This is a genomic window from Shewanella sp. c952 (genome assembly GCF_019654975.1).
Lineage (GTDB): Bacteria > Pseudomonadota > Gammaproteobacteria > Enterobacterales > Shewanellaceae > Shewanella.
On record NZ_BPEW01000001.1, the window covers coordinates 1 to 57,671 of the forward strand.

40 protein-coding genes and 1 rRNA gene (1 of these 41 running past the window's edge) are annotated in these 57,671 nt (G+C 44.1%); 22 read left to right on the forward strand and 19 right to left on the reverse strand.

Annotation, left to right across the window (positions count from 1 at the left end; translation table 11 throughout):
- Positions 1–159: 159 nt before the first annotated feature.
- Positions 160–275 (forward strand): 5S ribosomal RNA (gene rrf, locus K5R16_RS00005).
- A gap of 609 nt (positions 276–884) precedes the next feature.
- Here rrf and mutT read toward each other — a convergent pair.
- From mutT to nadC, 9 genes are all read right to left on the reverse strand, one after another.
- Positions 885–1,280, reverse strand: coding sequence for an 8-oxo-dGTP diphosphatase MutT (gene mutT / locus K5R16_RS00010; RefSeq protein WP_220735502.1), 396 nt, complete (start codon positions 1,278–1,280; stop codon positions 885–887).
- Positions 1,277–1,513, reverse strand: coding sequence for a DNA gyrase inhibitor YacG (gene yacG, locus K5R16_RS00015; protein ID WP_220735503.1), 237 nt, complete (start codon positions 1,511–1,513; stop codon positions 1,277–1,279). Before yacG ends, mutT begins: the two co-directional genes overlap by 4 nt.
- Positions 1,514–1,561: 48 nt before the next feature.
- Positions 1,562–2,296, reverse strand: a complete 735-nt coding sequence (gene zapD, locus K5R16_RS00020; protein ID WP_220735504.1) for a cell division protein ZapD — start codon at positions 2,294–2,296, stop codon at positions 1,562–1,564.
- Between the two features lie 8 nt (positions 2,297–2,304).
- On the reverse strand, positions 2,305–2,910 hold the full coding sequence (gene coaE, locus K5R16_RS00025) for a dephospho-CoA kinase (RefSeq protein WP_220735505.1): 606 nt from the start codon (positions 2,908–2,910) through the stop codon (positions 2,305–2,307).
- A gap of 323 nt (positions 2,911–3,233) precedes the next feature.
- Positions 3,234–4,145, reverse strand: coding sequence for an A24 family peptidase (locus K5R16_RS00030; RefSeq protein ID WP_220735506.1), 912 nt, complete (start codon positions 4,143–4,145; stop codon positions 3,234–3,236).
- 55 nt (positions 4,146–4,200) lie between these two features.
- Positions 4,201–5,472 carry a type II secretion system F family protein gene (locus K5R16_RS00035; protein WP_220735507.1) on the reverse strand — a complete coding sequence of 424 codons (1,272 nt, stop codon included), beginning with the start codon at positions 5,470–5,472 and terminating at the stop codon, positions 4,201–4,203.
- Between the two features lie 39 nt (positions 5,473–5,511).
- Entirely contained in the window at positions 5,512–7,218 is a 1,707-nt protein-coding gene (gene pilB, locus K5R16_RS00040; RefSeq protein WP_220735508.1) for a type IV-A pilus assembly ATPase PilB, read from the reverse strand.
- A gap of 115 nt (positions 7,219–7,333) precedes the next feature.
- A complete protein-coding gene (locus tag K5R16_RS22600) occupies positions 7,334–7,759 on the reverse strand; it encodes a prepilin-type N-terminal cleavage/methylation domain-containing protein (protein ID WP_308440773.1) in 426 nt (141 codons plus the stop codon).
- A gap of 1,460 nt (positions 7,760–9,219) precedes the next feature.
- The gene (nadC, locus tag K5R16_RS00050) at positions 9,220–10,104 is read right to left on the reverse strand and encodes a carboxylating nicotinate-nucleotide diphosphorylase (protein ID WP_220735509.1); all 885 of its coding nucleotides are present in this window, start codon (positions 10,102–10,104) and stop codon (positions 9,220–9,222) included.
- A 198-nt stretch (positions 10,105–10,302) separates the two neighbouring features.
- On the opposite strand from nadC, the gene ampD reads away from it, so the two are divergent.
- The 9 genes from ampD (at position 10,303) to K5R16_RS00095 (ending at position 28,210) form a co-directional block, all read left to right on the forward strand.
- A complete protein-coding gene (gene ampD, locus K5R16_RS00055) occupies positions 10,303–10,845 on the forward strand; it encodes a 1,6-anhydro-N-acetylmuramyl-L-alanine amidase AmpD (protein WP_220735510.1) in 543 nt (180 codons plus the stop codon).
- Positions 10,846–10,891: 46 nt separating this feature from the next.
- Positions 10,892–11,743, forward strand: coding sequence for a beta-lactamase regulator AmpE (gene ampE / locus K5R16_RS00060; protein ID WP_220735511.1), 852 nt, complete (start codon positions 10,892–10,894; stop codon positions 11,741–11,743).
- A gap of 295 nt (positions 11,744–12,038) precedes the next feature.
- Positions 12,039–12,791, forward strand: a complete 753-nt coding sequence (gene pdhR, locus K5R16_RS00065; protein WP_020914714.1) for a pyruvate dehydrogenase complex transcriptional repressor PdhR — start codon at positions 12,039–12,041, stop codon at positions 12,789–12,791.
- 68 nt (positions 12,792–12,859) lie between these two features.
- On the forward strand, positions 12,860–15,523 hold the full coding sequence (aceE, locus tag K5R16_RS00070) for a pyruvate dehydrogenase (acetyl-transferring), homodimeric type (protein WP_220735512.1): 2,664 nt from the start codon (positions 12,860–12,862) through the stop codon (positions 15,521–15,523).
- A 12-nt stretch (positions 15,524–15,535) separates the two neighbouring features.
- On the forward strand, positions 15,536–17,479 hold the full coding sequence (gene aceF / locus K5R16_RS00075; protein ID WP_220735513.1) for a dihydrolipoyllysine-residue acetyltransferase: 1,944 nt from the start codon (positions 15,536–15,538) through the stop codon (positions 17,477–17,479).
- A 160-nt stretch (positions 17,480–17,639) separates the two neighbouring features.
- The gene (gene lpdA, locus K5R16_RS00080; protein ID WP_220735514.1) at positions 17,640–19,070 is read left to right on the forward strand and encodes a dihydrolipoyl dehydrogenase; all 1,431 of its coding nucleotides are present in this window, start codon (positions 17,640–17,642) and stop codon (positions 19,068–19,070) included.
- Between the two features lie 164 nt (positions 19,071–19,234).
- Positions 19,235–23,728 carry an EAL domain-containing protein gene (locus tag K5R16_RS00085; RefSeq protein ID WP_220735515.1) on the forward strand — a complete coding sequence of 1,498 codons (4,494 nt, stop codon included), beginning with the start codon at positions 19,235–19,237 and terminating at the stop codon, positions 23,726–23,728.
- A gap of 63 nt (positions 23,729–23,791) precedes the next feature.
- Entirely contained in the window at positions 23,792–26,008 is a 2,217-nt protein-coding gene (locus tag K5R16_RS00090) for a patatin-like phospholipase family protein (protein WP_220735516.1), read from the forward strand.
- Between the two features lie 144 nt (positions 26,009–26,152).
- A complete protein-coding gene (locus K5R16_RS00095; protein WP_220735517.1) occupies positions 26,153–28,210 on the forward strand; it encodes a M13 family metallopeptidase in 2,058 nt (685 codons plus the stop codon).
- A 492-nt stretch (positions 28,211–28,702) separates the two neighbouring features.
- Here K5R16_RS00095 and hxpB read toward each other — a convergent pair whose 3' ends face one another.
- Positions 28,703–29,368, reverse strand: a complete 666-nt coding sequence (hxpB, locus tag K5R16_RS00100; protein WP_220735518.1) for a hexitol phosphatase HxpB — start codon at positions 29,366–29,368, stop codon at positions 28,703–28,705.
- 400 nt (positions 29,369–29,768) lie between these two features.
- On the opposite strand from hxpB, the gene acnB reads away from it, so the two are divergent.
- Positions 29,769–32,366, forward strand: coding sequence for a bifunctional aconitate hydratase 2/2-methylisocitrate dehydratase (gene acnB, locus K5R16_RS00105; protein ID WP_220735519.1), 2,598 nt, complete (start codon positions 29,769–29,771; stop codon positions 32,364–32,366).
- Between the two features lie 161 nt (positions 32,367–32,527).
- Here acnB and rsd read toward each other — a convergent pair whose 3' ends face one another.
- Positions 32,528–32,995, reverse strand: coding sequence for a sigma D regulator (gene rsd / locus K5R16_RS00110; RefSeq protein WP_220735520.1), 468 nt, complete (start codon positions 32,993–32,995; stop codon positions 32,528–32,530).
- Between the two features lie 525 nt (positions 32,996–33,520).
- Here rsd and hemE point away from each other — a divergent pair.
- Entirely contained in the window at positions 33,521–34,585 is a 1,065-nt protein-coding gene (gene hemE / locus K5R16_RS00115; RefSeq protein WP_220735521.1) for a uroporphyrinogen decarboxylase, read from the forward strand.
- 485 nt (positions 34,586–35,070) lie between these two features.
- Complete coding sequence (locus tag K5R16_RS00120; RefSeq protein ID WP_220735522.1) at positions 35,071–35,283, forward strand: hypothetical protein; 213 nt, start codon at positions 35,071–35,073, stop codon at positions 35,281–35,283.
- A gap of 100 nt (positions 35,284–35,383) precedes the next feature.
- Here the strand turns inward: K5R16_RS00120 and K5R16_RS00125 are convergent, their stop codons facing one another.
- The 4 genes from K5R16_RS00125 to K5R16_RS00140 all read right to left on the reverse strand — a co-directional run bounded on the left by K5R16_RS00125 (position 35,384) and on the right by K5R16_RS00140 (position 39,247).
- A complete protein-coding gene (locus K5R16_RS00125; RefSeq protein ID WP_220735523.1) occupies positions 35,384–36,928 on the reverse strand; it encodes a HAMP domain-containing sensor histidine kinase in 1,545 nt (514 codons plus the stop codon).
- Positions 36,929–36,976: 48 nt separating this feature from the next.
- The gene (locus tag K5R16_RS00130) at positions 36,977–37,714 is read right to left on the reverse strand and encodes a response regulator transcription factor (protein WP_220735524.1); all 738 of its coding nucleotides are present in this window, start codon (positions 37,712–37,714) and stop codon (positions 36,977–36,979) included.
- An 89-nt stretch (positions 37,715–37,803) separates the two neighbouring features.
- Positions 37,804–38,535 carry a spondin domain-containing protein gene (locus tag K5R16_RS00135; RefSeq protein WP_220735525.1) on the reverse strand — a complete coding sequence of 244 codons (732 nt, stop codon included), beginning with the start codon at positions 38,533–38,535 and terminating at the stop codon, positions 37,804–37,806.
- Positions 38,536–38,545: 10 nt separating this feature from the next.
- Positions 38,546–39,247 carry a spondin domain-containing protein gene (locus K5R16_RS00140; RefSeq protein WP_220735526.1) on the reverse strand — a complete coding sequence of 234 codons (702 nt, stop codon included), beginning with the start codon at positions 39,245–39,247 and terminating at the stop codon, positions 38,546–38,548.
- A 199-nt stretch (positions 39,248–39,446) separates the two neighbouring features.
- Between K5R16_RS00140 and K5R16_RS00145 the strand changes: the two genes are divergently transcribed.
- Positions 39,447–40,250, forward strand: coding sequence for an SDR family oxidoreductase (locus tag K5R16_RS00145; protein ID WP_220735527.1), 804 nt, complete (start codon positions 39,447–39,449; stop codon positions 40,248–40,250).
- 11 nt (positions 40,251–40,261) lie between these two features.
- Here the strand turns inward: K5R16_RS00145 and K5R16_RS00150 are convergent, their stop codons facing one another.
- From K5R16_RS00150 to purH, 4 genes are all read right to left on the reverse strand, one after another.
- Positions 40,262–40,480 carry a hypothetical protein gene (locus K5R16_RS00150; protein ID WP_220735528.1) on the reverse strand — a complete coding sequence of 73 codons (219 nt, stop codon included), beginning with the start codon at positions 40,478–40,480 and terminating at the stop codon, positions 40,262–40,264.
- A 289-nt stretch (positions 40,481–40,769) separates the two neighbouring features.
- Positions 40,770–43,760 (reverse strand): hypothetical protein, encoded by a 2,991-nt coding sequence (locus K5R16_RS00155; RefSeq protein WP_220735529.1) that lies wholly within the window; start codon positions 43,758–43,760, stop codon positions 40,770–40,772.
- A gap of 465 nt (positions 43,761–44,225) precedes the next feature.
- Positions 44,226–45,527: a phosphoribosylamine--glycine ligase gene (gene purD / locus K5R16_RS00160; RefSeq protein ID WP_220735530.1), complete on the reverse strand. Its 1,302-nt coding sequence runs from the start codon at positions 45,525–45,527 to the stop codon at positions 44,226–44,228.
- A 203-nt stretch (positions 45,528–45,730) separates the two neighbouring features.
- Positions 45,731–47,320 carry a bifunctional phosphoribosylaminoimidazolecarboxamide formyltransferase/IMP cyclohydrolase gene (gene purH / locus K5R16_RS00165; protein ID WP_220735531.1) on the reverse strand — a complete coding sequence of 530 codons (1,590 nt, stop codon included), beginning with the start codon at positions 47,318–47,320 and terminating at the stop codon, positions 45,731–45,733.
- A 327-nt stretch (positions 47,321–47,647) separates the two neighbouring features.
- On the opposite strand from purH, the gene zntR reads away from it, so the two are divergent.
- From zntR to selB, 8 genes are all read left to right on the forward strand, one after another.
- A complete protein-coding gene (gene zntR / locus K5R16_RS00170; RefSeq protein ID WP_220735532.1) occupies positions 47,648–48,163 on the forward strand; it encodes a Zn(2+)-responsive transcriptional regulator in 516 nt (171 codons plus the stop codon).
- Between the two features lie 2 nt (positions 48,164–48,165).
- Positions 48,166–49,482 (forward strand): SO_0444 family Cu/Zn efflux transporter, encoded by a 1,317-nt coding sequence (locus K5R16_RS00175; protein WP_220735533.1) that lies wholly within the window; start codon positions 48,166–48,168, stop codon positions 49,480–49,482.
- Positions 49,483–50,367: 885 nt separating this feature from the next.
- Complete coding sequence (gene fdnG / locus K5R16_RS00180) at positions 50,368–53,385, forward strand: formate dehydrogenase-N subunit alpha (RefSeq protein WP_220735534.1); 3,018 nt, start codon at positions 50,368–50,370, stop codon at positions 53,383–53,385.
- Positions 53,386–53,387: 2 nt separating this feature from the next.
- Positions 53,388–54,293, forward strand: coding sequence for a formate dehydrogenase subunit beta (gene fdxH / locus K5R16_RS00185; protein WP_220735535.1), 906 nt, complete (start codon positions 53,388–53,390; stop codon positions 54,291–54,293).
- A 5-nt stretch (positions 54,294–54,298) separates the two neighbouring features.
- A complete protein-coding gene (locus K5R16_RS00190; protein ID WP_220735536.1) occupies positions 54,299–54,943 on the forward strand; it encodes a formate dehydrogenase subunit gamma in 645 nt (214 codons plus the stop codon).
- Between the two features lie 2 nt (positions 54,944–54,945).
- Positions 54,946–55,890, forward strand: coding sequence for a formate dehydrogenase accessory protein FdhE (gene fdhE, locus K5R16_RS00195; RefSeq protein WP_220735537.1), 945 nt, complete (start codon positions 54,946–54,948; stop codon positions 55,888–55,890).
- Positions 55,891–55,987: 97 nt separating this feature from the next.
- On the forward strand, positions 55,988–57,415 hold the full coding sequence (gene selA, locus K5R16_RS00200) for an L-seryl-tRNA(Sec) selenium transferase (RefSeq protein WP_220735538.1): 1,428 nt from the start codon (positions 55,988–55,990) through the stop codon (positions 57,413–57,415).
- On the forward strand, positions 57,412–57,671 hold the 5' portion of the coding sequence (gene selB, locus K5R16_RS00205; protein ID WP_220735539.1) for a selenocysteine-specific translation elongation factor. 1,648 nt of this gene lie beyond the right edge of the window; only the first 260 of its 1,908 coding nucleotides appear in the window; it begins with the start codon at positions 57,412–57,414; its stop codon lies off the right edge, out of view. The genes selA and selB overlap by 4 nt, the downstream gene beginning before the upstream one ends.

Sequence of the window (57,671 nt, forward strand, 5' to 3'; positions counted from 1 at the left end):
CTAATGACTCGTGAGGCTTAACCATACAACCCTGATGGGTTTTATGAGTAGACTAATAGGTTCTACGACTAAGATTAGAAGCACTTAATGTGTGTTTAACTCAATAATTTATATTTACTTGCGATAGCGAGTAACAGCTTTCTAAATTTACCAAATTTGTCTGGAAACCATAGAGCTGTGGTCCCACCTGATCCCATTCCGAACTCAGAAGTGAAACACAGTATCGCCGATGGTAGTGTGGGGTTTCCCCATGTGAGAGTAGGTCATTTCCAGGCGCCTAATACGAGAAAGCCCGTTGCTAACGCAACGGGCTTTTTTACGTCTTGAGCTCGTTAATCATTTGACGATAGCGCTTAGCGTAATACTGATAGTTGTGCGGCCGATATGCTCATTAATGTACAGCATGCAAAGCATGGCTTCTTCATCCCAAGTGTTCGCTTTGCAAACTGCGAGGGGTCGATTGTACGCTCCTGTATAGTCGACACTTCTCACATCCGTGTGAGTCGTATTTCATTTCTAGGTGCCCAATACTAAAAAGCCAGTTGCTAACGCAACGAGTTTTTTTACGTCTGTAATTTGAGCGGGTTAATCATATAACGATAGTGTTTCGGATGACACTGATAGCTGGGCGGCCGATATGCCCATGTATCCGCTTCGAGGATAATAAAGAGTAGGTTATTTTCTGGCGCTTAATTAGTATCTAAGCCCATTTTTTGGTAGATATTTCAAAGCTCTAATTTAAGTGAAAGATTTGGCTTGTTAAGGTGCTTTTGGAACCGGCGGCACTCATCCTTAAATGCCTTTGCTGGCATTCAAGGGGTATTTTGGGGAGATATAAATTCTAAGTGTATGTCTAAGTCAAACATCGCTATCCGTAAGTTAGCTTATACTGTTGCCAATATCTTATCGACGATTGTTTTATTAGCATCTGGAAACTCAAAGTTAACCAAATCTTGTTTAGCGACCCACTTAATAGCTTGGCCCTCTAGTCCTCTGGCTGTGCCTGAGAAATCTTTAACCCAGTGAATATCAAGCATCACCTTTTTGTCACCATAGTCATGGTGGATCTCCATCATGGGCGTCGTCATTACAACGTTAAGATCAACCTCTTCTTTAAGCTCTCTGATTAGCGCTTGTGAGGTACTTTCTCCGCTTTCCACCTTGCCACCAGGAAACTCCCACTTATCGCCTTGATGCAGGTGTGCGTGGCGTTTGGCCAATAGAATTTGCTGTGTACTATTTTCAATGACACCTACTGCAACATGGATCTGTTTGCTCATTGCTTTTTATCGTCCATAGAGCCGTCATCCATAAAAAAGTCCGCTTCATCATAACCGAGTTGATCTAACATCTCTGGATCGAATTCAGGTTTAATCGGAATAGCGTTCTTCTCTGCGGCCCAATCACCCAGATCGATTAACTTGCAGCGGTCGCTACAAAAAGGCTTAAATTTAGAGGTTTCATCCCAAGTGACTTCGGTTTGACAGGTTGGGCATTTTACAGTTAGAGGCATAATTGATTTAGCTAGCGCTTGAGTGATAGTGGCACGATATTAGCGTTTTTAGGGGCAGGTTGCCAACTCAAACTGAATAGATTGGTCTGAATGTTTCTGCTTATCAAACTGTACAAAATGGATAGCGTATCTATTTTTATGTCCGCTAATCGTAGGATAGCAACCCTGTTCGGCAGCAAGTTTAACTCTGATGAGTGACAGCGCTTGTTCACTATCACCTTGATAAAAACCGGCAGTTGCTTGTAGCTGGTTGTACTCTGTGGTTTGGCGGGTTAAGTCGAGTAGCAAGTTAATTGGCGATAATAGGCAAGCAAATTGACTCATCCACTCTTGATACTCTGCTTGGCGAACTTCCCATGATTTAGCTAGCCAAAAATGTAGTTGTGGTAGGTCAAAATTACAACTTGCTCCAGGCATATTAAAGCGTTGCCTGAGGGCTGCAAGAAATCGGTCTTGTTTTATCTGTAGACCGGGGCGTTCGGATACTTGCAGTACTTCTCTGGCTACACTGAGCTTAGCGATATAAGTTTCAACTTCTTCGCTATTTATCGCGGGCAGAGATTGCCATTTAGAGAGTGCAAATAGCTGTCTGTCTAAATCTTTCAACACTTCACCACGATAATCGCAGCGCTCTGTGAGTTCACATAGGGAAAATAACGGGTAAAAACAGCGGTGCTGGTGATCGTGATCTAGGTTAGCTTGTAATTGCTCAGCCAAATACTCTAGCCTTAAATAGCTACGTATTTTTTCATTGAGCGGTTGTTCATAGATTAAATCAGTCATGGCGTTGTTTAAGTATTACCGCATATCTTCAAATAAAGTGAATTTAGTGCGTTTACCTTACACTTTAACGCCGATATCTCTCCTTGATTGTCTATGACATCATCAGCTTTTGACAGTTTCTCGGCTCTTGTGGCCTGACTGCCTATTATATTTTGGACTTGCTTGGCGGAGACATCATCTCTCGCCATGGTTCTTTGTTGTTGTTGCTGTGGTGAAATATCAACCAAAAGCGTACGATGTACTAACCTATCTAACCCATTCTCAAATAGCAAGGGCACAACCATAATTACATAATTTGATTGAGCTTCTTTACAATTATTCAGCATGGTTTCTCTGATTAACGGGTGCAGTAACCCATTCAACCATAAACGTTGTTCATCGTTGTTAAAGATACGTTCTCTGAGCATTGAGCGATCTAAATGTCCATCGCTGAGCAGGATCTCTGCGCCGAAGTGTTCAACGATAGCGGCTAAGCCTTCTGAACCTGGATTCACCACTTCGCGGGCAACGATGTCGGCATCGACTAATACCACGCCAAGATCTGCAAAAAGGTTGGCGACGGTGGTTTTGCCACTGCCTATTCCGCCAGTTAAACCTACAATGAAGTCAGCCATGGCCCCTCAAAAGTAATTAATTTTAAACGCTGAGAAGCTCCTAGGTGTTAGGGCATTCGTCAGCTCACTGCTAGGACGGACTACGTCCTGCTAGGAAATCAACAGCAAGCGCTATTTGGCTTTTGATGTTGATTCTATGCTTTGTTAGCACCTTCTTTTAAAGTCGGTCGGCATTTATGCCGTCGCTTTTCTAGTTTTCAGCGTAAGCGAAGCGTTCCATAGTGACGAAGTCACATGTTGTAGGCCGTTTGCTTAACACTTTACCGTCTTTGCTAGAACCTAGAACCTAGAACCTAGAACCTAGAACCTAGAACCTAGAAGCGTTATAACGTCGATATATACCACTGGGTGATCGACTCGCCCCATATCATGGCAATCCAGCCTGCAGCAGCTATGTAAGGGCCAAAGGGAATTGGATTACCTTGATTAAGCTTTTTAAATGCAATTAAGCCAATGCCGACAATAGCACCGACCAGTGAAGATAGTAGAATCACTAACGGTAATACTTGCCAGCCAAACCATGCGCCAAATACAGCGAGCAACTTAAAGTCGCCATAGCCCATGCCTTCCTTACCGGTTAGTAGCTTAAATGCCCAGAATACGCTCCACAGGCTTAAGTAACCCGCCGCAGCGCCCACTATAGCGTCTGACATCGACACAAATGTACCACTTAGATTTAAGATTAGACCTAACCATAAAAGTGGCAATGTAATTTGATCCGGTAGTAGCATCTCATCGAGATCAATACCTGTTAGCACCACTAAAGTAAAGGTCAAAATAGTGCTGAAGACAAACTCTGCAGTCGGCCCAAAATGCCAAGCAAGAAAAGCCACTAATGCGCCGGTGATAAGTTCTACTATTGGATAGCGTGCCGATATTGGGTTTTTACAAGCGGCGCATCTGCCGCGTAACATCAGCCAGCCAATAATCGGCAAGTTATGCATCGGCTTGATATTGGTTTTACACTTAGGGCAAGCTGATCCTGGCACTACTAAGTTATATTTTTCGGGAAACTCATCGATTGACGCGTTAAGTAGTTTCTCATTTTGCTCAAATACGTTTTTTTTATATTCAGCTAAGTAGTGATTGCACTCCTGCTGCCAGTCTCTTTTCATCATTACTGGCAAGCGGTGTACCACCACATTCAAAAAGCTGCCAATAACTGCGGCAAAAACAAAGCTCAATGAGACAAATAACCAAGGGTTCTGGTTAAATATAGTTATTAATTCAGTCATTATTTTTCTTATTTTCTTATTTTGTTATTGAAATATGTTTCCAAAGAGTTGGAGATTAGCCGCCAACAACATCACCTAATTGGAAGATAGGCAGATACATGGCAACAATTAAGCCGCCAACCACGGTGCCTATGACAACCATCATAATCGGTTCAATTAAGCTTGATAAGCCATCAACTGCATCATCAACCTGCATCTCATAGATGTTGGCCACTTTATTAAGCATATTATCCAGTGAGCCAGACTCCTCGCCAATCATCACCATCTGGATCATCATGTCGGGAAACAGTCCAGTGGTGCGCATAGCGACATTCATCTGCATGCCAGACATCACTTCGGTGCGAATATTCAGTACCGCTTTTTTATATACCGCATTGCCTGATGCACCTGCTGCCGATTCCAACCCATCAATCAGTGGTACACCTGCGGCAAAGGTGGTCGCCAAAGTGCGAGCAAACTTTGCCATCGCGCCTTTATGTAAAATCTCGCCAACAATCGGGATTTTAAGCAGAAATATATCTACTTTGTCGCGAAATAGTTGTGAGTTGCGGTGTGCTCGCTTAAAGCTCCAGATAGCAGCAATAATTGCAATAACAAATAGATACCAAGAGGCTTGTAGCCAACGAGATAAGTTGACAACAATTTGAGTAAAAGCTGGAAGCTCTGCACCAAAACCTTGAAAAATAGATTCAAACTGAGGCACCACAAATAGCAGTAATAAGGCAGTTACAATAACAGCAACAATAACTACGGCGGCTGGATAAAACATCGCCTTCTTAATTTTTGATTTAAGTGCTTCTGATTTTTCGCGGTAAGTAGCAATACGGTCAAATACTGCATCTAAGGAGCCTGAGTGCTCACCAGCGGCAACTAAATCAACATACAGATCATCAAAATAGAGTCGGTGGGGTCTTAAGGAATCTGATAATGGAATACCTGATTGCACATCATTAACTATGGTGGCTAACAACTCGCGCATTTTGGGCTTTTCATGACCTTTACCCAGTAACTCAAGAGTAGTCACAATCGGCACTCCAGCCGCGAGCATGGTGGCTATTTGTCGAGTGACCATGGCGATATCCATGGGCTTGATTTTTTTCTCGGATTTAAACAGCGGTGCCGACTTTTTTCGCACGTTTTTGGGGATTACCCCTTGAGCTTTGAGCTGGGCGCGAATTTCAGTGCTAGATGCACCTCTTAACTCACCTGAGGTGCGCCTGCCATCGCGGCTAACACCCTTCCATTCATAGGTGACAACTTTAGGTTGATCTTTCTGAGTTTTCTTCTTGTCTCTAGCTTGCTTAGACTGTCTGGTTGCAATAGCCATCGGTGCCCTTATTATTGTAAGCCACAGTTTTCACCTGTTCTAGAAGCTGGTTACACGATTAATCTCGGCAATACTGGTTACGCCCTGTGTAACTTTTAGTAAACCTGAATCTCTTAGATCTCGCATCCCTTGCACCTTGGCCTGCTTAAGAATTTGCAATGAATTGCCGCCCTCCATAATGGTGCGGGCAATCTCATCGGACATCTTCATCACCTCATAGATACCTACACGCCCTTTATAACCGGCAGTGCAGTGCTCACAGCCGACAGGCTTATAGGGGGTAATACCAGCATCTATTTGCTGCTGGCTAAAACCAAGTTTTAACAGCTCATCAGCGGGTATATCTTCTGGAGCTTTACAGTGTTGGCATAGACGCCTAGACAGGCGTTGAGCAATAATAAGGTTAACCGAGCTGGCAATGTTATAGCCTGGTACGCCCATATTGATTAGGCGAGTTAAGGTTTCTGCAGCGGAGTTGGTATGCAAGGTCGATAATACTAAATGACCGGTTTGTGCCGCTTTAATAGCAATTTCGGCGGTTTCCAAGTCACGAATTTCACCTACCATTACCACATCAGGATCTTGGCGTAGAAAAGAGCGCAGCGCTGAGGCAAAAGTTAAACCGGCTTTAAGGTTAATATGTACTTGGTTAACACCTTCAAGGTTAATCTCAACCGGATCTTCGGCGGTAGAAATATTACGCTCGGCGGTGTTAAGAATATTAAGGCCAGTATAAAGCGATACCGTTTTACCAGAACCGGTAGGCCCTGTAACCAGAATCATGCCTTGGGGTTTGGCCAACATCTCTTCATACATCAACCTTTGATCATCTTCATAGCCAAGCTTTTCAATCCCCAGTTGCGCTGAAGATGAATCCAGAATACGCATCACTATTTTCTCGCCCCAAATGGTAGGCAAGGTGCTAACACGAAAGTCGATGGATTTGGTGCGCGACATCTTCATCTTGATGCGGCCATCTTGCGGTACGCGGCGCTCTGCGATATCAAGTTTTGACATCACTTTTAAACGTGCGGAGATACGACCGGAAAGATTTACCGGTGGCTCTGAAACTTCTTGTAAGATACCGTCGATACGAAAGCGAATGCGGTAGCGCTTTTCATAGGGCTCGAAATGGAGATCCGATGCGCCTTTACGAATAGCATCGGTGAGAATTTTATTAATATAGATGACGATTGGGGCATCATCTTTACCATCTCCTTTCTCCTCATCGCGCTTGTCGGTATCAGCGACCTCAATGCCTGCGAGTGCCTCTTCATCGATGGCGCTTAAATCGAGAGCGGTAATATCCTCCTCAAGTACTATTTCTAGTGCTTTGGTTAGTTTATCGTCTTCAACTAGGATCGCTTCTGCGTGCAAACCGGCGCTGAATTGGAAATCTTCTAACGCGGCAATATTAGTTGGATCCGATGTGGCAATGTAGAGTCGGTTACCACGCTTAAACAGCGGTAAGCATTTATGCTTCTCAATTAGCTTTTTATTAATAAACTCATCGGGAATAGCCGCAATATCAAATTCATTGAGATCTAACAGAGGGGTGCCGTACTCTTCGTAGCATAGTTCAGCAATTGTTCTCGCCGATACAAGTTTTTGCTCGATAATAGTGCTTACAAGTGAGGAGTGTTTTTTACGAGAGGTAGCTATTGCTGCTGCAATTTGCTCTTCGCTTAATAATTGCTTGCGAATAAAAAGAGTAGATAAACCTAAATGAAGACCTGTAGTTGGCATAATAACCTTGAACCGTTGCTGCTAAATTTTCAATAAATATAGTAGCTTTAAAATATCAGAACAGAGCCCATTTAAATAGACTTCTGCTCTGATTATCAGTGGCTAGTTACTGGTTTTATATTGTACAGTTCTTAATTGCAACAGCGCCAGTTCCTGAAAGTGTACATGCCCAAGTTAATTCACCATTTGTAGCTACTTTAGGTGTTAATGTTGCTGCAATTCCACTAACCGTGGTTGTTATCGCACCTTTTGTACCTGTGCAATATGGGATAGCAGTCAGTGCACTAGTTCCTTTAGTTGCATCTGCCGTTCTAGCACTACAATCTATTGTACCTTCTACTGAATATCGTTCAGCAACCTTAATTTTTGAACCACTTAGTGAGGCTACTGCATTTGTAGCATTCGCCTTTGCGATATAATCTTGGTAAGCAGGCAATGCAATCGCAGCCAAAATACCGATAATCGCAACAACGATCATCAATTCAATTAGGGTGAAGCCCTTAGCTTTGCTCATTTGTGACTTGTTCATCATGTTTTTCATGTCTATCTCCATTAGAAAGCTTCAAGTGAGTGCTATGTGCCTATAATCTATTGAGGTCACATATTGATGCACATACCACTACTTAGTTTAATAGTGCTTCAACCTTGCTTGATGCTCCTGCGCTAGCATGTCGCCAAATCCCAAGCTAATTGTCAGCGGGATAAGCATTAAAGTTGCTGCTTATGCCCGATAAGACGCTTAGCGCGACCTAAGGTGTCAGTGTCTATCTTTATTTTTAACTGGTGTTACGTTTTTATTAATCTAAGGTCTAGCATTTACGCTGCTTTAGCTATTTTAACCGCGGGTTCAATCGCTATTTCAACAGTTAGCACAACCCTTAGTTCAATACTCCATCCCTTCAAGCGATTTGAAAAGTTAGTCCCAACGTATCGATAGATATTTTAGAGCTCTCTTTTGTAGAAGCTGAAGAGATAACTAAACCTTTTTTACTTCATATTGCATGTTAAATATCTACTGCTTAATTAGCATACATATTTACTCAGCAGTTCTTCCCATTTCAGATATAGCCTTGAATAGATTTAACGCTACAACTCAAATTGAAATCGACTTAGCGTTGTACAATTAATAACCATAAAGCACGAGGGTCTCTAGTACCTGTCTCGGCTACAGGCAAATTTAGTACAAAGTTAAATAAATTGGAATAGCTAATGAGCACAAAGTTGCAAACTAATGGCCAATTCATATAAAAGTTGTGTTTTTAGTGTCAAAAAGTTCTAGCAATATATTGTCACCATAGGCGATATTGACGATTAATGCTGTAGTGTCATTTTTAAGGCGCGTAAAGTTGAGTGAATGGTTTAGCGCTGTCTAAAAGCAGTATCTCAAAGTATTTTGCATGTTTAGCTAGCTTTTTGCTGTTGTTAGTTAACTTGAGCACAGTTTCGGTTAGCACTGTTGTTGGTTGTTTTTTATGCGTTTTGAGGCTGGCTTTTGTGAGCTAACTAACTTGGCACCACGCAAGCTTAATTGTGGCGACTTTGCTTACTGCTTAGGGCTGTTTGTTCACATTGTCGTAACGTTTTGCTGGGGCAAAGCATGTGCAAAGGTAAACTATGTATTAGTGCTCTATATGGCGATTTGGCTTTTGGTTTTTGGTTTTTCTAATTATGGTCTGTTAACTGATCTTTATGGTGGTTTGTGAGCTTATTAAATACGGTGGTTGTTTTATAAAAATAGATAATTATTTTGGGCTGGTTATTATTTCGGCGATATCTATTTGCGTTTACTACTGGTTAATGGGCAAGAGAAATAAATGTTTAACTGACGGAGAGGAATTAATTGACCTATTAGTTTGAATCACGGTGCGGATATACTTAGTGATTGAATTATGAACAGTGATTGAAGTCTTTATTGAGTACTAAATTAAACTTGCTAGAGGAGTTAGCAAAGTCTTTAAATGAGTAATAAAGCCTTTGCTAAAATAGTGCTATTCAATATGACTATTTAAGTCTTAAAGATAGATCGAGTGCTCGTACGTGCTTAGTCAGTGCACCAACTGAAATATAATCGACGCCGGTTTTTGCAAAGTCTGCAATTGTTTCAAGCGTGACGTCACCGGAAACTTCCAGCTTTACGCCCATACCTTTGGCTTTATACTGCTTATTGAGCTTTACTGCATCTAACATCATGGTGACATCAAAATTATCTAACATCACAATATCTGACTCTGCATCAAGTGCTTGGGTCAACTCAGCGATACTCTCTACTTCCACCTCAACGGGTTTGTCTGCATGTAGCGCTCGAGCTGCTGCAATCGCTAAGGCGATGCTGCCACAAGCCATGATGTGATTCTCTTTTATCAAGAATGCATCAAATAACCCGATGCGATGGTTTTTACCCCCCCCACAAGTTACCGCATACTTTTGCGCGGTTCTCAGCCCTGGAATCGTTTTACGGGTATCTAACAGTTGGGTATGAGTCCCTGATAAACGGTCAACGTAATGCTTGGTTTGCGTGGCAACGCCTGAAAGCGTTTGAATGAAGTTCATTGCCGTACGCTCGCCTGTTAATATCGCGCGTGCAGGACCTTCTAATTCACACAGCAGTTGATTCGGTACCACTAAATCACCATCATCCACATGCCAATGCAGCGCAACTTCGCCACCGAGTTGATTAAACACTTGCTCGGCCCAAGCTTTGCCACAAAAAACACCCTCTTCGCGGGTAATTAATGTTGCTTGTGCAATTCTATCTGCTGGTATTAGCTGGGCGGTAATATCTGCGCTGCAACGCTGTGACAGTGAAGCTGAAGAGTGAGCATCTTGATGACCTAAATCTTCGTCAAGTGCGGCTTTGACTGAGAGTCGAATGTCATTTTCAAGCATGATGGGCTGTCCTTACTGACTTTAAGTCGTCATAGTTTGCGGGTAATTTTATATGGAGTTTATCTTAACATAAAGCCTAGAATTATCGATTTTAATGTTTTAAATCTATGGGCTTGTTTACGATCAGACATCGGCTATATTCATCGGGTTAAACCTGATAAAGTGGCACTACTATCTATATAGATTTATAGGCTTAAATTGTCATTCACTGTTATTGATGGCTGGTTCACCCAAGCGCGCTTTTGTTTATCGCCCCATTTTAATCTGCGGCCGTTAAAAGAAGTTAGTTTGTTAGTTGTGCACAACATTAGTTTGCCAGCGGGTTGCTTTGGTTTGCCTTACATTGATCAACTGTTCCAAGGTTGTTTAGATGTTACTGCAGATCCCAGTTTTAAAGACTTGGATGGCTTAGAAGTTTCGGCGCATTTTCTTATTCGACGTGACGGCGAGCTGGTTCAGTATGTGTCGTGTGATGATAGAGCTTGGCATGCAGGTGTGTCTGTATTTGATGGTAGAACGGGTTGTAATGATTTTGCCTTGGGTGTTGAGCTTGAAGGCACTGATGATATCGACTACACCGATGAGCAGTATGCCTGCTTAGCTGAATTGACCAGTACTTTGATTGCTCATTATCCGGCGTTAACGTCTGACAGGATTGTGGGTCATTGTGATATAGCACCGGGACGAAAAACTGATCCTGGTGATAGTTTTGATTGGCAGCGCTTTAAAGGATTGCTTTAACACTGCTAAAATCGTTTTGAGTTAGAAGATAGAGGATGGAATACCGATGGCTTTATTTTCGTTATTAATCGCAATTTTCGTTGAGCGGATGCGCTTATTGCCCGATGCTTGGCAATTTGATGTGCTATTGGCTAAGTATCATCAGGCGCTATTTGGTGATAAACAAGTGCGTTCGACGTTGATGATGGCATTAGCGCTACTATTACCAGCATTGTCGATCAATATCGCCTCTTGGTTTGTATCTGGCATGGTCTGGGGAGCGGTAAGTCTAGTTTTATGGGTTGCAGTGGCTGTCTTGTGTTTTAGCCATAACCAGCAGAGACAAGCTTTTAAGCGTTATATTCAAGCGGCATGCCGTGGTGATTCTCAAGCATGTTTTAACTATGCAGCCGAGTTAGACTCTAGCAAATGCCTTGAGTCTGTGACTGAGCAGGAGCTGGGTGAACATGTTGGTCAGAGTGTTGCTTGGATCAACTATCGTTATTATGGCGCAATCGCCTTATACCTAATCATTCTCGGACCCGTTGGCGCAGTGCTTTATTGTACAGTGCGCTTTTATAGTGAAGATAATCGTAAGCGCGAGCTTTCACTGCCGTTGGTCGATACCCTGTTATTTATACTCGATTGGATCCCAAGCCGTATTTTTGCATTTGGTTATGTACTGAGTGGTCAGTTTAGGCAGTCTATTTCATCTTGGGTTGGTTTAGCGTTTAATCCTAAGGCACAGGCTCGAGATATTATTACGACCGTCGCTATTGAAGCGGAGGAGCTACCTGAAGCTTCCTCTGCGCCAGTATGTGTGCAGTCGACGATTGCACTTTTACAGCTGAGTAAGCGTAACTTTATCCTACTGATTACTGTGCTGTCGCTGATGACAATTTTTGGCGTGGTGAGTTAATTCATTACAACAAATGCTCAAACCTAATGTGAGGGTCTGCTGTAGCAAGCGACCCTCTTTTTGTATCGTTAGATTTTTTAATCAATACCAATGCAGGCTGTTAAGATACTTTTCAACGATAAACATATCAATTGGAACATTGGTCTGACCCCTTGTTGAAAAAAATCAGCTATGCTCACACATCGCGCATGGATATGATGCAGATCACTAACTAGACTTCTAAAGTGTGATTTGATAAAGTGCGCTCAGTCAATTAAATTGGTAAGACCAATTTACAATAGGAGCTGAGGGCCACATGGCTTATAGCAAAATAAACCAGCCAAAAATATCTGACGTCATTATGGGCCAGTTGGAACAGATGATTCTGGAAGGTAGTATTCAACCAGGACAGAAGCTTCCACCTGAGCGTGAATTGGCGCTGCAGTTTGAAGTGTCACGCCCCTCTTTGCGTGAAGCTATTCAAAAGCTAGAAGCAAAAGGCTTGTTGATGCGCCGCCAAGGTGGCGGTACCTATGTAAAAGAACAACTTTGGCAAAGTCTTGCCGACCCTATCGTTGAGCTCATGCATTCAGACTCTGAAAGTCAGTATGACTTACTTGAGTTTCGTCATGCTACTGAAGGCATGATGGCCTATTTTGCTGCATTGCGTGGTAATGATGCCGATATGCAAAATATCAAGCGCACCATACTCGAAGTAGAAGCGGCGACAGGTGTTGAAAATCAAGCGAATGCGATTGTGCGTTTTTACCGTGCAGTCGCAGAAGCATCACATAATGTGGCGATGCTACATCTTGTTTTAAGTTTATCTCCTGTGCTGCATAAAAACGTGGCACAGAACTTAGAGCTTTTAAGCCGACGCGAAGAAGCCTCTACCATGGCAAACGATCACAGACGAGCTTTGCTTGCTGCCATCGTACGTCGTGACCCAGAAGCAGCAAGAGAGGCCTCCAATGAACACTTAAGTTACATTGAAGAGGTCATGTTGTCTGTAAGGGAAGAAGATAGCCGGTTGCAGCGTAGTCTGCGCCGTTTAAAGAGCGGTGATTAGGCACAAGCCAACACCGTTTTATCCATATTTTTCATTTATTATTAATGTATATAGGGAAGGACAGCGTCATGTCTGAACATATGCTACAAGATTTAGATCCACTAGAAACTCAGGAATGGGTAGATTCACTGCAAGCGGTATTAGAGCAAGAAGGCCCTGAACGTGCGCACTATCTACTAGAGAAGTTGATTGATAAAGCCCGTCGTAATGGTACTCACCTACCTTATAAAGCGACTACCGCTTATTTGAACACAATCCCTTCAGGCCAAGAGCCTCATATGCCAGGTAACCAAGAGATGGAGCGTCGTATTCGCGCTATCGTTCGTTGGAATGCATTGGCTATGGTTTTGCGTGGTTCTAAGAAAGATCTAGAGCTAGGTGGTCACATCTCTAGCTTTGCATCGAGTGCAACCATTTATGACGTTTGTTTTAACCACTTCTTCCGCGGTCCAAATGAAAAAGACGGCGGCGATTTGGTTTACTTCCAGGGCCATATTGCACCGGGTATTTACTCGCGCTCTTTCCTTGAAGGACGTTTGACTGAAGATCAGATGAACAATTTCCGTCAAGAAGTTGATGGTAAAGGTCTACCTTCATACCCACATCCTAAGTTGATGCCTGATTACTGGCAGTTCCCAACGGTATCTATGGGTCTTGGTCCTATCCAAGCTATCTACCAAGCACGTTTCCTTAAGTACCTTACCGATCGTGGTATTAAAGATTGCTCTGAGCAAACGGTTTACTGTTTCCTTGGTGATGGTGAGTGTGATGAGCCTGAAACACTAGGCGCTATCGGTCTTGCTGCTCGTGAAGAGTTAGATAACTTATGCTTTATCGTTAACTGTAACTTACAGCGCCTCGATGGCCCTGTACGTGGTAATGGTAAGATTATCCAAGAACTTGAAGGCGAATTCCGCGGCGCAGGCTGGGAAGCAGTTAAAGTTATTTGGGGTCGTTACTGGGATCCACTACTTGCACGCGATACTAGCGGCAAGTTATTACAGTTGATGGAAGAAACCGTTGATGGTGAATACCAGAACTGTAAAGCTAAAGGTGGCGCTTACACACGTGAGCACTTCTTTGGTAAGTATCCTGAAACTGCCGAAATGGTGGCTAACATGTCAGATGATGACATTTGGCGTCTAAATCGTGGCGGTCATGATCCAGTTAAGATTTTTGCTGCACTACAGCATGCTAAAAACACTAAAGGCCGCCCAACAGTAATCCTAGCTAAAACAGTTAAAGGTTACGGTATGGGTGATGCGGGCGAAGGTAAGAACATCGCTCACAACGTGAAGAAGATGGGTGTTGAGTCACTTAAGTACTTCCGCGATCGTTTCAATATCCCAATCAGTGATGATCAGCTAGAAGATATTCCTTTCTATCATCCTGGTGCTGACTCTGAAGAAGTTCAGTATCTAAAAGCGCGTCGCGCAGAGCTACATGGTGCAATGCCTGCACGTCGTGAGAAGTTCTCACAAGAGCTCGAAGTCCCATCATTGAAGATCTTTGACTCAGTGCTAAAGGGTTCAAACGGTCGTCAAATCTCAAGTACTATGTCATTTGTGCGTATTTTGACTGCACTGCTTAAAGATAAGAAAATTGGTAAGCAAATCGTACCGATTATTCCTGATGAAGCACGTACCTTTGGTATGGAAGGTCTGTTCCGTCAAGTGGGTATTTACGCTCACGAAGGGCAAAAGTACGAGCCACAAGATTCAGATCAAGTTGCTTACTACCGTGAAGATAAGAGCGGTCAGGTATTGCAAGAAGGTATCAACGAGTTAGGTGCAATGTCATCTTGGGTCGCTGCGGCAACTAGTTACTCAGTTAACGATACCCCAATGATCCCGTTCTATATCTACTACTCAATGTTTGGTTTCCAACGTATTGGTGACATGGCATGGGCAGCAGGCGATATGCGTGCTCGTGGCTTTATGGTTGGTGGTACATCAGGTCGTACAACACTAAACGGTGAAGGTCTACAGCATCAAGATGGTCACAGTCATGTATTGGCTAACACTATTCCAAACTGTATCTCTTACGACCCAACTTACGGTTACGAAATTGCGGTTGTAGTACAAGACGGTATTCGTCGTATGTACGGTGAGCAGGAAGATGTTTTCTACTACCTAACGACCATGAACGAGAACTACGAGCAGCCAGCAATGCCAGAAGGCGCTGAAGAGGGTATCGTTAAAGGTATCTACAAGCTTGAAACTCTACAGGGTAGCGGTAAAGGCTCAGTTCAATTGATGGGTAGTGGCACAATCTTAGAGCAAGTTCGCAAAGCGGCAATTGCACTATCAAAAGATTTTGGTATCACCACTGACGTATTCAGCGTGACTAGCTTTAACGAGCTAACACGTGATGGTCAGGCTGCAGAGCGTTACAACATGCTGCACCCAACTGAAACACCAAAAGTACCTTACATCAGTGAAGTGTTGTCAAAAGATTCGCCAGCTATTGTGGCGACAGACTACATGAAGATTTATGGTGAGCAGTTACGTGCTTATATCCCAACAGATTATAAAGTGTTGGGTACTGACGGTTTCGGCCGCAGTGACAGCCGCGAAAACCTACGTCATCACTTTGAAGTTGACGCTAAGTTCATTGTTATCGCTTCTTTGAAAGCCCTTGTTGACCGTAACGAGCTACCTGTTGATGTGCTAACTAAAGCCATCAAAGAGTATGGTATCGACGTTGACAAGATTAATCCACAGTACGCGTAAGAGGGAAACAAAATGGCTGAATTAAAAGAAGTTTTGGTTCCTGATATCGGTGGTGATGAAGTTCAGGTTATCGAAATCTGTGTTGCTGTAGGCGATACGCTTGCAGCAGAAGAGTCAATCATCACGGTTGAAAGCGACAAAGCGACTATGGATATTCCTGCACCTTTTGCTGGTGTACTGAGTGAGCTTAAAGTCGCTGTAGGCGATACCATATCAGAAGGTAAGTTGATTGCGATGATGTCAGCTGCTGCGAGCGAACCAGCTCCAGTTGCGGCTGCTGCATCAGCGCCTGCTCCAACGGCTCCAGTCGCAGCGCCAGCACCTGTTGTTGCAGCGGCACCCGTCGCAGGTGGCACTAAGGTTATTGAGATCAATGTGCCTGATATTGGTGATGCAAGTGATGTTGATGTGATTGAAGTCTTGGTTGCTGTGGGCGATAAGATTGAAGCAGACACAGGCTTAATTACCTTAGAAACAGACAAAGCGACCATGGAGGTGCCTGCACCTTCAGCGGGTATCGTTAAAGAGCTTAAAGTCAATGTTGGCGATAAAGTGTCTATGGGTTCTTTGGTATTGATGCTTGAAGTTGGCGATGCCGCTCCTGCATTAGCGCCTGTTGCTGCGACAGACGCTCCAGTTGCTGCAGCTCCAACGGCGAGTGTGAGTGCAGTGCAAGAGATTGCAGTGCCTGATATCGGCGATGCATCTGATGTAGACGTGATTGAAGTACTTGTCGCCGTTGGCGATGAAGTGACGCTTGATCAAGGGCTCATCACGCTAGAGACTGACAAAGCGACCATGGAAGTACCTGCACCTTTTGCCGGTAAAATCCTTGGTTTGACTGTGAAGCTTGGTGATAAAGTTTCTCAAGGTAGTGTTATTGCTACTATTGAAACTGTTTCAGCAGCTCCAGTTGCTGCGCCAGCACCCGCTCCAGTAGCGAGTGCGCCAGCTCCTGTTGCTGCGCCGGCAGTAAGTAAGCCTCCTGTACCACATCACCCGAGTGCGGGTAGCCAACCTAAGACTGGTGCGGTACATGCGTCACCTGCTGTACGCCGTTTAGCGCGTGAGTTTGGTGCTGACCTGACGCTGGTTAAAGGTACTGGCCGTAAAGGACGTATTCTTAAAGAAGACGTTCAAGCCTTTATTAAGTATGAGCTGAGCCGACCTAAAGCATCTGCAGCAACAGCAGTTGCTGGTGGCGCTGGTGGCTTGAATGTGATTGCTGCACCAAAAGTTGATTTCGCTAAATTTGGTGAAGTTGAAGAGGTGCCGCTAAGCCGTATTCAGAAGATTTCAGGCCCGAACTTGCACCGCAACTGGGTAACCATTCCCCATGTAACGCAGTTTGATGAAGCTGATATCACTGAGCTTGAAGCATTCCGTAAAGATCAAAATGCAGTGGCTGCCAAGAAGAAAGCGGATTATAAGATCACGCCGTTAGTATTTATGATGAAAGCCGTAGCCAAAGCACTCGCTGAGTTCCCTGTATTTAACTCAAGCTTAAGTGCTGATGGCGAATCATTGATCCAGAAGAAGTACTTCCATATCGGTGTAGCGGTTGATACGCCAAATGGCCTAATGGTTCCAGTGGTTCGTGATGTTGATAAGAAAGGCATTGTGGAGCTTTCACGTGAGCTCATGGACATCTCAGTTCGTGCTCGTGATGGCAAGCTTAAGTCTGCCGATATGCAGGGCAGCTGTTTCACTATCTCAAGTTTAGGTGGTATTGGTGGTACGGCATTTACGCCTATCGTTAACTATCCTGACGTGGCTATTTTGGGTGTGTCTAAATCTGAAATTAAGCCGAAGTGGAATGGTAAAGACTTTGAGCCTAAGTTAATGCTGCCACTGTCATTATCTTACGATCACCGTGTTATCGATGGTGCGATGGCGGCGCGATTCAGTGTCACGCTTTCAAGCATCCTCAGTGATATTCGCACGCTTATTTTGTAAAGTTAAAGGCTGCTCATGTTGAGCAGCCTTTTTTCTGTTACGACTAGGATTGTGATCAGTATCAAACAAAGGTTAAAATGCGGCCACCTTACAAGATTTGGCCACACTTTATCGTTGAGACGGTGCTTCCGCCAACGAAATAAAAAGAATAGAGGAAAACATGAGTAACGAAATCAAAACTCAGGTAGTTGTACTAGGCGCAGGCCCTGCGGGCTATTCAGCGGCATTCCGTGCTGCAGATCTAGGTCTAGATACTGTCATCGTTGAACGCTTCAGCACATTGGGCGGCGTTTGTTTGAACGTTGGTTGTATCCCATCTAAAGCATTGCTTCATGTTTCTAAAGTGATTGAAGAAGCAAAAGCTGTTGCCGATCACGGTGTCGTTTTTGGTGAGCCAAAGATTGACCTTGATAAGCTTCGTGGCTTTAAAGAAAAAGTAATTGGTCAGCTTACAGGCGGATTAGGCGGAATGTCTAAAATGCGTAAAGTTGATGTTGTTAATGGCCTAGGTAAGTTCACTGGCCCTAACACGCTAGAAGTTCAAGGTGAAGATGGCGTTAAAGTTGTCCACTTTGAGCAAGCAATTATTGCAGCAGGTTCACGCCCAATCCAACTGCCATTCATTCCACATGAAGATCCACGCATTTGGGATTCTACTGACGCGCTAGAGCTTAAAGAAGTTCCTGGTAAGTTACTTGTTATGGGCGGCGGCATTATCGGTCTAGAAATGGGGACTGTGTACTCGTCTCTAGGAAGTGAAATCGACGTTGTAGAGATGTTCGATCAAGTTATTCCTGCAGCAGATAAAGACGTTGTACGTACCTTTACTAAGCAAATTAAGAAGAAGTTTAACTTAATTTTGCAAACTAAAGTGACCGCAGTTGAAGCTAAAGAAGATGGCATTTACGTCACAATGGAAGGCAAGAAGGCACCAGCTGAACCTGTTCGTTATGATGCCGTTCTTGTTGCTATTGGTCGTACGCCAAATGGCAAAGGCCTAGATGCTGAAAAAGCGGGTGTTAATGTTGATGAGCGTGGTTTCATTAATGTTGACAAGCAAATGCGCACTAACGTTGCTAACATCTTCGCGATTGGTGACATTGTTGGTCAGCCGATGCTTGCACACAAAGGTGTGCATGAAGGTCATGTTGCTGCTGAAGTTATTTCTGGTCTTAAGCATTTCTTCGACCCTAAAGTCATTCCATCAATTGCTTACACTGACCCTGAAGTTGCGTGGGTTGGCCTAACTGAGAAAGAAGCGAAAGAGCAGGGTGTATCTTACGAAACTGCAACTTTCCCTTGGGCTGCAAGTGGCCGCGCTATCGCATCAGATGCGAGCGAAGGTATGACTAAGCTTATCTTCGACAAAGAGACTCATCGCGTAATTGGTGGTGCTATTGTTGGTGTTAATGGTGGCGAATTATTAGGTGAAATTGGCCTAGCAATTGAAATGGGTTGTGATGCTGAAGACTTAGCATTGACCATTCATGCTCATCCTACATTACATGAGTCAGTGGGTCTTGCTGCCGAGATGTACGAAGGCTCTATTACTGATTTGCCTAACCCAAAGGCAAAGAAAAAGAAAAAGTAAGATTTTTCTAATAAATTAAGCGCTCATTTGAGCGCTTTTTTTATGCCCTAAATCCCGTAAATAAGGGATTTGTGCTAATCAATGCGTGATTCTGTGTTATCTAAATGATACATTCAAGTTAAAGCTAAAAACCTCTATATCCAGAGCTAAATGGGTATATGCAAATGAGAATTATAATTATAAAAAAGTGGTTTAGTTTTGTCATTTTGTTGCTTATCTGTTCGACACCGGCATTTGCCAGTGGCGTGGTACAACGCATTTTTACTGCCAGTGATGGACTGATAAATGGCACCGTATGGGATATCAGTTTTGATGAGCATGGCTTTACCTGGTTAGCTACAGAGGAAGGGCTTTATCGCGTCGGTAGTAGCAAAATTAGAAGGCTAGATCAGGTTGGTTTAGATTCTAAACTCAGTGATAACCATATCAAAATGGTCTCACCTCTTAGTAAGCGTCACCTGCTGGTGAGCAGCTTCTATGAAATCTACCTTTATGACATCTATACCAATACTTTTACCGCCTTTGGCAGCCCTGCACTTTTCCCTGAGTATGCGGGGGTGGGGATCACCTCGCAGATTGAAGATGAACATGGCAATCGGATCATCCTCACTGAAGAAGGAGAGCTGTTACGTTTTAACTACAACAAAATGTCATTAGAGCGGGTAAATTTCTTAACCAGTAATCAAGATTACCCGTGGCTAGTGATGTCGGCTATCTCAGACAGTCGAATCGTGGTGGCGACAGAAGCAAGAGTTGAAGTCCGAGATGAGGCTGGCGAAAGAATCGCGGTACTGCCTTGGCAAGAAACATACGGCCGTATTGAGCAAATACTTCGAGATTCAAATAACCGAATTTGGATTAGCTCTAGCAAAGGTTTTTTTGAGTTAGTCGAGCAAGACTTATCTCTCAGACAGGTTGAACAACTGCCTTATTACATTACTCATATTGCTGAGGATAATAATGGTTTTCTTTGGTTGGCGAGTCGCGCAGGTTTACTTAAGTGGCAGCCTGATTCTCAACTTGTAGAGCCATACGGCAATGAAGTTAAACAGAATTCTAATATTGATTATATTCATGACATAGCCGTTGATAATACTGGCCTTATTTGGATTGGCGGCTCGGGTGATGGTGTTGCCGTTCTCGCAGATACTCCTGATTTCTTGATTGAGCAGTTTAGTAAATCAGTGCCTTACAATATGCCGGATGAAGTTATTTGGTCCATCTATTCTGATGATGAAGATTTGTGGCTTGGCACTGACGCTGGGCTTTTGCTTATCGACAGACAAACTAAACATCCCTATTTCATTACCCCACAGAATATCGATCTCAATGACAGTATTTATAATATTGATGCACTCGATGAGAAAAATATATTGCTCTCTAGTACCAGCGGCCTTTCTGTCGTTAATACAAAAACCTTCCATACGCAGACATTTGCAGATTGGATGGGAGGCACTGGTAGTCTGGAGAATAAAACTGTTTACAACACCAATTTCGATACATTGATCCCTGGACGGATTTGGTTTGCCACTAACCGAGGGCTGTTCTTTTGGGAGCCTGGTTTGGAAAAACCCCAATATGTAAGTCTAAGTGCCGATAAGAGTATTATTCAATTACAAAGAGTGAAGCAGGTTAGACGTGATAGTTCACAGCGCTTGTGGCTTGCTGGCGACCGTTTATTCGGTTATTTAGATAAAGAAAGTAATTATCATTCGGTCACTGCACCACTTGGAAAAGGCCAAGGGCTGGCGTCAGTTAGCATAATTAGAGAGATCGAGCCTGAGCTTTGGTGGATTGGGCTTAAGAATCGTGGTGCAGTTGAATACAACCATAGAACGGGTTCAACTCGCTCTTTAACAGATGATTGGAAAGTTGACTGTAACAGTGTTTATTTTATTGAAGAAGTTGGCCGCTTTCGGTTAATTGGTTGCCCACGCTCTATTATTCGCTTTGATACGTTAACCGACGAAATCGTCGTTATCGCCCCCGAAGATGGATTTATCAGTGACGAACTTAATGAGGGGGCTGTACATACTTCCGCTGAAGGACTATACGTTGGCACTCCTGATGGCGCTATGTTACTGGATGTTGCTAAGCTAAAGAATAGAACGGTAAAAGACACAATATTACTTGAGTCGATGGAAGTTTATTTTGAAAGCCGAACTGAAATTAGTTTACTCCCACAGGAGGGGCGCCATATTCTTCCTGGTGCACATTTGGTGAGTTTCCAATTAGCTCGGTCCAATTATCTTAATGAAAAACCGTTGCAACTGCAGTACCGCTTACGTAGGCCAGAAGATAAAGCAGGTGGTAGTTTTATCTACCTCAATGGTCAATCTCAATTAAATATTTCGGGTTTAGGTGCGGGCACGCATATTCTAGAAATCATCAGCTTACAGAATGAAGTTTGGTCTGCAGAGCCTTTTTCATTCTCTTTTGAAGTAGAGATGCACTGGTGGCAAACTCGCTGGTTTAAAGGGCTTATGTTAATCGGGGTACTGCTAATTGGTTTAGCGGTGATCTTTATTAGACAACGACAGGTGATGGCATTTAGAGGGATAAATTTAGCACTTACAGACAGTGAGAATCGACTTAAGCAAGCATTAAAAGGCAGTGATTCTGAGTTGTGGGAATGGCACCTGGAAACGGATGTATTTAGGCTCGAAAATGTGGCTGGCTTATTAAGTGGTAGAGGAAGCCAAGTTTATCTTAAGCAAAGCGATATTCCGATTCATGACGAAGATAAAAGTAACGTTCTTATAGCCTGGAGAGATATGCTCGAAGAGCGAGTCGATCGCTTTGAAGTGGAATATCGCTATCAGCGCAGCGACAACTCTTGGGGTTGGATCCGAGTATTAGGACGACCTGTTGAGCGTAATCGTGCCAACGGTGAAATCGAACGAGTAGCAGGTATTTATACTGACATTACTGAGCAACGTCAGCTTAAAGATGATGTTCATTTACTGGCTCAAGCATTTGAAAACACCACTGAAGCAGTACTTATTTATGACCGAGATGAGCTGATCCAGGTGACCAATAAAGCCGCTCAAGATATTCTAGGCCTTAAGTCTAGCATGTTAATAGGCCAATCTTTCGCTGAGGTGTTGCTCGGTAAAGAGGCTGGCACTCATATTGCGGATCTGTTGCAGCATGGACTGAGTTGGACTGGCGAATGTACCGTCGCGTGCGCCAACGAGCAGCAGTGCGTGGTGTGGTTAAACGTCTCTTCAATTTTGAATACAAATGGAGAGGCAACACATTACGTGGTGGTTTTCTCTGATATTACCGATCGTAAACGCACCGAGGCCGACCTACGCCGACTGGCTAATTATGATGTATTAACGGGTTTACCTAATCGCTCTTTATTTTCGAGCAAACTGTCACAGTCCATTTATCAAGCAGAAAAAGAGGGCGGTAAACTTGCTTTACTTTTCTTAGATTTAGATCGTTTTAAGCATGTGAATGACTCATATGGCCATAGTATGGGTGATGCTTTATTGGTAGAGGCCTCGAATAGGTTGCAAACCTTTATCTCTCAAGAAAATGTACTGTGCCGTTTTGGTGGTGATGAGTTTGTTATCTTGCTGCGTGACGATATTGATGTAGATAGTATTAACCGACTTTGTGACCAGCTACTGGCGAGTATTCAGCAACCGTTTGACCTTTATGGACGTGAATTTCATATCTCTACCAGTATTGGTGTGAGCCTGTGGCCTGAAGATGCTAAGCAACCAGAAACGCTTATCAAAAATGCCGATTTGGCGATGTATCATGCTAAAGAAGAAGGTAAAGGTAACTTCAAATACTATTCTCAAGATCGCAATGCGGAAGCGCTTTACCACTTAAGGCTTGAAGCCGATCTTCGAAAAGCGATTGAAAGAGATGAGTTTGAGCTTCATTTTCAGCCGCAAATAGATATTTTACAAAACGATAAGCTTGTTGGAGTCGAAGCGTTACTTCGCTGGAACCACCCACAAGATGGCTATGTGCGCCCGGATATATTTATCAAGGTTGCAGAAGCTTGCGGGCTGATTGTTGAAATCGACCGTTGGGTGATGCGCGAAGCTTGTCGTCACGGTGCACACTGGGCGCAAACATTGGCTGAGCCACTTGAAGTATCGGTCAACATATCAGCACTGCATTTCCGTCAGCGCGACTTTATTCAAGGTGTTGAAAAGTGTTTAGTTGAAACCGGCATGCCTAATCACGCTTTATCACTTGAGATCACCGAAGGCGTGTTGATGAAAGAGCTTAAAGTGGCTAAACAACACCTAAAAGAGCTCAAAGCATTGGGAGTAGATGTTGCAATTGATGATTTTGGAACCGGCTATTCATCGTTAGCTTATTTGCGTCATTTTGAGGTGAACACTTTGAAAATTGATCGCTCATTCCTTATTGATATCGCCACAAATAAGGCCGATCAAGCGATAGCAAGTAGTATCATTGAGCTGGCAAGAAACTTAAAATTGGATGTCGTTGCTGAAGGTGTTGAAACCCATGAGCAGTTAGAGCAGGTCTTTAGCCGTGGTTGTTATGTTATACAGGGTTACTATTTTGCCAAGCCGATGTCAGCGACTGATTTAGAAGTTTATATGGCAACCAGCTCTAAATTGAGTTTACAGCCCGAAGCAAAGCAACTGCTAGTACCCAGCCTCTAAAGCTTGCACAAACTAGTTAAATACCCTACGTTAAATATCATTAGAAGAGTCGAATAAGTCATTATGATACATAGAATTATTATTCTTTGTTTGTTTGTGTTTTTTCATTCATATGTGAGCGCTACAGAAAGGCCTAAAATAGGTCTGGTACTCAGTGGTGGCGGCGCTAAAGGTGCCGCTCATATTGGTGTACTTAAAGTACTCGAAGAGAAAAATATTCCGATTGATTATATTACCGGGACGAGTATTGGTTCTTACGTTGGCGGCATGTATGCGCTTGGCTATAGTGCTGCTGAAATTGAAGCCATTATGATGAACACCAACTGGGATAAAGGCTATTCAGACACTATTCCTCGTGAAGCGCTTAGCTTTAGAGACAAAGAAACTCGCGATAAATATAACATCCCCATCAATATCGGTTATAGCGATGAAGAAGTTAAAATGCCAGCGGGCCTGCTCCGCGGCCAAAGCATGTCGCAGCTACTTCGAAGTTCAACTAATCTAATTCAGCAGCTTGGCCATTTTGATGAGTTATCAATTCCTTTTAGAGCTGTCGCAACAAATTTGGCTACCGGTGAGCCTGTCGTGTTAAGCAGTGGCAGTATCGTTGCTGCAATGCAGGCGTCAGCCTCTGTTCCTGGAGCACTGCAACCTGCAGTTATCGATGGTCTTTTACTGGTTGATGGCGGTATTGCCAATAATATGCCGATAGATGTGGTCAAGGAGATGGGCGCAGATATTGTTATTGCAGTCGATATTGGCTCACCACTGGTGGGTAATGATGAGCTCGATAGCACCATTGCGGTACTTAATCAGCTATCTACAATTCTTACTAACGCCAGTGCCGAGAAGCAAAAAGCGTTATTGACCGACAGTGATATCTTAATTCGGCCGAATATTGGGGAATTGAGTACTACAGATTTTGGCATTATGCCTATCGCCCTGCCGTTAGGTGAAATTGCCGCCAGAGAAAATTCGTCTAGATTAGATAAGCTATCAATTGATGAAGCTGACTTCCAAAGTTATCTAGTGGCTAAAAAACAAAAGAGTGAGCATTGGCTAAATGAAATAAATCGTCCCTTGATTAAAGTGGTGTATGACAATGAGTCGAAAGTCAGTGAGAGATTACTTGCGGATAATTTAGATCTAGATGTGGGGGATTTTGTTACCACTGAAACACTGGAAGCTGGGGTTGCACGGATCTATGCCTTAGATAAGTTTGAGCGTGTCGATGCTGAGTTTTCCGATACTGAAGATGGTCGAGTGCTAACTGTAACGACCACAGCGAAATCATGGGGACCTAACTATTTTGATTTTGGGTTTAGCTGGGAAGATGACTTTAGTTTGGACTCCGTTGTGTCGTTGGATTTTGCTTATACCATGACCAACCTGACTGAAAACGGCGGTGAATGGCGTAACGAAATATCGCTTGGTTTCGATAAATTGCTCGGGTCTGAGTTTTATCAGCCCTTATCTAAAGATCAAGATTATTTCAGTCGAGCCAAGGTTGAGTATGAACTCAAAGACTGGGGATTCTTTGAGAATAATCAACGGATTTTGGAGCTACGACAGACCTCATACCGTACAGAGGTGGGTATTGGTATTAATTATACTCAAAACGGTATGGTTGAACTTGGTATTCTAGGTGAAGTCGGCGATCTTGAAAATGACGCATGGGGTCTTGGCACTGTTGATTACTCTGGTTATGGCGGATATTTAAAGTTTGCTTATGATGATCTTAACAGTATTAATTTTCCTACATCAGGTAACCGATTTACTTTCAATGTATACATGAGAAAAGAGACTTATGATCTTGAAGGTTTTGAAGACTCTTCAAACTTCTCAATGCAATACGAAGCTGATTGGCGTGGTGCCGTTGGCGTTGGTAATCATGCCTTTGTTGGTATTGCTTCCTTAGCAACAGTCGATAAAGATGGCGTATTTACCGTCAACGTTTCTGAGTTAGGCGGATTTCTAAATCTCTCTGGTTATCATAAAAATGCGCTTTATGGCTCACATAAGATTTTCGGCGCTTTTGTCTATCAATATGATCTCGGCCGAGATGTATTAGGCATGACTGAGTACCCGCTGTATTTAGGTACCAGCCTTGAAGCGGGTAACGTTTGGACTCAAAAAGACAGTGTAGCTTTAGACGACCTGATCTATTCAGGCAGTTTATTCCTTGGAATTGACACCGGCGTGGGACCTGCGGCCTTTGGTTTTGGCGCCGCAGATGACGGTGAAAAAACAGTCTTTTTGTTTATAGGTAAAAACTGGTAGAAGTAACAGCATTCGCGAGCAGAGGAAACTATTTAAGCGCCGCACATTTACAACATTGGGCTATTTGGTCTAAAACATAATGTGTAGCGTCAGCTCTTCACAGAACAGTCGAGAGCTTTTTAAAGGACTATAACGGGGATAATCATGAATAAAGTAAGTCAATTAGCACTTTGTGTGGCGTTAAGCTTAGGCTTAACAGCTTGTGGAAGTAATGAAGCCAGCAAAGACACCACTCAAACGTCAACGGCACTAGTATCAGGTGTTGAAAAAGCCAATTTCGATCCCGCAGTGCGTCACCAAGATGACTTCTATTACAGTGTGAATGGAACTTGGTTAGCTAATACGCCAATCCCCGCTGATAAATCTAATTACGGTTCGTTCTCTGTTTTGTATGAGCAAAGCCAAGCATCACTAAAAACTATTATTGAGGCTTCTGCTGCAAAACCTAATAAGGTGAAGGGCAGCAGTGAGCAGAAGGTGGGTGACTTTTACGCAAGCTTTATGGATACCAAAACCATTGAAAGTCTTGGTATTTCGCCACTAAAAGATCAGTTATCAGATATTGCCTACGCTTCAACTCACAACGACATTGCGACCTTAATGGGCAGTTTATTGGTTCACGGTGCTTCCGTACCATTCGGTTTTTATGTAAATAATGATGCGAAAAACTCCAGCCAATACGGGGTTTACTTATACCAGTCTGGTTTGACACTACCCGATCGTGACTATTACTTGAAAGATGATGAAAAGTTTACCGCTAACCGTGCTGCATTAGACAAATATGTTACCGATTTAATGACGGAGGCCGGTTATAGCGATCCGCAACGTGCTAGCAAGAGTGTGGCTAAGATTGAGAAATTCATTGCTGCCAGCCAGTGGAGCCGTGTTGAGTCACGTGACGCCAATAAAAGTTATAACAAGATGGATCGTCAACAACTACAAGATTTAGTAAAGGGTTTTGACTTTGTGCAATTTTCAGCGGGTGCTGATATCGATAAAGTGAGCGAAGTCATCGTTCGCCAGCCATCGTATTTTGAAAAATTTGGTCAAGAGTTTAATAAGTTTACAGTTACGGAATGGCAAGATTACTTAGCCTTCCATTTGGTGGATGACTACGCCGAACTGCTAAGTAAAGATTTTGTCGATCTGCACTTTGCTTTTCACGGTAATACCTTGATGGGTATTGAAGCGCAAAAACCACGTTGGAAGAAAGCGGTAGATGCGGCTGATCAAGTGATTGGTGAAATCGTTGGTGAAGAGTACGTTAAGCAAAACTTTAAGCCAGAAGCTAAAGCTAAAATGGAACAGATGATCCAGAATCTGATTAAGGGTTTTGAGGTTAGCATTAACGAACTGGAGTGGATGACGCCGGAAACTAAGGTTGCAGCGCAAGAGAAACTCGCCAAGTTTACTTATAAGATTGGCTACCCTGATAAATGGAAAGATTATACTGCGTTAGATATTGAGGCGAATGATCTGGTGGGTAACTACCAGCGTTATGCTCAGTTCGAGTATAAGGCAATGTTAGACAAACTGGGCAAGCCTATCGATCGCACTGAGTGGCACATGACGCCACAGACGGTGAATGCGTACTACAGCCCAGTGATGAATGAGATTGTATTCCCTGCCGCTATTTTACAGCCTCCATTCTTTAATATGGATGCTGATGACGCCATTAACTATGGCGGCATTGGTGCGGTGATTGGTCATGAAATTAGTCATGGTTTTGATGATCAAGGCGCTAAATATGACGGTGATGGTAACTTAAGAGATTGGTGGTCTGATAAAGATCGTGAAGAGTTCCAAAAGCGTGGTGCACAGTTGTCAGCGCAATACGCTGGCTATGAAGCTATGCCAGGAAAATTCGTTAATGGTGATTTGACCTTGGGCGAAAATATTGGTGATTTGGGTGGATTAACGGTCGCGGCACGTTCATATATGATGAGCCTTAACGGTAAGCCATCGCCAGTGATTGATGGTTTAACTGGCGAGCAACGTTTGTTTATCGGCTGGTCACAGGTATGGCGCCGTAATTACCGCGATGAAGAGCTTGGTCGTCGCCTAATGACCGACTCTCACTCGCCAAGTCATTTCCGTGCAATGGGTACACCGCGTAACATTCCCGCCTTCTATGAAGCATTCGATCTTAAAGAGGGTGACAAGATGTTCTTAACCGAAGATGAGCGAGTTAAGATCTGGTAATGCTAGCTTTGCTAACTCACAGCTAAGCACTAAAAGCCCATCATTCGATGGGCTTTTTTGTTCGTGTATCTAAATCTAAAAGCCAAACCATTCAAACTTTTTTTGATATAAGCTCATGGCGTTTCGCCCATTCTTTTGTAAAGAGCAGAGCTAAAGAAGGAAGCGCTTGCCCCCACTTTTGATATCATAAGAGTAACCATTAGCACCCCAGACGAAGTTGTCTTCCTCGCACTTATTCGAAATAGCCTAACGTTTCCGATAGGACGTCTGCTGTTAATCTATTCACATCAGAGGAGCAGTTATCCTTGCTTAGGGGGACAGAATCCCACGACTATAGTCAGAGGCATTAAAAGCGTGTTGACCTAACTCATAATGGTTCAAAACGAAGTTACCTTTCAAAGGTCACTTCATCAACTGAACAGAATCTATTACTGGAGTTAAGCGCTCCGACCTCAATCTGTTGCAGCTTGAACTACAACCCAAGGCTAAAAGCTAAACTTTAGATGCCAATACCTCAGGCAAAAAAGTTAGGTCACCAAGTTGTTGATGGGCGATAACCCATTTAGGTAATTTGGCAAATTTAGCCTCTGGAATGGCAATGGTTTGCATATTCGCAGCACGAGCGGCGACCAATCCATTGAATGAATCTTCAATGGCTAAACAATTGATAGGATCAATATTGAGCCCATTGGCGCAATTTAAATAAACTTCCGGATGTGGTTTTCCATAGGCTAGATGTTCTGCTGATTCAATCGATTGAAAGTATTCTCTAATTTCTAGCCTGTTTAAAACAGCATTAATGATGTCACTTGATGAAGAGGTTGCAAGACCAATTTTAAGCCCCAAATCTTGGCAGCTTTTTAGTGCAGATATCACACCCAACATTGCTTCACCGTCGGCAGTAATATGGCTTACGACTTGATCAACAATAGCTTGTGCGGTTTTTTGGTTGTCGTAGTTTGGCCAAGGAAAACGGGCGTACCAGAACGTTACAACCTGATCGATTCTAAGGCCGGTTGTTTCCACAGTATCTTCAATAGAGATGTTTAAACCGAGCTCGGTCATCACCTTGTGCTCGGCAATTTGCCACACTGGTTCGGAATCAATTAATACACCGTCCATATCGAAAATAACGGCTTTAAGTTCGGGTTTTCCCATAAGTCCCCAATTATGTTCATTATAACTTTGGTGAATATTAGTGATTATTTTCAGTGTTCTCACGAATAATACTAGGCTTTATTGTACATTTTACAGTAAATATTAATAGCTAATGTGCAGAAAGAAAAAATGTATTCACGCTTAATGTATTGAATTTGTTACTTTAAAATAAAGGTTAACACTATGGTCTAGTTTTCTTTGCTGACTATACAGTCTATGGTTTGGCGAACTTGTAACTTGAGTGCGATTTATTATCAGAGTAAGTGTGATCTGATTCATACTTTTGCAAAGCTGTAGTATAATACGCCTCGAAATAAGGGTCGAGCCTGCCGAGCTGTCAGTTTCAATGTGAAGACGAGCAGTTTCGCTGTTAGAACGCCAAACAAAGAGGAATGTTGCCGTGCTAGAAGCATATCGTAAACACGTCGCAGAACGTGCTTCAGAGGGCGTAGTCCCTAAGCCATTAGATGCCCAACAAGTGGCGCAGCTAGTTGAATTGATAAAGAACCCACCAGCAGGTGAAGAAGCATTTTTGCTTGATCTGCTTGAAAACCGAATTCCGCCAGGTGTTGATGAAGCCGCGTATGTAAAAGCGGGCTTTTTAGATGCAGTCTCAAAAGGTGAAGCATCATCAAGCATTTTATCGTCTGAGCGAGCTGTTGAGCTGCTTGGTACTATGCAAGGTGGTTACAACATTGAGCCGCTAATTGCTCAGTTAGACAACGACGCACAAGCTCCACTTGCTGTTAAAGCATTATCACATACGCTACTGATGTTTGATTCTTTCCATGATGTCGTGGAAAAAATGCAAGCGGGTAACGACTACGCTAAGCAAGTTGTTCACTCTTGGGCTGACGGCGAATGGTTCCTATCTCGTCCTAAGCTTGCAGAAAAGATTTCACTGACTGTATTTAAAGTATCGGGTGAAACCAATACTGATGATCTTTCTCCTGCACCAGATGCATGGTCTCGTCCGGATATTCCATTGCATGCACTTGCTATGCTGAAGAATGCTCGTGAAGGAATCGTTCCTGATGAAGCGGGCACTATCGGCCCAATCAAAGAGATTGAGTCGCTAAAAACCAAAGGTTTCCCATTAGTTTACGTCGGTGATGTAGTGGGTACTGGTTCTTCACGTAAGTCAGCAACTAACTCAGTGCTATGGTTCATGGGTGATGATATCCCTAATGTACCAAACAAGCGTGCGGGTGGTTTCTGTCTCGGTGGCAAGATTGCACCAATCTTCTTCAACACCATGGAAGATGCTGGCGCGTTACCAATCGAGCTAGATGTGAGCAAGATGGAGATGGGTGATGTTATTGATATCTACCCATATGAAGGTCTTGTTAAGCGTCACGATAGCGATGAAGTTATCTCTGAATTCTCTCTAAAGACTGAAGTCTTAATGGATGAAGTTCGCGCGGGTGGTCGTATTCCATTGATCATTGGTCGTGGTTTGACTGATCGTGCTCGTGAAACGCTTGCACTTGAAGCATCAACTGAATTTGTTCGTCCAAAAGACGTGGCCGATACGGGTAAGGGTTTCACTCTTGCACAGAAGATGGTCGGTAAAGCATGTGGTGTGACGGGTATTCGTCCTGGCCAATACTGTGAGCCTAAGATGACTTCTGTTGGTTCACAAGATACTACCGGCCCTATGACTCGTGATGAGCTTAAAGATCTGGCGTGTCTTGGTTTTAGTGCTGACTTGACGATGCAGTCGTTCTGTCACACCGCGGCTTACCCTAAGCCAATAGATGTGAACACTCACCATACGCTACCGGATTTCATCATGAACCGTGGCGGTGTTGCATTGCGTCCAGGTGACGGTGTTATCCACTCTTGGTTAAACCGTATGCTACTACCTGATACTGTAGGTACTGGTGGTGACTCACATACTCGTTTCCCAATTGGTATCTCGTTCCCAGCGGGTTCAGGTCTAGTAGCATTTGCTGCGGCAACGGGTGTTATGCCATTGGATATGCCTGAATCTATTTTGGTGCGCTTTAAAGGCGAACTGCAACCTGGTATGACTCTACGTGACTTGGTACATGCTATTCCGCATAAAGCAATTGAACTGGGTCTGTTGACGGTAGAGAAGAAAGGCAAGATCAACGCTTTCTCTGGCCGTGTTCTAGAGATTGAAGGTCTTGAGCAACTTAAAGTTGAGCAAGCATTTGAGCTTTCTGATGCATCTGCTGAGCGTAGTGCGGCTGGTTGTACTATTAAGCTGGGCAAAGAGCCTATCATCGAATACTTAAACTCTAACATCGTAATGCTTAAGTGGATGATTGCTGAAGGTTATGGCGATCGTCGTACTATTGAGCGTCGTATTACTGCAATGCAAGAGTGGTTAGCTAACCCAGAACTAATGGAAGCTGATAGCGATGCTGAGTACGCTGAAGTTATTGAAATCGATTTAGCTGATATCAAAGAACCTATTCTTTGTGCGCCAAACGATCCAGATGATGCAATACTACTTTCATCAGTGGTTGATACTAAAATTGACGAAGTCTTCGTTGGTTCTTGTATGACTAACATCGGTCACTTCCGTGCAACTGGTAAGATGCTAGACAAGTTTGCTACGACTCTGCCTACCCGTTTGTGGATTGCACCGCCAACTAAGATGGATCGTGACCAACTGACAGAAGAGGGTTACTACGCCATCTTCGGCCGCGTCGGTGCACGTATCGAGATCCCTGGCTGTTCACTGTGTATGGGTAACCAAGCACGTGTTGCTGAAGGTTCGACAGTAGTTTCAACTTCTACGCGTAACTTCCCGAACCGTCTAGGTACAGGTGCAAACGTTTACTTGGCATCTGCTGAGCTAGCGGCTGTTGCAGCACTATTGGGTCGCCTCCCATCACCTGATGAATATCAGACATACGCTAAAGAGTTAGATGCAACTGCAGCTGACACTTACCGTTACCTGAACTTTGATCAGATTGCATCGTACACAGAAAAAGCTGACGAAGTTATCTTCCAGTCTGCCGTATAAGTTGTAGATTTGATGTACTAAAAAGGCCAGCTAATTAGCTGGCCTTTTTGTTGTCTGTATTTTGTCTTGGAATGTGTTTGCTAAAGTCATTGGCAGATGACAGACGATTACACCTTCGGGATTTAGGCGATCATCTTGCTAAGAGCAATCTCGAGTACTGACTATGAATGTTTAGTGTGTAGCACTTCCAGTAACTTATCTTCTAACGCAAAGCGTGTTTCCATTGCATGACCCAAAGATGACAGATCTTTATCGAGATGGAACAGCACTTTTTCATCTTCCGCTTCAGTATACTTGTCATTGAAATCGAGTGCGGTATCTGTGGTTTCGCTGATCTGCGGCACTAACTGCTGCGCCAGCTCCTGACTTGAGCTGCCATTTTTCTCGCAGGCGGTAACCACTTGGTTATAGATCTCGAAATGTCCTTCTGAAACATAGTCCATTAATTGATCACAAAAGGCTTTAACGGAATCAAAGGCAGGCAATGAATTTTCGGTCACTTCATAAGGTGGAATGCCGGCAATCTGGCAATAGTTAATCAATAGGTTACGGCGATTGTTTAGCCATTGATCTATAAGAGTATTTGAACCGCCCCATTTTTGTTCGGCTTTTTCTAACTTTCTTAGCATGATCTTTCCCGTTATGAAACTATCCCTAACTTCTAATGTAGGGAGAACGGCAGCTTTGATCAACTATTTTCGGACGATTTATGACTAAATATTAAATGGACATACCAGCTGGCTGACGTAAGTGAGAAAGCCAAAAAAGAAAAAGCCCAGCGATAGAATTCTATCGCTGGGCGAGTAAAGTTTTGCGGGCTCGATGCGACGAGCTTCTTGATTGTTCTTGCTAGCGCAGACTTTTTATACCAAAGCTGACCAGTAGGTGCAACTTTTTTCTGTCACATTGAGAGTTGTACAGCCTAGGTTAAGTCAAGTTATGGTTACAGATCGCAGTTATTAAATATATGAGATCTAACATTAACGGCTTAGAAATAAGACTGTTAGCAATATAAATATGTTAACTGCGTCCTAGTTGCGACTATTTGTCGAGTTACTGGTCACATAATTTCACCGATAGAGGTTACTTTACTAACGTAAATGCTAAACTACTGACCCAAGCGGATATCAATATAAGTTTAGGAATCAAGCCAAATGGCAGAATTAAAGAATGATCGTTATTTACGTGCGTTATTAAAACAGCCTGTCGACAGAACTCCTGTCTGGATGATGCGTCAAGCTGGTCGTTATCTTCCAGAGTACAAAGCAACCCGTGCAGAAGCCGGTGATTTCATGTCGCTTTGTAAAAACCAAGACTTGGCTTGTGAAGTTACTTTGCAGCCACTACGTCGTTATGACCTAGATGCTGCGATTTTATTCTCTGATATTCTTACGGTTCCAGATGCAATGGGACTAGGTCTGTACTTTGAAACAGGCGAAGGCCCACGTTTCCAGCGTCCAACAGACACTATCGATTCAATCAAGAAGCTATGTATCCCAGATCCAGAAGATGAGCTTGGTTACGTAATGCGTGCTGTTAGCACTATTCGTCGTGAGCTTAAAGGTGAAGTACCATTAATTGGCTTCTCTGGTTCACCTTGGACTCTAGCGACTTACATGGTTGAAGGCGGTTCAAGCAAGACATTTGAAAAGATTAAGAAGATGGCTTACGAAGAGCCAGCAACGTTGCACATGTTGTTAGACAAGCTAGCTGACTCAGTTATCTTATACCTGAACGCTCAGGTTGCTAACGGTGCACAATCTTTAATGATTTTCGATTCATGGGGTGGCGCGCTATCTCACCACGCATACCGTGAATTCTCGCTACGTTACATGCAGAAAATCGTTGATGGCCTAACTCGCCATGCTGACGGTCGCCAAGTACCAGTTACTTTATTCACTAAAGGTGGCGGACTATGGCTTGAGTCTATGGCTGAAACTGGCTGTGACGCACTAGGTCTAGATTGGACTGTAGATATTGGTGATGCACGTCGCCGTGTAGGTAACAAAGTTGCACTACAAGGTAACATGGACCCATCTGTACTTTACGCATCTCCAGAGCGTATTCATCAAGAAGTTGATCAAATCCTATCTTCTTACGGTGAAGGTACTGGTCATGTATTCAACTTGGGCCATGGTATCCACCAACATGTAGACCCAGAGCATGCTGGTTCATTTATCAACTCAGTGCATGAGTTATCAGGTAAGTACCACAAGTAATCTACTTGTTGTGATGATTAAAGCGAGCCAATGGCTCGCTTTTTTATTGCCAAAAATTGGTTGAGTACTATTAAGCTTCGCCCAAATGCATTAGATTAAACCAAGAACATCATAAAGCTAGCAAGTATCGCGATTGGCTATAGCTACTAGTTTCAAATCGCGATAGCAGTGTTTTATACCAATTGCATTAAAAGTTTGACCATTCAGCGGGAATTCAAAACGCTGTAGGCAAGTAGTGGGATTTGAGCTAATAGTTATTCTATATCCAAACCCCATAGCGAAGCATACAGCGTTTTAAAACCCGCACTACGTGAGGCCCTCAGTCTTTCCAATTCTGCTTTGCATTGGCTTAAAAGGGAATAACCATTTCTTTACCAATGCGCTTTGAATTGAAAAGATTGAGGGGCTCTGAACTGGCCAAATACTTAATGCAACTGGTATTATTAATCCATCAATTACAGACCTACAGTTAAGAGGCGAGATTTATGAAATTACCTATTCTTTTTAGTGCTATCTGTTTAGCTATTTTTATTGGTTTGCTACAGGGCACCCACTACTTTTATGTTGCTAATGCTGACACTGAAATGGGTATCTATATGACTGCGGTATTGGTGATATTGATGTGGATGAGTTTGTTTGGTGTGTTTATTAGTCTTGCTTTCCCTAAGCTAAGAAAAGTATTTAAAGGTGTATTTTAGCAGGATCTATAATACCGCTTAGTGTTAGCTTTACATTTACGCGCTAAGATTTAAACAGCCGACGCTATCTGCAGTCGGCTGTTTTGTTTGTGTCGATGAACTATCCCTGATGGACGCTATTTTCAAAACCATCTTCAGCACTGAGTGGCTTGTCGGCACTGCCTTGCTCATCAATTAGCAGTGGTCGAATCTGTAACTCAATTCTAAAGCGACTGCCTTTACCGGGCTGGCTGTCAATTTGAATATCACACTTTAAAATGGCCAGTAATTGCCTGACAATTGCGAGTCCAACACCCAGTTGCGGCAACGCACTTTGCTTGGCTGTCATAGCCATAGGTTTTTGAGTCATCTGTTTAAGCGCTGCTAGTTCATGTTTGTGCATTCCAGAGCCATTATCACTGACCTGCAACCAGGTTGTTCCGCTGGATTTATCCGCTATCGTCTTGATACTAATAACGCCTTGTTCTGGCGTGTAGCGTATCGCATTATCGACCAGATTATTGAGGATGCGTAGTAGCAGCTGCCTATCGGTATTTATATAAAGACTTAGTGTGTCTTCAAAGTCCAATATGATCCTTTTTCCATTGGCGCGTGGATCGAACGTTTGCTGCAATTCATCTAGCACCTCTTGAAGTTGTATTTCCTGCCACTGCGGTTTCACCTGACCATTTTCTAGTGCCGCGAGTTCGAGCATTTGCCCTAGTAATTGTTGTAAGTGTTGACTTGAATTAGCGGCTATCTCAATTAAGTCACTGCTACGCTCATGGGGCGGCAGCAATAACCAAGTATCGATATAGCCCTGTAAAGAGGTGAGTGGTGTTTTTAAGTCATGGGACAAGTGCAGCATAAATTCGTGCCGCTCCTCTTGCTGCCTATTAATTGCTTGATGTTGCAAACTCAACGCTTGAAGCAGGGTATTGATATGCTTACTGAGCTGGTTGATTTCGCTGCTACCTGTATATTGTCCCGGCAGTGTGACTCCGGAGTTTAGCTGCTGGGCAGCGACTAAACGCAGATCATTTTCTAGTCGACTTAGCGGTGCCGTAAACAGTTTAAGTAGCAGGATAAACAAAATGATCGCAAAGCCAATGGCTATCAAAATGGCAGTGGTCCAAAATTGTGGCGCCTGGTGATCACTGACAATGGTCTGCCAACTGTCAAAGTCTTCCCCGCCAATGATGACGTAGAGATAGCCTGTTTGCTGTCCGCTCGGTGTAAGCAGTTTTGCGGCTGAGAAGATTTTATCTTTCTGCTCTGAGCGTGGATCGGTACCTAATATCGGTAAGTTAACGCCTTGAATAAACTGCTCAATGGTGTTGGTATCAACCCTATGCTGTTTGATTTTTTCCTCTTTAGCATCATAGGCAATAACTTGTCCTTGATTATCTAAGGTATAAATTTCAAAGCTTGGGCCTAGCAGCATGAAATCATGAAATGCTTCTTTTAATGCTGCATCAGAGGTGATGCCTTTAGAGAGTAGCGGGTTAATATGTGCCATATGTTCGGCAAGTTCGCGATGAAGTGATTGCTGGATCTGATTGCGGCTAAACTCTTGGCTAAACTGCAACCATTGCCATAGAGCGATGAAAAGAATAAAAATCACTAAGGTCGCCGCGAGTAATATACGGCTAAACAAACTTCTCATATTGTGGTCTCCTGCTTAGCTCGCAATTATTTAGCAATCATGCCCAGCTTAAGAAGCGGCCTGACTCGCTGGTGGGGCGAATTTGTAACCCACGCCCCAGACTGTTTTGACTAAATCTGTGGTGTATGAGCTGCGAGCTAACTTATTACGCAGGCGGTTGATATGACTATTCACTGTGTGTTCATAGCCGGAATAGGAGTAACCCCATACCGCTTCTAAAAGTTGCATGCGGCTAAACACTTGCTTTGGGTGTTGAGCTAAATAGAGCAGTAGATCAAATTCTCTGGCTGTAAGCTCTAAAGTTTCGTTAAATGCGATGACTTCACGGGTATTACAGTTAATGCTAATACCGTTGAACTCCAACGATTCATCTTGATGGGCTAACTGTGTTCCACGTCTTAATAACGCTTTCACTCGGGCCCTTAGCTCTAACACGCTAAAGGGTTTAACCAAATAATCATCTGCACCAGATTCAAGCCCTAAGACAATATCAGCTTCTGAATCTTTCGCAGTCAATAACATGCAAGGTAGCTCATTACCGTCTTGGCGGATCTGCTGACAAAGAGTGATTCCATCCCCATCAGGTAGCATCCTGTCCATAAGGATAAGATCTATCTTTTTTGTGGCTATCACTTGGCTAGCTTGTTGCAATGTCACACAGTGAATAACCGCATAGTTCATGCTTTTCAAGTTAAGCATGACTAGCTTGGCTAGGTCTTGCTCATCTTCAATCAATAATATGGTCTTATTTGAAACTGAGGAAATATTGCTACTCGATCCGTTCATGCCTAGCTCCCAAAGGCGGTCCCTTTTTAACAAGACCCACCTTTAAGAACTTTTATTTCGATAAATTTTTAATCAATTTCAAATTCACACTATTTAGTGCGAGTTATCTTGATTAACAGGACTGGGTTATCGAATCGATGAGAAGCGGATAACACTGAGTCCATCAAGCCATCATCCATACTAATCACACCGGGATGAGCGTGAACTTTGTCATTATCATCACGTGCAGCATTAAAGCCTTCACCACCATCAGCGGGGCCTGGAATTGTGCCTTTAGCTTCCGAGTTTGCTTCTGTACCAGCGTCATAGGCAATAACACGTAATGTACTGCTCTCATCCACAGCTAAAGCCGTTAAATCAAACCCTGTGGTACCGGTAAATGCATCATTGGTATTAACTAACATAGTCACTACTGATAAATCGGCGACATCGGCTTGTTCAAGACTGACTGAAATAGTTTCAGTACCACCTGGAACCAAAATACCTGCACCGCTTATTAGCTCATTGACTCCAGTCTCGTCAGTTAAAGTACTGCTGTCGCCAGACTCTGCTAGTGTTTCTAAAGCAACACTGGCAGGCATACCTGTGCTCCAGAGCGTGCTGTCATTGGTATGGGCAACGACTGCGATAGGAGACATAGGTTGATTAGCTGTTAGGTTAGTCACGGTAACGCTGTAGTCCTGCATCACTGGCGCAACCACAGGCGGGGCAACTGGTGCCGGTGTGTTATCGTCGTTATCGGAACAACCTGCTAATCCGATAGCCGCAAAAGCGACTAAAGCTATCGCATTACGTTTGAAATTATTTATTGGATAGTTCATGGCTTCTCTCCTACTTCACGATGACAGTCACTCGAGCTACAGGATTCAACCAGCGATGTACTCGGCTATCTAAGTCACTTGTGCCGCCATTCATATCGGTATCACCTAACACGCCTGGATGAATATGTACTTTTTCGTTGTTGCTGCTATCCATTATGCCAGTACCATTCATGCCGCCATCACCACCTGGTGCCGCTGGGATCCCTGGAGTACCAGATGCACCGCCACCATTGATTATCTCGTCATTGGCTTCGGTGCCAGCATCGTAAGCGTTGAGCGTAAAGGTGTAGCTGCCGGCTTCGGTTGGGATTTTCCAAGCGTCTAAACCAACAAAGGCATCATTGGTAGGTAACACCATGGCGGTTATTGAAAGGTGAGTCATGTCGCCAGAATCTAGCATGATGCTGTCTACCTTCGCGCTTGGTGCAAGTAGCCCCATCGCTGGGTTAGTCACGGTCACTCCGCCAGCACCAGTTACAGCTGCATTCAAATCGTCGATATCGCCACCTTCTGCCATTTTCTGTAGTGCAGGCGTTGCCATTTCACCGGCCTGGAATAGATGGCTATCCATATCGTGTGCTGCAATCAGTATCGGTGTAAAGTAGTTACCATGGGTTAAGTTAGTAACACTGATTTCAAGCTCTGCTGCAGATGCCGGTAGGCTCATAAGGCTAGTAATGAAAAGGGCTTTAGTGAGTTTATTTATGTTCATGATTTATCTCCTTTGACTGTATAGATTAAGCATGACAAACGGATCTCACCTGATTATCGCCAAATAATCACAAAAGTATAACAATTGCAGGTTCTATGATATTTAATGAAAAAGCATATATTTTATATGTAGTTGCATAGGAGACTATTTTTGATATTGCCGAGTATCAACGGGAAAAACTAATAAGGAAGCTGTAAAAATGGATTATTTTCAGGACAAGGTCATTATTGTTACAGGTGCATCGGAAGGGATCGGTCGAGCGCTCACGTTAGCATTATCTCCGCTTGGCTGTCGGTTGCTGCTTACTGCCCGTAATGAATCCCGCTTAGCTTCATTGCAGCAAGAGGTAAGGGCGCTCGGTTCAGAAGCGTTCATTCAAGTCGCAGATCTATCCGATTCATCGCATTGCCGTCAGGTGATTACAGCCTGTATCGAGCAGTTCGATAAGCTAGATATTTTGGTCAACAATGCAGGCATGACCATGTGGTCGCGTTTTGATGAACTTGAAGATTTAAGCGTCCTGTCGCAGATCATGCAAGTGAATTACCTTGGTCCTGCTTACCTATCGCAGGCCGCTATTCCTCATTTAAAAAAGAGCCAAGGCCAGATTGTTGCTGTTGCTTCAATAACGGGGATGACGGGAGTGCCGACACGCTCAGGTTACGCTGCCTCAAAACATGCACTGATAGGTTTATTTGATTCGTTACGTATTGAGCTTAGCGATGATAATGTGGCTGTGACGGTGATTTGTCCTGACTTTGTGGTTACACAAACTCACAAACGAGCATTGGATGCTCAAGGCAAGCCACTCGGTGAAACACCCATGCAAGAGTCTAAAATCATGACTGCTGAAAAGTGTGCTGAGCTTATGTTGCCAGCGATTGCACAGCGAAAACGGTTACTGATCACCTCATTTAGAGGTCGAGTAGGGCGATTCTTTAAGATCATTGCCCCAGGCCTGATAGACAAAATAGCGAAAAAAGCCATTGCATCAGGCCGGTAGCAACACTGTCTTTATTTATTTAAGTGTTTAACAATGGCGGCGGCAGCATCGTCTTTAGTTGGTTTGTTATCTGATGGTTCCATCGGGATAGCGGGAGTATGGCCGGTCATATTCTCAGCAATATGCAGCCAATCTGGGTGCCAGTAAAATGAAGTGCCGGCTAAGGTGTCCCAGTTATGTACGCCAGATGTTTCGCCCTGATAGACAAGATCTCCTAGTGAATATTTCATAATTTACCCCTATATAGTGATTAATATGTTTCTTAAGTCTGTATTTAGAATAAACATATTGCGCTTTGAGTGTAGAACTTTTTGTTAGCGAGATCACAAAAATGCTGATTTATAGATCTAGGATTTAGGAAGTCGATAGGATTGGAGCATATGTTGTGGCTGAGATATGCTAGCAACAGCGTAATGGACCATCTCCAATGGCAAATGTTTTCTAGGGTTTAGATATCTGCATATCTGCTTTGCTGAACACAAATAAAAAAGCCCAGCGAGAACTGGGCTTGTCCATGAACTAGTGGTTGGTTAAATCAAGGTTGATCAGCCACCAAGCCCTAGCTTGAATATCTCCAGCTTCAATGACTCCTCCGCTACGATAGGGCTTGGCAAAATGCACCAGCACAATTGGTGAGCTTGTCTGGTAGCGACCAGACTCCGTGAACCAAGCATTAAAAGCATCTTCTTTGTTGAGGCTAACCGTCACCTCAGAGCTAATAGGTTGGCTCAATCCCGGGCAGGTATGGATAGTTTTAGAGCTGATAGGTAAGGCGACTTGACTACCATCATTACAACGACTGGTTTTTTGCAGCCTTAACGTGACTAAGGTGCAATCCTTCATATTGATAGGATCTTTACAGACTTGAGCGACCACGGTTGAGTAGCCACCGCTATGCTCATCGCTGGGTTGATTGGCTAATTCGCCTCTAGCACCAAAGGCAGTGAAGTAGGAAACGTCATTGGCGGCGATCTCAACAGGAGAGACTATTTGCTGGTCAGAACCATTGAAATCGACACTGGCTTCTTCACCTAACCCCGTCTCGATTTCTGAGATAAACAGTTTATAGGTAGCCGATGATGACTGATAATTTTGTCCACCGTCGTCGGTTACAACGATACCGAAGTAGTTATTCTCTCGAGACTTAGGGTAGGTGTGTATCGTTATCTCACCATTGGGCGCTAACTCGGCAAGCTCTGGAGAGACGACAGTTTCAAGCTCATAGCTCAGCTTACCGAACTGATTCCTTGTAGCTGGAGCCTTAATAACACGGTCAGGGTAAAACACGACATTTTGAATATTGGTCTCTAAGGCTAGACCGGGATGCTTGGCCTTTTCAATATTCACATTGAACTGACGCACGGTACGTTCGAAGTTCCTACTTTGCTCTACCACGTTAATTTGCGTAAGACCGGCTCCATAAATGCTTAGCATACCGCTTACTGGATTTATGCTGGCAATGTGGCTGGTTTGTAGGTCGCTGTAATAGCTAATTTCACTGTCTACTCCTCGCCCGGTTATCGTTGGAGAAGCAAGTGTCGCTCCATCGGCAAACTGTGTATTGAGCAGTGCAGTTGAAAGTTCAAGCTCGGTATTTTCCGCGGCTTTATCGATAACAACCGTAAATTCAGCCTTTTGGGAAACATGCCCAGCATCGCCTTTGTCTGTCACTATGTAGCTTGCAGAGCCCGCATTGTTAATCGTGAATGTTCGTGCGGCCTCATTAATGGTAATGACATCATTTTGCCCATGTTTAAATTGCCACTCAAGCTCGCTGATACTACCAGAGATAGGGATGTCGAGGGTTCTTGCTGCTGAGTAGCTGGTACGAACCGGGGTAATAGCTAGTGTGCCATGCAGGGGAGAGACATCGACATAAAACCGCTCTTTAACAGGAGCGAAATAGTCATTTCCCGAATCAACCGCTGTTAACCAGCCTCGACCTGCGCCGATTATCCTAATCACACCTGTCTCGGCATCTTGCTTGAGTACTGCGTCACCATCATCGATGCTAAAGCGCAGATCACCTTTGCTATTTAACACAATAGGCCTGAAGACTGCATTCTCTGCATAGTCGATGCGGGTGTTGGTTAAAATCAGCTCGTTGTTGGTTTGTTTATCAATGGTGACGGTGAATTTCTTCTGCTGGCTAGCCCAAAACGCACCACCATTATCGCTGACGATGACTTCCACCATGCCAGGTTTTAACACAATCATCACGCCAGTTTCTGCATCAATCGCAATGACATCTGTTGGGCTGTCATTGGCCAAGGCATAGGCTAGTTGTCCATGGCCACCTATCACTTGAGGCTGAATGATTTGGTTCTCTTGATAGCGGGTCTGAATATCTAAACTGTCTAAAGAGTCAGAATCGATCCGTATGACCTCAACATTGATTGAGAGACTCTCAGGTAGATAGTTTTTGTTACCTGTGTCGCTAATGGTTACTTGTGTTTTTCCAATTCCGGTAAAGCTAAAAAGGCCTGTCTCTGCATCAATGATATCGATGACTTGGGAGGGGGCGTTCTCAGAGAGACTAAAAGAGAGTTTTCCTTTAGAGCCGATTACCTGAATCGTTTGTTGGGCACCTTCATCATAAGTGGTCGTAAGATCTGCGGCTTGCAATGCAAGGTTTTTCGCACGCTTGATCTGCACTTTAAATATTTGAGGCGCAACTATGTCGTGATGCTGTGGGGTATTTTGTATTACTTGAACCTCAGTTTCGCCAGCCCCAATGACAAGCATCTCACCGCTGGCTTCATCTATCTGTACTACATCTGTATTCGCGCCATCGACTAGAGCATAGTTAATGCTTTGTGTTGGCGTTCCGGTGTACACGGGGAGCAGCTCTGCCCCTAATAGAAAAGGTTTATCTATTACATCACTGAATTGAGCAAACTCGGTTTGAGCCGTTTCTATCGTGATCGTAAATTGCTGGGTATCAGCTTGATAGTTGCGACCACCATCATCAGTGACATCAATAAGTACACTGCCGCTGCCCAAAACAAGGAACTCTCCGCCACGTTCAATCAGCACGACCTGATCGCTCTGATCTGAGGCGAGCTCATATTCGAGCTCGCCAATGGCCCCGCTAACGCTAGCTTGATGGCGTGCAGCTTCTTGATAGGAGAGGCTGAGATCATTGGTAACAAGAGGGAGGCGGGGGGCTTTTTCGATAGTGACGGTGAAGTGGGTGCTAGCTGAGAGGTATTGCTCGTTACCGGGATCGGTTGCGATGAGTTCGGTGCGACCCGAATTTAGTATTGTCAGGCTCCGCTTATCTGCTGAGATCTGTACCACGTCATCTGTCGCGCTATCAGCTAGCCGATAACTGATGCTGTCTAATGTGCCCTCAATATTTGGGGTGATAGCGATGTTTGGTGAAAACTGCTGTTTGATATCAGCCGCTTTCAATATTGGGTGAGGTTCTTTCTTTGGTTCTGTTGAATCAGACTCTCCACCTCCACATGCGGTAAGTAAGAACAGCAATAACAGACTTAGGTACTTCATAATGCCTCCAGCTTAAAATTTAAGCGGGAGTATACAGATGTGGTAAATATGCTGCAATTGGGTGTAGAGTTGTTATTTACTGCTAATTAATTGAAGTTACCTGGTTGGAAATTTTATATGCGATATATAAGTTGCAAATAAAAACAATGTTTTAGCTTAGTGGTTGAAAGATACCAAAAAGCGCTAAATATCCCCATAATGTGAAAGGGCTTTTATGCAGGTAATTTGCATTTAAAATAAAGTGCGATCTATCTCTCATTTTTGGTTTCTTATGTTTTAGCGCATGAGTCATTAGATGAAAGACATAAAAAAGCCCTGAGTGAACAGGGCTTTTAAGCTAGCTTTTGTCTCGTTAACGGGGGGGATATTTAACCTTCGCCGTTTTCACGAGCACATATTACACGGTAGGCAATGGCTGTTTAGCTAAAACAGTCGTCATTCCAATAGCTTTTAGTAGATTAGCCTTTAACCTTCACCGTTTTCACGAGCAATTGCTCTGTATGCGATGTCAGTTCTAAAGTAGACATCATCCCAATGGATAGCATCTACTAATTGATAAGCTGATGCTTGAGCTTCTGTCACACTATTTCCTAGTGCCGTTGCGCAAAGCACACGTCCGCCATTAGTCACTACATGGTCATCTTTCATGCTGGTACCAGCATGAAATACCTTGGCATTGTTATTACCAAGATCTAGACCTTCAATCACATCATGTTTGCGATATGCATTTGGGTATCCACCTGCGGCTAATACCACTCCAACAGCTGCTCGGGAATCAAACTCAGCAGTCACCTGGTCAAGTTCACCACGGGTTGATGCTAAGCAAAGCTCAACCAGATCAGATTTAAGACGCATCATGATAGGTTGAGTTTCTGGATCGCCAAAGCGGCAGTTGTACTCAAGCACTTTTGCACTGCCATCTGGAGAGATCATTAGGCCCGCATAAAGGAAGCCTGTATAGACATTGCCTTCAGCGGCCATGCCATCAACAGTTGGACGAATAACATTAGCAATAGTCCAATCGTGAACGGCTTGGGTAACGACAGGTGCTGGTGAATATGCACCCATGCCGCCAGTATTAGGACCATGATCGCCATTATCACGTGCTTTATGATCTTGGCTGCTGGCCATCGCCAGAATGTTCTTGCCATCAACCATAACGATAAAGCTAGCTTCTTCGCCTTTTAAAAACTCTTCAACGACTACGCGAGAACCAGCTTCACCGAATAGGTTACCCGCTAGCATATCTTCGATAGCTGCATCAGCTTCTGCTTGGTCAGCCGCAATGATGACGCCCTTTCCTGCCGCTAAGCCGTCGGCTTTAATGACAATAGGAAAACCAGTTGTAGCCGTCATTTCAGTAACGTAAGCTTTAGCGGGCTCAATCTCAGTAAAATTTGAGTAAGCAGCGGTAGGAATATTGTGACGCGCTAAAAAGTCCTTCGTGAAAGCTTTTGAAGATTCTAACTGCGCAGCGCCTTGGGTTGGGCCAAATATTGGCAGTCCCGCTTCATTAAAGGCATCAACCACACCCAATGCTAGTGGTACTTCTGGGCCAACTATCGTAATAGCAACTTTTTGCTCGGTAGCAAAAGCCACCAGCGCAGAGATCTCTTCAACATTGATCGCTACGTTTTCTAGCTTTGGCTCTAAAGCTGTACCAGCATTACCGGGTGCAACAAAGACGGTTTCAACTTGCGTCGATTGTGCCGCTTTCCATGCCAATGCATGTTCGCGACCGCCGCCACCAATAATTAATACTCTCATATCTTTACCTTTTATAGCTGCGCCATTTTTCCTATCTCTGCATCAAGCATGCTCACATATTGGCATTTTTTACCAGCAAGAATCTGCGGGTGCTTTCTTTGACATAGAAAAAATGGCTTGCTCTAAACGTTAAAAATCAATTTTTAGAAACTCTAGCAACCAATATTTAGAGACCAATATATAGAAACTAGAGCCTTTATAAATTAATGACGGAAGTGACGCATGCCGGTAAATACCATTGCCATGCCGTGCTCATCTGCTGCTGCGATAATCTCTTCATCACGAATAGAACCACCTGGCTGAATGATACAGCTAATTCCCGCTTCTGCAGCGGCATCAATACCGTCGCGGAATGGGAAGAAGGCATCAGATGCCATAACAGAGTCTTGAACCACTAGACCTTCATCAGCGGCTTTAATTCCCGCAACTTTAGCACTATATACACGGCTCATTTGGCCTGCGCCAACACCAATAGTCATGCTGTTCTTGGCGTAAACGATAGCGTTTGATTTTACAAACTTCGCCACTTTCCAGCAGAACATTAGATCTTTCATTTCAGCAGCTGTTGGCTGACGCTTAGAAACGACTTTAACGTCATCAATAGCAACCATGCCTTGGTCACGATCTTGCAGCAATAAGCCGCCATTAACGCGTTTGTAATCTAGGCTAGTGGTCTTGCTTGCCCATTGGCCGCATTCAAGCAAACGTACGTTGGCTTTTGCCGCAACAACATCACGGGCTGCTTGGCTAACCGATGGTGCGATAATCACTTCAACAAACTGACGCTCCACAATGGCTGCTGCAGTGGCTGCATCTAATTCGCCGTTAAAGGCGATGATGCCACCAAACGCTGATGTTGGATCAGTTTGAAATGCGCGGTTATAAGCTTCAAGTAGGTTGTCACCAATCGCGACACCACATGGGTTAGCGTGCTTAACGATGACACATGCTGGCTGGTCAAACTCTTTAACACACTCAAGTGCTGAATCGGTATCAGCAATATTATTGTAAGAAAGTGCCTTACCTTGCAGCTGAACTGCAGTGGCAACAGAGGCTTCATCTAAGTGAGTATCAACGTAAAAAGCAGCTGTTTGATGGCTGTTTTCGCCATAGCGTAAGTCTTGCTTCTTAACTAGCTGAGTGTTGTATGTGCGTGGGAATTTAGAGTCTTCATGGCACTCATCTTTACTGTGAGCGGGTACTTTAGTACCGAAGTAGTTGGCGATCATTCCATCGTATGCTGCTGTGTGTTCAAAAGCAGCAATCGCAAGATCGAAACGTGTTTCCAGTGTGGTGCTACCTTCGTTTGCTTGCATCTCAGCAATTACGCGGCCGTAGTCGCTAGCATTAACAATGATAGTGGTATCTTTGTGATTTTTTGCGGTAGAGCGAACCATGGTCGGGCCGCCAATATCGATGTTCTCGACAGCGTCCGCTAAGGTGCAACCTTCTTTAGCAACAGTTTCTGCAAACGGGTACAGGTTAACGGCAACCAAATCGATTGGATTGATGTTGTTTTGCTCCATAACGAGCTCATCAATACCGCGACGCGCCAAAATGCCACCATGCACTTTAGGGTGCAAAGTTTTTACACGGCCATCCATGATTTCTGGGTGACCAGTGTAATCCGATACTTCAATGACAGGCACACCATTATCTGCCAACAGGCGGGCGGTGCCACCAGTAGATAGTAGCTCAACACCTTGAGCATGCAGCGCTTGTGCAAACTCTAAGATTCCGGTTTTATCTGAAACGCTTAACAGCGCGCGACGAATAGGTCTGGCATTATTCATTGTAGGTACAGGGTCCAGTAGTTATTTTAAGGATCTTTCGGAAAACAGAACAGTACTAGGCTTGCTTACCTCTACACTGCTTTCCAAAAGTCCCTCGCTATTTATACTCTCCCGTCACGGCGCGCGTATTTTACCGTAATTTTACCCTTGGCGGTGTTTTTTTCTGCGCGATTTCACAATACGGTAAACAGAACAAGCTTTGATCTAACTTTTTAGCCAGAATAAGCCTTGACCTTGGATACAACTCCAAGGTTTATACTTGGTTGATTGAAAAGTATCTGTACGATGATATTTGGCAATGTAAATGCTTTATACAAGGGGAAAGTGATGTATCGAATTGGTGAGCTAGCACAGTTGTGTGAGGTCAAAACGGATACGTTAAGGTTCTATGAAAAACATGGACTGTTATCGCCCTCCTCGAGAACCGAGTCGGGTTATCGGATCTATACCGAAGTAGATGCAGAGCGCTTACGCTTTATTTTGCGAGCTAAAGCGGTCGGTTTTACCCTCGCTGAGATCATCGAACTGTTGTCAATTGAGCTGGATAAGTCTAATTGGGCTTGTGCCGATGTTAAAGGCCTGGTGGATGACAAGCTAGCCAACGTTGAAGCTAAAATTGCTGAGCTTAATCATTTTCAACTGTCGCTACAAAGGTTATCCCAAGCGTGCTGCGGCGGGCCAGAAAGCGCAGAGCATTGCTCGATATTAGAGGCGCTAGAATCAAGTACCGAAAATATTCGCTGTGAAGGTGATTCACATGAGCATGGCCATAATCATGACGATGTGCAATTTACTAAAAATTGTCAAAACAAAGCCGTTAGTAAGAATTCAAAAGAGAAATAGTTATGTTATTTGCAAACTTTATCGACCTATTCCTTGATTCAGCCCCTTGGTTGTTACTCGGTCTATTTCTAGCCGGAATGCTCAAAATGTTCGTGCCGATGGCATGGATGCAAAAGCAACTGGGTGGCCATGGTTTTAAAACCACGGTCAAAGCGGCAGTACTCGGTGCGCCGTTGCCATTATGTTCTTGTGGCGTTATTCCAGCTGCTGTAGGACTGCGCCGCAGCGGCGCATCAAAAGCGGCGACCACGTCGTTTTTAGTGTCGACACCTGAAACCGGGGTTGATTCAGTGACAGTTTCGTATGTACTACTTGGCCCATTTATGGCGATTGTTAGACCTATCGCTGCGGTTATCAGTGCAATCGTTGCCGGTCTACTTGTTGGCCGTGATGACGATGATGTTAAGCCGGTTACTGATACCGAGAAAGCTGCCAGCTCATCTTGTTGTAGTAGCAAAAAAGCGGAACCGAAAGTTGCGACTAGCAGTTGTTGTGCCAGTGAAAAGAAAGCAAGTGTAAGCATGAAGCCACTGGCTCAGGACCGTGTTATGAGCCAGCCAGCTAATGCCGCTCCGCTAAATTTGTCGCCAGTGACAGAGCCTAAAAAGTCAACTTGTTGCAGCAGTGAGAAAGTAGCCGTTAAAGCTGAGAGTGCATCTTGTTGTAGCTCAAAGAGTTCAGATGCTGCTGAAGCTGAGAGTTGCTGTGAGTCGACTAAAGATATTGCAACAGAGCTTAAAGGCACATCAGTTATTAGCCGTATCGGTAAGGGACTGCATTTTGCTGCCACTGATTTAGTACGCGATACCACCGTTTGGTTATTAATTGGTTTGTTCTTTGCTGCACTAGTCACAACGTATGTTCCAGGTGACTTTATGGCTAAATGGGGCGATGGTATTTTAGCGATGTTAGTGATGGTGCTGATCTCTGTGCCCATGTATATCTGCGCTACAGCATCAACGCCTATTGCAGCTGGCTTGTTATTAGCTGGTGTTTCACCTGGAGCGGTATTGGTGTTTATGTTGGCAGGTCCTGCGACGAATATTGCAACCTTAGGTGTGGTGACTAAAGAGTTAGGTAAACGTGCGTTGTTTGGCTATTTAGGCGGCGTACTAGGTGTCGCGTTAGTTTCTGGCGTCTTGGTTAACTATCTGGTCGACACTTTTGGCTTTGTGGTCATGCCACAGATTGGTGAGCAGCATAACTTATTGCCTGCAGCCATTGTTTACACTTCTGGTATCGTGCTGGCGATATTGATGTCCAAAGTCTTTTTAGATATGTTACCTAAGAACTGGTGGCGCAGAGATTGCTGCTCGTAATCAAGCAGTATTAGCGATAAGAACTAAAGGCACTCATTGAGTGCCTTTTTTGTTCTCTGATGGTTGACATTGTGATGTGTTGAGAGGGCGAACTAAGGTGTCTTGCGATGGTTATTAGCTTTGCTTGCTGCTAACCTATCTACAAAATGCGCATAGTAATGGGTTATAAGCGAGCAATATGATGTTCGACGACTATGTCCATTTTGAATCATTTACGGCTAAACATAGTGTTTTGTGCAGCATGTTCCTCGATAAATGCCCTTCGTACTGCTGCTAAGGCCATTTAAAGTACAATCAATAGCAACGGCAATTTCTGTCTATTTCCACCTAAACCTGCATTTATGACGACGACTGCAACCTCTTTGATGCGCCATATTGTCTCGGTTTTAGTTAATCGCTCTCACAAAAAAAATAACTTCTCTTTAATTACGAATTGATAAATACCTTTAGCTGGTTCCTATTCGCAGCAAAGCGCGCTATCAGGCTCTTTTGTGGCAAAGTAAGGTTATTTATATGGCATTGCTTACTCTTTTAGTTGCGCTTAAAAGTGAGACATTTTGTATTTCAGTTGAGACTATTTGTCCTTTTAGGTTGCGTTCTGCATTTCGTGGTTGTTTGCTCTGATATTAACCTCTATATCTCGTTTTATTGGTTTTTTAATCTTTAGATTCCATGTTTTTTGGGTTTAATGTTTGTTGGTTGCTTTATGTGATCTTGGTTGTTCGTTATTAATTGTTCGTATTGGTTGCTTTGGGGATAATTGTTTTTCGTTAATTAGTCTTTGTTTAGTTTGATTTTTAGAGAACAGTTAACGTCAAAATCCAACTTAAGTACCGAGATGAGATAGTCGGTCAGAGTGGAAAATCCTAATTGTGTGAGGGTAATATGAACAGACGTCAGTTTTTTAAACTGTGCGCCAGTAGTACCGCAACTTCGGCGATCACTGCACTTGGGCTTATGCCAAGTGAAGCGCTTGCTGCGGTTCGTGAGTTTAAGCTACTAAGGGCGAAAGAGACCCGCAATAACTGCTGTTATTGCTCAGTGGGTTGTGGCTTGTTGATGTATAGCCATGGCAGTAACGGTAAGAATGCCGAGAAATCTATTTTCCACATCGAAGGTGATGCGGACCACCCTGTAAACCGCGGCTCACTTTGTCCTAAAGGCGCCGGTTTAGTGGATTACGTAAATAGTCCAAACCGTAATCACTTCCCGGAGGTTCGTGAACCTGGAACCAATGAATGGAAACGGATCAGCTGGCACGAGGCCTTTGGCCGCATTGCTCGGCTGATGAAAGAAGACCGAGATGCTAATTTAATTGAAAAAAATAGCGATGGAACAACGGTAAATCGTTGGCTAAGTACTGGGATGATGACCTCATCTGCACAGCCTAACGAAGGCGCATTTATTACTCATAAATTTGCTCGTTCTCTTGGCCTTGTTGCCATTGACACTATTGCGCGTAACTGACACTCCCCAACGGTAGCAAGTCTTGCTCCAACATTTGGGCGCGGTGCCATGACCAACCACTGGATCGATATTAAGAACTCCAATGTCGTTGTGATCATGGGTGGCAATGCCGCCGAAGCACACCCTGTCGGTTTTGGTTGGGTAACTGAAGCCATGGAACACAACAATGCCAAGCTGGTTGTTGTTGATCCTCGTTATAATCGAAGTGCTGCATTATCAGATTGCTACGCACCATTGCGCAGCGGCACTGACATCGCCTTCCTTTTAGGCCTTAGCCGATACTTGATTGAGACAAAGCAAGTTAACTACGAGTATGTGAAAGCGTATACCAATGCTTCGTACATCGTTCGAGAGGATTTTGAATTTAGTGATGGTCTGTTTAGTGGCTTTGATGAGAAAAGCCGCAGCTATGACAAAGAGACTTGGTACTACGATCTCGATGAAGATGGCTATGCAAAAGTTGATGAAAGTTTTGCACATCCGCGTTGCGTATGGAACCTGTTGAAGCAACATGTCGAACGATACGACTTTGACACTGTTAGCAATATTACTGGTACACCAGTTGAAGATTATGAAAAAGTTTGTGCGCTAATCGGCAGTACTTATACCCATGATAAAGCAGCAACCTTCATGTATGCCTTAGGTTGGACTCACCACACCAAGGGAGCGCAGAACATCCGCTCTATGGCTATGGTGCAACTATTGCTGGGTAATATTGGCGTATTAGGCGGTGGTGTTAATGCACTTCGTGGTCACTCAAATGTGCAAGGCGCTACAGATATGGGACTGCTGTGTCAGGCTTTACCTGGTTATTTGAAGCTGCCAAGTGATAAGGATACCGATCTACAGACGTATCTAGAGCACCATACTCCAAAAGCATTACGTCCGGGCCAGACCAACTATTGGTCGAATTATCCTAAGTTTTTTATCTCCCAGATGAAGAGCTTTTGGGGAGAGAACGCCACTGCAGAAAATAGCTTCGGTTATGACTGGTTACCTAAATGGGATCTACAGTACGACTTCACTAAGCACATTGACATGATGTACCACGGCGAGGTTAACGGTTATTTCATTCAGGGAGTTAACGCAATTAACTCTATGCCTAACCGTAATAAAACATTAGCGGCATTTAGCAAGCTGAAGTTTATGGTGGTTATGGATCCGTTAGCGACCGAAACCTCTGTTTTCTGGAGAAATGACGACGAGTTTAATCGTGTCGACTCAAGCAAGATCCAGACTCAAGTATTCCGTCTACCAACGACGCTATTTGCTGAAGAAGAGGGCTGTATTGTTAACTCGGGTCGCTGGATGCAGTGGCATTGGAAAGGTGCGAATGCGCCGGGTGAATCTAAGCCAGATGCCGAGATATTGTCTGGCATATTGATGAAACTCCGTGAGCTTTATAAAGAGGAAGGCGGAGTATTGCCAGAACCGATCCAAGCGTCAAATTGGGGTTATCACGACCCTCATTTCCCACATGGTTCTGAGGTGGCAAAAGAGCTTAACGGTATTGATCTGAAAACGGGCAAACAGCTAGACAGTTTCAGTCAGCTAAAAGATGACGGTAGCACGGCCTGTGGCTGTTGGATCTACTCCGGTTCTTGGACTGAAAAGGGCAATCTGATGGCCCGACGTGATAACTCTGATCCGTCAGGTAAAGGTATCACCCCTGGATGGGCATTCTCATGGCCATCAAACCGCCGTGTGCTTTATAACCGTGCATCTTGTGACGTTAACGGTAAGCCTTGGGATCCAAAGCGCACCATCGTCGAGTGGAAACATGATAAATGGCATGGCATCGATCAGGGTGACTTTAATATGAAACTGACGCCACAAGAGTCAGCTCATCCATTCATTATGCAACCAGAAGGCGCAGGTCGTTTCTTCGCGCTTAAACACTTGGCGGAAGGGCCTTTCCCTGAGCATTACGAGCCAATGGAGTCGCCGATAGGCACCAATCCATTGCACCCTAAAGTGGTCAGTAATCCTGCAGTACGCATGTTAGATGGTGTTGCAGAAACATTAGGTTCGCATAAGAAGTTTCCCTATGTGTGTACTACTTACTGTGTGACCGAGCACTTTAACTTCTGGACTGCACATTGCCGTCTAGCAGCTATCTCTATGCCAGAAACTTTTGTTGAGATAGATGAAGTATTAGCGGCTGCCAAAGGCATTAATAGTGGTGATTGGGTCAGTGTTAGCTCTAAACGTGGCGAGCTGAAAACCAAGGCATTAGTGACTAAACGTCTGCAACCACTCAAAGTTCATGGACAGCTAGTACATACCGTGGGCTTACCACGTCATGGTGGTTATAACGCGCTAACGCGTAAGAGTAGCAGTTGTAACATTCTGACCACTGAAGTGGGTGATGCAAATACTCAAGTGCCTGAATTTAAGGCATTCTTGGTCAATGTGACTAAGGTGGAGGGGATCTAATTATGTCTGCTCAAGATATTATTTTAAGCTCAGGCACCTCTAAGCTGGCCCCTGCGGCGCAGGTTAGAAAAAAACTTAGTAAAGTGGCCAAGCTATTCGATGCTACCAAATGTAATGGCTGTAAGGCTTGTCAGGTCTCCTGTTCAGAATGGAATGACCTGCGTGCGCCAATCGGTGAGTTTACGGGGAGTTATCAAAACCCAGCGGATCTCTCTTCTGAGTGTTGGACTTTGATGAAGTTTAACGAAGTCACAGACGAGAAGGACAAGCTGCGTTGGCAATTTACCCATACGGCCTGTATGCATTGCGATGATCCCGCTTGTTTAACTGCTTGTTCTACCAAAGACGCCATTGTTCAACATGCCAACGGTATTGTGGATTTTGACTCTGACAAATGTATTGGTTGTGGTTATTGCGTTACAGCGTGTCCATTTGACGTGCCTAAGCTCGATACAGTGGACCAAAAAGCCTACAAATGCACCATGTGTTCAGATCGGCTACAAGTGGGCCAGGAGCCATCATGTGTTAAGTCGTGTACTACGGGGGCTCTCAAGTTTGGTACCCGTGAAGACATGCTTTTCATTGCAGATTTACGCATTAAGCAACTGCATGAAAAGGGTTTCTCTAAGGCTGGTTTGTACAACCCACAAGGTGTGGGTGGAACCGGTATGATGATGATCCTGCACGATATTGATGATCCTCAAAGCTATGGTTTACCGGCTGATCCCAAGACCAGTTTACCGATCAAACTATGGCAAGATCTGGTTAAGCCTCTAGGAGCGGCAGGAATAATCGCCACCGTTGCGGTGGCATGTCTGCATCGCATCACTGTGGGTCGTAATCTTGTTGAAGAGGATGAACCAGCCGCTTTTGACCACTCTCACTCAATCAAGTCAGATAAGGAGTAACGCTCATGCATAAGCAGAATATGATTTTGCGCCATAAGTTGTTCGATCGGATCTGTCACTGGTTTGTAGTGGCAGTAGGTTTGGTGACTTTTCTCACTGGTTTCGGGTTTTTTTTCCCGTCGTTTCAATGGTTGGGGGCTATTGCGGGTACGCCGCAAATGGCGCGCTTTGTTCATCCGATAGCGGGCTTGATGATGTGCCTGCCATTGATGTTGATCCTCGTGCGTTACTACCACCACAACAAGTGGGAAAAGAATGACTTGAAGTGGATGCTTGCTATCAAGGATGTGATGTTTGAAAACGAGGACAAAATCCCCGCCATCGGTCATTACAATCCGGGTCAAAAAGTATTGTTTCGTACGTTTGTGGTGACCTCTGTCGTACTGACGGTGACAGGCATCATGATGTGGCAGCCCTACTTTGCGCCATATTTTGCCTCCTCGGCAATTGAGTGGGCCATTCTGCTACATGCGATATGTGCAGTGATCATGTTGATCTTTGTCATTGTGCATTTCTGGATGGCAACTTGGGTAGAAGGTTCTGTCGCTGGCATGTTGTATGGCTCCGTCTCTCGAGCTTGGTGTAAGAAGCACCACCCCAACATGCTTAATGATCCAAAACTAAAGACTATGAAGCAGGAAAAACACTAATTATGAGCACAGTAATACTCGATGCTGAAAAAATCCCAGCTCAAAAGTTGGAGATTAAGACCTTGATCCCAGCAGATCCTAAAGTGGTCTACCAACAACGTGCGGCAAGGTTGGCAGCACTGGCGGAAGAGTCAGGTTTACCTGATTATTTTAATCTGTTGGAAAAGCTGGTTAGCGCTCAAGCCCGACTTGCTTTTGAGACCGATAGCCTGGCCATAAAAAGCTGCTTTGGCCTCAAGCCAACGTTTGATCTCACCTTAAGTCAACCTATGGCCGAAGGGCATTTTGAGTGGGGAACTTATTGGCAGTCAGTATTGCTGGAGCTTGTTAGTGATCTTTTGTCCTCAACTCAGCCCACTGCCGAAAATGCGCCAGAGCTTTGTACAGTATTAAGAGCGTTAGCGACTACTGAATCAGTGACTTTACAACAATTTGCCCGAGCGATGTTGCTTGGTCACTTTACTGAAGTTCCGGCTAAGTACACGCTATTTATTTGGGCTGCACTGTCGGTCTATTGGTCTCATTGGGCAACGGATGTTGCGGCGGCAATAGCGACCAAAGGAGAGAGCCACAAAACTTTATGTCCGGTTTGCGGTAGCCATCCAGTGGCTAGCGTTATCAAAGAACAGCCACGTGCAGGCTTGCGTTATCTACACTGCAGCTTATGTGAAACCGAGTGGCATCAAATCCGCGCGGAGTGCACAAGCTGTGGTGAAGATAAAGGGGTTTTGCTTTGGGCTGAAACTGATACCAAGGCTGCAGTGAGAATTGAAAGCTGCGACACATGTAAGGGGTACACCAAGATGTTGTTTACTGACATTGACTCCGGACTTGAGGTTGTAGTGGACGATTTAGCCTCGCTGATAATGGATCAATATGTGGTAAAGCAAGGCTATCAAGCCACGACGGTTAATCCGTTATTGCTGGCTCACGAACAGCAAAGCTAGTCCCGTCAAGGCGACAGACTCCCGTTAATAGAGACTGTCGTCTTGGCATTTATTCACAATATTCAGCAACCGCTGAATCGAAATGTATAGATATTAATTGATGACCCAAGCAATCGCCACTACAGCCGCACTTTATCGCTCACTGCCCGCAATGGACGCTATGTTGTTACATAAAGAGGTCGTTACCCTAAAACAAGAGTACGGCGATACTTGGGTGAAAACCCAATTGAGCAACTTACTTAATCAAGCAAGAGAGCACATTGGCCAGCAGAGTCGACTTCCTGAATTTTGTGCTACACCAGAGTTACTGATACAAGCATTAACCGATGAATTGCTGAATAGTCAACGTCATAGCTTACCTTCGGTATGGAACCTCACAGGCACTATACTGCACACAAACCTTGGGCGTTCACAGCTGAGCGAAGCAGCAATCACCGCAGTGACAAAGGTGATGCGCTACCCGACACCGTTGGAGTTTGAACTTGAGGCGGGTAAACGAGGCCATCGCGATCAAGCGATAGGTAAAATATTACAACAGCTAACGGGTTCAGAGAGTTGCTGTCTGGTGAATAACAATGCAGCAGCGGTGCTGTTGATGCTGTCGAGTGTTGCAGCAGGTAAAGAAGTCATTGTGTCTCGTGGTGAGCTGGTTGAAATAGGCGGCGCCTTTCGTATTCCCGATATCATGCGCCAAGCTGGTTGTACGCTCGTTGAAGTGGGCAGTACTAACCGCACGCACTTACGCGATTACGAAGCAGCGATCACCGAAAATACTGCTGCCATCATGAAAGTCCACACCAGTAACTACCATATTCAAGGTTTTACCTGCGCGGTTGATGAAAAGAGCTTGGCCGTATTGTGTCAGCAGCACCAACTGCCATTGATTTCGGATCTGGGAAGCGGAGCCTTAACCGATCTTAGTCAGTTTGGCCTTGGGGCTGAACCTACACCGCAAAAAATGCTCAGTGACGGCGTCAACCTTGTTAGTTTTTCTGGAGATAAATTACTGGGAGGGCCACAAGCTGGACTGATTGTTGGCGATAGCTCTTTAGTTAAGAAACTGCAGCAACATCCGTTAAAGCGCGCATTACGTTGCGACAAAATGACGTTGGCAGCTCTTGAAGCAACACTGTTGCTTTATCGTAACCCTAAGAGGCTAAATCAACAGCTGCCAATGCTGAGAAAAATGTCTCGTTCATTGACTGAATTAGCGCAACTGAGCCAGCAGATGATGGCTGAACTGCCTGAATCTTTTTCCCCATATTTCACCTTAGCTATTACAGCCTGCGAAACTCAGGTTGGCAGTGGTTCCCAGCCTGAAACTCTTATTGAGTCATTGGCGTTGACCTTCACTCCAACCGCTAAGACTGGATACCGGATCCATCAACTGGAACAAAAGTTTAAGCAGCAAGTTAGGCCGATAATAGGGCGGATCAGTAATAATCAATACTGGTTAGATCTTCGTGGAGCTGAGCAAGAAAAAGAATTGATTAGTGCGCTGAGACAAGTCGGGCAAACATTATGATCATCGTGACCGCTGGTCATGTCGACCATGGTAAAACTCGATTGATTGAAGCGATAACGGGCACTGACGCCGATAGGTTACCCGAAGAAAAGCTGCGGGGTATGACGATTGAACTGGGTTATGCCTTTATGGATGTGGCAGATGGTCAACGCTTGGCTTTTGTTGATGTGCCGGGGCATACAAAGTTCATCAATACCATGTTGGCTGGGGTTAGCAGCGCCAAACACGCCTTACTTATTATCGCCTGTGATGACGG

What these genes read in the sequence shown, in the direction of transcription:
- mutT (WP_220735502.1), bottom strand. Translation starts at nt 1,280, where the DNA reads ATGAGCAAACAGATCCATGTTGCAGTAGGTGTCATTGAAAATAGTACA.
- yacG (WP_220735503.1), bottom strand. Translation starts at nt 1,513, where the DNA reads ATGCCTCTAACTGTAAAATGCCCAACCTGTCAAACCGAAGTCACTTGG.
- zapD (WP_220735504.1), bottom strand. Translation starts at nt 2,296, where the DNA reads ATGACTGATTTAATCTATGAACAACCGCTCAATGAAAAAATACGTAGC.
- coaE (WP_220735505.1), bottom strand. Translation starts at nt 2,910, where the DNA reads ATGGCTGACTTCATTGTAGGTTTAACTGGCGGAATAGGCAGTGGCAAA.
- K5R16_RS00030 (WP_220735506.1), bottom strand. Translation starts at nt 4,145, where the DNA reads ATGACTGAATTAATAACTATATTTAACCAGAACCCTTGGTTATTTGTC.
- K5R16_RS00035 (WP_220735507.1), bottom strand. Translation starts at nt 5,472, where the DNA reads ATGGCTATTGCAACCAGACAGTCTAAGCAAGCTAGAGACAAGAAGAAA.
- pilB (WP_220735508.1), bottom strand. Translation starts at nt 7,218, where the DNA reads ATGCCAACTACAGGTCTTCATTTAGGTTTATCTACTCTTTTTATTCGC.
- K5R16_RS22600 (WP_308440773.1), bottom strand. Translation starts at nt 7,759, where the DNA reads ATGAAAAACATGATGAACAAGTCACAAATGAGCAAAGCTAAGGGCTTC.
- nadC (WP_220735509.1), bottom strand. Translation starts at nt 10,104, where the DNA reads ATGCTTGAAAATGACATTCGACTCTCAGTCAAAGCCGCACTTGACGAA.
- ampE (WP_220735511.1), top strand. Translation starts at nt 10,892, where the DNA reads ATGGCTTTATTTTCGTTATTAATCGCAATTTTCGTTGAGCGGATGCGC.
- pdhR (WP_020914714.1), top strand. Translation starts at nt 12,039, where the DNA reads ATGGCTTATAGCAAAATAAACCAGCCAAAAATATCTGACGTCATTATG.
- aceE (WP_220735512.1), top strand. Translation starts at nt 12,860, where the DNA reads ATGTCTGAACATATGCTACAAGATTTAGATCCACTAGAAACTCAGGAA.
- aceF (WP_220735513.1), top strand. Translation starts at nt 15,536, where the DNA reads ATGGCTGAATTAAAAGAAGTTTTGGTTCCTGATATCGGTGGTGATGAA.
- lpdA (WP_220735514.1), top strand. Translation starts at nt 17,640, where the DNA reads ATGAGTAACGAAATCAAAACTCAGGTAGTTGTACTAGGCGCAGGCCCT.
- K5R16_RS00085 (WP_220735515.1), top strand. Translation starts at nt 19,235, where the DNA reads ATGAGAATTATAATTATAAAAAAGTGGTTTAGTTTTGTCATTTTGTTG.
- K5R16_RS00090 (WP_220735516.1), top strand. Translation starts at nt 23,792, where the DNA reads ATGATACATAGAATTATTATTCTTTGTTTGTTTGTGTTTTTTCATTCA.
- K5R16_RS00095 (WP_220735517.1), top strand. Translation starts at nt 26,153, where the DNA reads ATGAATAAAGTAAGTCAATTAGCACTTTGTGTGGCGTTAAGCTTAGGC.
- hxpB (WP_220735518.1), bottom strand. Translation starts at nt 29,368, where the DNA reads ATGGGAAAACCCGAACTTAAAGCCGTTATTTTCGATATGGACGGTGTA.
- rsd (WP_220735520.1), bottom strand. Translation starts at nt 32,995, where the DNA reads ATGCTAAGAAAGTTAGAAAAAGCCGAACAAAAATGGGGCGGTTCAAAT.
- hemE (WP_220735521.1), top strand. Translation starts at nt 33,521, where the DNA reads ATGGCAGAATTAAAGAATGATCGTTATTTACGTGCGTTATTAAAACAG.
- K5R16_RS00120 (WP_220735522.1), top strand. Translation starts at nt 35,071, where the DNA reads ATGAAATTACCTATTCTTTTTAGTGCTATCTGTTTAGCTATTTTTATT.
- K5R16_RS00125 (WP_220735523.1), bottom strand. Translation starts at nt 36,928, where the DNA reads ATGAGAAGTTTGTTTAGCCGTATATTACTCGCGGCGACCTTAGTGATT.
- K5R16_RS00130 (WP_220735524.1), bottom strand. Translation starts at nt 37,714, where the DNA reads ATGAACGGATCGAGTAGCAATATTTCCTCAGTTTCAAATAAGACCATA.
- K5R16_RS00135 (WP_220735525.1), bottom strand. Translation starts at nt 38,535, where the DNA reads ATGAACTATCCAATAAATAATTTCAAACGTAATGCGATAGCTTTAGTC.
- K5R16_RS00140 (WP_220735526.1), bottom strand. Translation starts at nt 39,247, where the DNA reads ATGAACATAAATAAACTCACTAAAGCCCTTTTCATTACTAGCCTTATG.
- K5R16_RS00145 (WP_220735527.1), top strand. Translation starts at nt 39,447, where the DNA reads ATGGATTATTTTCAGGACAAGGTCATTATTGTTACAGGTGCATCGGAA.
- K5R16_RS00150 (WP_220735528.1), bottom strand. Translation starts at nt 40,480, where the DNA reads ATGAAATATTCACTAGGAGATCTTGTCTATCAGGGCGAAACATCTGGC.
- K5R16_RS00155 (WP_220735529.1), bottom strand. Translation starts at nt 43,760, where the DNA reads ATGAAGTACCTAAGTCTGTTATTGCTGTTCTTACTTACCGCATGTGGA.
- purD (WP_220735530.1), bottom strand. Translation starts at nt 45,527, where the DNA reads ATGAGAGTATTAATTATTGGTGGCGGCGGTCGCGAACATGCATTGGCA.
- purH (WP_220735531.1), bottom strand. Translation starts at nt 47,320, where the DNA reads ATGAATAATGCCAGACCTATTCGTCGCGCGCTGTTAAGCGTTTCAGAT.
- zntR (WP_220735532.1), top strand. Translation starts at nt 47,648, where the DNA reads ATGTATCGAATTGGTGAGCTAGCACAGTTGTGTGAGGTCAAAACGGAT.
- K5R16_RS00175 (WP_220735533.1), top strand. Translation starts at nt 48,166, where the DNA reads ATGTTATTTGCAAACTTTATCGACCTATTCCTTGATTCAGCCCCTTGG.
- fdxH (WP_220735535.1), top strand. Translation starts at nt 53,388, where the DNA reads ATGTCTGCTCAAGATATTATTTTAAGCTCAGGCACCTCTAAGCTGGCC.
- K5R16_RS00190 (WP_220735536.1), top strand. Translation starts at nt 54,299, where the DNA reads ATGCATAAGCAGAATATGATTTTGCGCCATAAGTTGTTCGATCGGATC.
- fdhE (WP_220735537.1), top strand. Translation starts at nt 54,946, where the DNA reads ATGAGCACAGTAATACTCGATGCTGAAAAAATCCCAGCTCAAAAGTTG.